Below are 57,671 nucleotides of genomic sequence, written 5' to 3'. Positions count from 1 at the left end.
TATTCGTATTTTCCATCACCCACATCACATAATCCTTTTTGTTGTTCAACTGAACCTAAAATATGGAAAAATTGACTAATACTTTCAGATTCGGAATCACCTGATACTGAGTTGAGTTTAGTGAATGTTGCTTTAACAAATCGAGAGACAGATGATAAGTCCCCGGGTAATCCTATGCCCCCCATCCCACGACTATAATCTTGCAAATCAATTTTATCTGAAAAATTATTTTTGGGCGTCTCACTAGACAATACACGATAATTGTTTAAATTAAATAATTGATAATCAAATGATGGATTATTTGTTAGTACTCCTACAGGATTATCATATATATGAATTCCGTCTTTCATACTTTCAATAACGATTGATTGTTCTTTATCTGCTAGTATCCAGTGTAATGAGGCTAAAGGTAGGTCTTTACTAAAGTCAATATTGACTAAATTAATATTATCTAGGTATTTTTTTGCTTCATTTACAGTTGCGCATTGACCTAAAATATAAGGAATAAATTCAAATGGGGAAACATTTTCTTTTCCTTCTTGATATTCCTTATAGTCCGCATATCCAGAGAAATTTAATCCAGCCATACTCAGTCCTTTTTCGTTTGTAGCATCATAGTAAAGAGGATAATCTGCTACTCCAGCTGCAATCCCAATCATTGCATAGTGACTATTTAAATTTTTAACTTTGCGAAATTCTAATAGATAATTTCTTGGTGTAACTTTTACTACCTCATTATAAGAAATTTCATAATCAAAATTCCTTCCAAAATAGTGATCTTTTGTTGAATAAGTAATTCCTGTACACATAGTTATCCCTCCAAAAAGAAATAAATTTAAATCAATATGTAATATAGCATACAGTACATGGTAATTTTTTTTTTATTTTTCTCATTTTGTAATATTTAAGACATACTTTAGATAGATTTAACCGTTGACATCGTAACATTTATTACATTTGCTATTTGCTGTGTTTGACAAAATAATTTCGTTAATTATCGAAGTACTTCTTATGAATCTAATTCTTACTTCAGTTTATCATTTATTAGATGATTATTAATGTATAACTAACGCAGATGATGTAACCCAAATGCTTAATCCCATTAGCGTATAAAAAACGACCTTGGATAGAAGAACGTCTTTTTTATATTTAACATATTAATGATAATTACATTTCATTTAAGCTATAGCATACTTACAGTAAAGTTTCAACTTTTCTTATATAATTATATTGTGATCAATCCATTTTTCTGCCTATTTATGACTTATTTTTCATATTATTATAGTTTTCACATGCTATAAGCTCGATTATAAAAAAAATAAGTACTGTAATCTCTTTTATTTTCTTTTATTTTACAAAATTGGTATGGTTGATTAGTGGGGAAAAGGGGAGTTTCTAATGCTTGAACAATATGTAGAGAAGGATATTTTACGGCAATTTAGTAGAATATTTGTTGGATAATGACAAGCTTCGAATATCTGATTTAGCTAAACGTTTTTCAGTTTCTAATCAAACAATCTTCAATGATATAGAAAATATCAATGTGACATTATATGGAAAAATGAAACTTACAAATAAGCACGGATATGTTTCGTATTTCAAATTAGAAAAAGAGAAAAGTAATTATTATCTCTTGCGGAGAATGTATAGTAATTCGAAATTTTTAAGAATTTGTGCGCGATATAGCTTGAATCAAACGAATTATGCAGAATTAGAATACCAGGAATTTCTTTCTACCACAACTATCTTTAAATTGAAAAGAAGAGTAGAAAAGTTGTTAGAAAAAATATCTGTCATCCAAAATCAAGAAACTAAAACAGTTAATGAATTGAATTTTCGTTACTATGTTTTAGCTGTATGGATGCGTTGTGATTTATTAGATGAATATATTGATCCAAGTTTATGGTATCAATGTCAAAACTTAATAGAATTATTTCAAAAGGAATTGGCTAATGAATTTATGGAAATCAATCATGATTTATTGATGAAGGGAATTTATTTATCAATTGTGCGAATGTCAGCTGGTTATACTATTCATTTAGAACCGCTATTTTCTTCAGTGAAAAAGCATCCATATTTTGATCAAGTATATTTTTTATACCAAGAGACATTTCCCAAAAAAGAAATCCCGTTAGATGAAGGAGTATTTTTGACTCTATTATTAGTTTTAATGCCATTCAATACGTGCAAGTATCAAATTAGTAGGCTTTTTTTTACTAAAGAACAAAAATGGTTTCGTACATTATTTCCAGACGTGGAAAAATTAATCTTATTATTTGAACAAAAATTCCAGTTACCTTTAAAAGGAAAATTTGAATTTGAATATGCAATATCTAACTTTAGTTTGTCATTGATTTTAAATGCACAATCATTTTTATTAAAAAACATGTGTATTTAACATCTGAGCAACAGTTACTCAAAACACAATTACGGCATATAATCCTGGAATGGCAAAAACAATATTATCCTGATTCATTTACCTTAATGGAACGACATTTAGATTACTTTTGTTTACAAGTTTATCCAACTCTAATAGAGAAACCAAAAAATAAGAGGTTTATTCTTATAGCAGCACGTGATGAAGCAATACATATTCTTTATCGAGGAAATTTAATTCGTTATATTTTTGAAAAAGAATTTGAAGTTGACGATACGATGTATTATACGTTGGACTCAATTCCCAACTATTTTAACGAAATCAATTATCTTCTGTGATCGAAATGTTCTTAAAGATTATGCAGAAATACCACAATTTAAGTATATATATTTTCTGTCAAATAATCATATAAATCAAGACCTAAAAATGATTACTGATCAACTAAAACAGAGAATTAATGAAAAAGATTCCTCTATTTTATGAATAATAAAAGAATGTATTTACTAAAAATTCTAGTGAAGATACTTTTTTCCAACTACTTCGAAAAATACCCAAAGAAGTTCCCTCGGAACTTCACTACATCAAAAAAGCCTTTTTCAGATATGAAATAGCGTTTTCGAAAAAGTATTCTAACGCAAAATTAGCGAATCTTAACACGCATCTCAAAACGTTAAAACGAATTGCTTATGGATTTCGCAGTTTCACCCATATACGCTTACAGATTTTTCTAATCAACAGGTTAATCGGCTACACATAAAAAAATATCAAAGCTAGTAACTTTTACTAACTTTGATGTTTATAGATAGATGACCTTATTAGTCCGATTTGACAAAGAGCCACTTTGACATTCACAAATAATATTATTAGTTCGTTTCAACAAATATCCAGAAAAAATATATTTTTTCATAATGTTTATTTTTAATCTGAAAAATATTACAAAAATTGATGTAATTAGCGAACTATTCTATTGAAAAATTAAATTAAACCAACTTCATTTTTAGATGTTGCTACACCATTCGTAAATATAATAGTGCAGTACGAACCAACCGGACCTGTTGTATTAGTTTCCCATGTCATTATCTGAATAGTTTCCGCTCTATTATTTTTATATTCAGATATTTTATTTGGATCCCCAAATTGTTTAATTGAATCTTCAATAGAATAATTATTATCTATATTAATATTTTCAAATAAATTCGAAGAAATCAATTTTTTGTTATCATAAGGAACATATAATCCAGAAACCGATTTTTCGACTATTTTATTATTTTCTACATTTACTACTAATTGAGAGCCGATTTCTCCCAACTCGTTACTTCCCCATGTATAAATAGTAGTTGCATTTCCATTACTATCACTCGAAGATTCCGTAAATAATGGATTTCCCAATTTTTTTTCTATATCTTCTATATTATTTCCTATAGATAATTGTTTATATAAATTTTTTATTTCAGCAGAAGATTTTTGTTCTTCTCTCACAAGTTTTAATTCTTCCCTTTCATTCTCATATATAAAGTATCCACCTATTAAAATAAGTATAGCAACTATTATCCCTCCGATATAAGTATATTTTTTATTCATAAAATTACCTCCTATTAATTAAGATAGAAAGAATAATACTATAAAACTTCCCTTTTATATTAATAGTTATTTATTATACGTAAAAATAAATTTTAGAATGTTCATAAAACAATCTTAGCTTCTGCTAACACTATTTTTTAAGTTGAAAAAAGAGAGAACCAATTGTAATAATCAAATTGAAAAAAACAAACTCATCGATAACGAACTTAAAAAATAATTATTAACAAACTGAACTATGATCCTACTTTTAAGATCCATACTTTTTATTTATGATTTTTAGGAATAAAAGGTAATAATTTATCTTCACTATATCCTATAGACATTCTTTTTCCTTCCATAATAATGGGTTTTTTTATAAGGGAAGAATTATTTAAAATTAAATAAAATGCTTCTTCAAATGTATAATTTTCAAAATCTTTTTGTATCTTTTTATAAAGCTTAGATCTAGTAGATATAATATCATCAAATCCATTACACGTTGATGACAATATATGTTTTAACTCATCCGGTGTTAGAGGTTGTTTATTAAGTTTTCTTTCTATAAATGGAATACCATGTCCCCTAAACCAAGACACAGTATTTCTACATGAAAGACTACTTGTAGAAGTATAAATAACAATCATATTACATAAAATTACCTCTCATAGAGTTTACATTTTTATCATAGAAATAAGGTAAGATACCAAATTCAGCATAAGCGTGAGCATAATTTTCTATATCAGTTATATAATCCACAAATGCATACCTAAATTCTTTTTCCTGATACGTTTGCAAAGTATTATTTTTATTAAATTCACAATAAATTAATATGCCTAATATATTAAAAATCTTAGCTTCAGTTTCAAGTATTAACATAACGTTTTCAATATAATTGTCTTTTTGATTTAACAATTTTTTTAAACACTTTTGTTTTAGGTCACTTATTTCTTCCAAACCTGCATTAATATTCTTTAAAGTGTAATTATCTATTTTTATTTCAGAAAAATTAGATTCTCTTTCATCCCATATAAAACTACTAATTTTCTCAATATTCATCCATTCCATATTTAGACCTCTCAATTCAAGTAATATTATAAATAACACAATTAGATAGTTTATTTGCATTAAATATGTGACTATGGAACTAAACAACTATTCAGTAAATAATTCTTCACCTAAAGCTTTTTGTGCTGTAAGGTTTAATACGTTCCATTGACGATTAAACCCTGGTTGGAAAAAGAAATCAGCTTCAGCTAAATCTTCAATAGTTAATTTTTGTTGAACAGCTAATGCAATGATATTTCCTTGAGCTGTGATATCATAAGTTGATAAAATAGCTCCACCAAGAATTTGATGTGTCATTTGATCAAAGAATAACTGCACAAAAACTTTTGTGTTGCCATGTTGTTCAGGAACATATTTGGGACGTATCATGTCTTCATAATAAACAGAATCAACTGTTATCCCCAATTTTTCTGCCGTTGAACTATTTAAGCCACTAGTTGCAAAGTGATAATCAAATACACTTAGAGCAGAAGAACCAACAACTCCACCGAATGGTTTACTTGGTACTTTTTCAAAAAGATGTTTCACAACATATCGTGCTTCTCTTCGTGCCACGGTTGCTAAAGCAAGCGGAATCTTTGCTCTTGCTGGAATTGAGTAAGCAAGTGTAGCATCACCTACTGCATAAACATCTGAAAGACTTGTTTGTAGATATTCATTGGTCAAAATCCATCCATGATCATCTACATCAACTGTGCCTCTTAACCATTCTGTATTTGCTTTGACACCTGCTGCCTGAACTACTAAATCGACAGAAATCTCTTCTTTTTCAGTTTTAATAGCGTTGACCTTTTCATCTCCCACAAACGCACTTATTTTAGATCCAGTTAATACATTGATTCCTTTTTCTTTTAAATGATTTTCTAGAATATCAGTCATTTTTTTATCTAAATAAGTACCTAATGGACGGTCAATTATATCTAGAAGTGTAACTTCTTTACCTGACTTACAAAACGCAACAGCTGCTTCAATCCCGATATAACCCGCACCAATTACTGCTACTTTTTTTACTTCTGGATCTTCTAATTTATTTTTAATTTTTGTGGCCCAATTGTAACCACGCATCAAGAAGACATTACTCAACTCCTTCCCAGGTACTGGTAAAGAATTGGGCCTGACACCAGAGCTTAAGATCAACTTATCATACTCATAATCTTGCGTTTGATTTTCAAAAATACTTGTTACTGTAACTGTTTTTTTATCTGCATTTATTGCCTTTACTTCATGATTATTGTAAATGTGGACATTAGTTTGTAGAAAATCGTTTGGTCTAAAATTTCTTACATCATTTCTAAGTTTATATAGTTATAATTTAACTATACAAAATAAATCATATACATCGTTTTATTAAATATGTTTTTATATAAAAATACATAAATATATTTAATAAAATAATAATTTAGCTGATGCTTCAATTACAAAAAATTATGTTTATACAAAAGGAAACTAAATGAACTTACTATGGAATCACATAAAACAACTATAAAGAAATTCTTTCAAAAAAATGCGATATAACACTGAATATTCTAGAACCGAAAAGATCACCTGAAGTATAAACGACTCAAATGTTACTGGAAGTTATTTCTAAAATATTATTATCTATTAGATAGCTCACACTATCGCTATAATTATTTCCTTAAGCATCCTATGACTAAAAAAGCTATTGTCGATGAATTACTAAACTATAATTCCACATTGAAGTTGGCTTATAATGCTTGTCAGCTCCTTCTCTATCACGAACTACTTTTTCGAAGTGGTGAATACCTTAGACACACAGCTTCTTGAAGTAAGAAACTCACTTTCTTAAATAAATACATAATGCCTTTCAAACAACTTATACTAACGGAACATTTGAAGAAACAAACAATAAAGTCAATGTTATTAAACGAGTATCTAATGGTGATCGTATTTACTTAATCTAGGACTTGATTTGCCAAAATTAATCTAAAGACCCGTGAATATGGATAGATTTTTAATCTACTTAAAAGAGAGCGATACTCGCTTCCCCTTAAAATTTGCTTTTTAGACGACCGCCAACTGCTCATCTTCTCTCGCTTACTTTTTGAATGGATATACGTACTCTCTTTTACTATCTCGAATGCGATCATCAGTTTCTTGTTCATAGAGGTATTTTTCAATTATCTTTTGATTTAATCCAACTTTACTCACATAGTATCTCTTCGACCAAAAGATTTTGTTTCCGTATTTATATCTGAGATTTATGTGCTGCTCATGGATTAGTACCTCACTACTATCTTTCATATACTCCGTAAAACTGGATATACTTATTTGGTGGGATACTCGAACAAGCCTGTGAATATGATCTGGCATTGCATATGCTTCTATGATTTCCACATCACAACTCCCTAAGTATTTTTCCAATATCTTTTGACCATAGATTACTTTTCATCGAGATTTAGGTGTAAATATAATATGATTCTTACAATTCTAACGAGTATATGCTAAACTTTTATTGTCATGTGACATGAAAAAAATCCTTTCGATCTGATAAGCGGTTGGTAGCCACTCACTAGTATATCGAAAGGAGTTTTTTATCGCTAAAGATACTGCTTCCACGCGTAGAAACGCGTGTTTTTTGTTTCGCATTATTTGCGTACGAAACTAACTGAAGTCATTAATAAAATACCATTTACTAACATATTTCACTGACTATAAAAAATGGAATATCTTCTAACTTTATTTTAGTAGATAACAACTGAATTAATTAGGAATCAACCTAAGATTCCACTCTATATACCCTTGATAAGATCCTATTTGAATATTAGATGTATCTGGAATTATTAGTTTAGTATTATTTAAACTATAGTCATAAACACCATTTTTGATACTATTAGAACTTGTTTTCATTAATAATACTGGAGATTTAGTATTAATAATAATATTTGGATAGCCTACTATTTTATCATTACTTGGTATTAAATCATCTAATGGATTATATGATTTAATACCATCACTAATATTTTCACTCACTTTCCCATTTGTAGATTGAATATAAGTATCTCTCATTGTTGGCACATCCCAAAATAATTGAGCTGTAACTTCCCATGAATGGCTATTTAGAGAATAATCTTTTACTCCAACATTCAAACCTTCTATATTATTTATTGGTAGTTCTTGTTTTCCAAAATTTTGTAATGGCGTTGGAAAAGTTGTAAAAGCCGTTGGAAAATAAGCTAAGGAAAAATTATCAGTAGAATTTAATATTGTATTATCTAAGGATGTACTATAATTTATGTTCTTCCATTGCGCACTATAAACCGTATTAAACAAATCACTTATATCTTGGGCATTATCAATAGTTGTTCCTTGTACTTCCCAACCACTCATCTTATAATTCCTTCTTTTGGGACAATTATTACTTATAAATTCTTTCCATTTATTTTTAAATGTTTCAGTATTAATACGTGGATCAGATGGACGAACTGCAGGTGACTCAAAATAATTAATTTCTTCTTTATTTTCTAAAAATTTACCACCATTACCATTTAGTTTTGGTCCGTATGGAATTCTCCAATCTAATATAAAATTATAATTCAATAACCTATTATCATTTGTTAATAAAAAAAGAGGACTATATGAAGTACAATCAAACATTTGTACCAAATTAGCATCATCTCTTAAATGCCACTTAGACATATCTAAATAATGAACATTGGGTAAATCTGCGAACGATAAATAAAAAGAGTTAACATTAGATACATCCCAATTAGCAACATCTATATTTACCAATGATTCACATCCAGTAAATAATTGTGTCATATTTGTAACATTTTCAGTATGCCATTGACTAGTATCTATTTTTTGTAATGACCTACAATTTCCAAATAAAGATTGCAAATTCGTTACTTTAGGCATCAATAGATTTCCTTCAACAGTTTGTAAATTTATACAATTGAAAAATAATTGAAATGCTGTTTCAAGATTAGGCAGTGTATTACTACCAAAATTTACACTTTGTAAATTTGATGATCCAAAAAACATACTGCTCATATTAGTAACATTATTCATATTTAAACCAGAGAAATCTACAGTTTCTATAGATTGATTATTTTGAAAAGAAGTGAACATACTATTAGAAGTTACTAACACTTGTTTATTATTAACTGATAGGAACTTTAAATTTTTGATATTACCAGGTAAATTAATTCCTTGAATACTTGGAATAATTACTTGCTTACCATTAATTTCTGCTGGAATTATGATATTAATATCACTTCCAATATATTTATTTAAAATAATTGTACTCTCAGTTTCCGTTATTTCCCAATCTAGAAAATAGTTGTTTGTGGTTGTAAAAATCGTATGTTCTTCATTATCTTCACTGTCGATACTATTACTACTATTATTATCTTTATATGTATTCGTACTTGACTCTTCTGTTGGCCAATATACATCACTTGAAACAGAAAAATTTTCATTATTATTACTACTACTTTCATACGTTTTTCTAGAATCAACAACAAAAGTTTCAGCTTTTACATTTACTCTAAAATAAATAATAACAAAAATTGTAGTTATTAAAATTAGTATTTTATTTATCATTCTTATATCTCCTTTTTTTATTGAATTTTTTACCATTATAGATCGTTAATTTAAACTATTAATAGCATTATTATGTGTATTCAAAAAGTTTTTTACAACTATTTCCATATCTAAAAATATGTTATTTTATTTGTTATATAAAAAATATAGAGAATAAAAAAATAAAGCATATTTTATAATAAAATTACCAAGTAAATTACTCTTTATATATTCTAGTTTTCTATTTAATTACCTGATAATTATTTAAATCAGGTAATTTCTTTTTTATATTGTTAATAAGTATAATAATTAGCTTTGTATATTGGTAAAAAAAAATTATGTTCATATTTAGTTTAATTACCTAATGTGTCATTTTTATATTTAAATAGAACAAATTTTCTAATTTTTTTGTCATAGTCAATAAGAATTACAAAAGTAACTAATTTTTTGCCATTTATCTAGAAAAATAACAACGAACACACCAAAATACCAACAGGATATACCCTGTTGGTCCTGAAGTGTTCTTCTATATGGACATAAATGAATAACTGGTAAAGAAATAATAAACTTAGCAAAAAACAAAGATATTACAAAAATAAATAATTGAACCTATATAGTAAGAGTACCTAAACTCAATTAGATACTCTTACAAAAAAATATAATGGCACTTATTACAACTCAAAATCCCGACCATGCTTTGGGAGTTTTTACTTCAGCAAGTAACTCCAATAAAACTTTTGGTGTGGAAAAGCCGTTTCTAATAGTGAACCCACTAATTGCAGGTTGAAATTCTTTCTTGTAATCATAATAAAATTCACCTTTAGCAGCACTATCTTTTATTTTTTCTAAAATTTCACATAGATTTTTATCTTTTTTAATTTCTGGGGTGGCTAATGCAGTTTCAGTTAATTCTAGAATTTTGTTGAAAGATTTATTATTTTTCATAATAGGATATTAATGTCCCATACCTGCCAAGCCAGAAGCCCAGCCGCTAATAACAATTCCTGCAATATTTTCTTTAGCTTCTCCCCAGTTAACCCAGCACTTACTATTATTACAATAAACACCATTACCATATGAACGCGTAGCTGCATCGACTTTTGTACCAAAATTCGTCACAACTAATCCAAACATTCCAATAAGAGCTAAACTAAATAATTTTTTTCTCATAAATCAATACCTCCTTTTTTCTAAAATAATTGTAAATAATTTTTAGAAAAATTTGATAAATATATCATAAAAAGTTATTTTGAAAGCATAATTGCAATAAAAATCGAAAAAAAGACTTGCAATCAATCAGGAGCAATGCTAAGGAAAGTAATATGTTTGTTTTCGAGTTTTGGACAGACTCTCCCTAGTGATTAAGGAAAGTCTACAAAAATCCTGATAAGGTTTACCCTGTTGGTCGCACTTTCTTATTCTAGTAATTCTGCTTTTTTAAATTTTAATCCTTCCTGGTATCCATGGAAGTAAGCTTCATTGTCTTTTACTTTGTGTGAAGTATCTTTTCCTGGAACTAAACTGAGATCTTCCATGTAAGTCTTCCCGGCTTCAGGAAGCTGTAAAGCTAATTCGTAACCGTTTGTGAGTATTTGCTGCGTGAACACTTTAGACAATCCAGTAAGATAGCCCTCGATATAGTCTTGCTTTAATTGCCATTTTCGCTTTCGTTTGCGTTTGATCTCTGGCTGCTGCATATATTTTCTTGCACAATAGGAGCCGCCTCCGCTTGCGTATTGGAAAGTAATTTCAGCAATCTGCACGTCTGAAGCTAGACCAGTGAAACATAGATCGATAGGTAATCCTTTTTGATAATAAAACTCTGTTCTAAAATTTCGTGCGATAATTGACGCTAAACGATATAGCCACTTTTGCGGACGTCCATGATAGATCACGTGCGTTTCTACTTATTCTATCCGTTGCTGCTCGTGATAGTTGAAAACCTCCTCTTCGGTAAGGGCATAGTCCATCATCAATTGCTGAGCTTTGGCTAATGCGCTCATTGATTCCTCATCGTTTGCATCTGCAGCGAGCGTCAGTAATTTTTGAATCTTCTCTTTTCTCTTGTCTGCCATTTTCTTCTCCTAAAGGTACGTGTGTGTTAAGCCTACTTTTTTTTCTGAACACTGCTTTCTAGTGTTGCTAGTTCTTTTTGTGCTTTTTTCATTCGTTTTAGTCCTTCTTTGTATACCATAGAAGTTTTATTATATCCTAACAATTCCAGTTGTTCTAAATCTTCTTCTAATTTCTCTACCCACATTCTTTTATGATCTAATAAATTGTATTTCATAGTAATCTCCCTCTCATCCCATAATTTCAATCTTTTCTATTATTTAAAAAGTGCTATCACTTTTAAGTTTTAGTATAAAAAGTGACGTCACTTTCTGAGTGCTGGTACATCAAACCCTGATTTTTCTTGTGCAATCAATAAATCTAACGCAATACACATAATCCTGGATTCACTTTTGCCGTACTTCTGTTTGAGTTCCTGCAATTCTTTTTGTCTCTTTTCATCCAACGTGACGGGTAACCGTTTATTTCCTATTGCAATTGGTATTAGTACTCTCTCCTTTCATCGAAATAACCCTATGAAAAATATGGCTGCAATCATCTTGAATAGTAGACTCACAAGGGCTAATACAAATCGCCAAAAGATCAAACAAAATACCAGTATTCCTAAGAATACTACGAAGTTTAAATGTACAGCTGCAGCATGACGCATAAGTATCTCGCCAACAAACAGTACGAACAACAGAGGAATAATTTTATTCATATGGATTTCCTTCTTTCTCTTAGGTTATCGGGCGTTGCCCGCTTATTTCGCACCACCTAAGCGGCGGGGGCGGTTGGAGCGATTGGTGCGAAATAAGAACCATTCCCTTAATTTCAAGGTTTTTTGTTCTTATTTCACACATTATCACTTTTCGGTATAAATGGTTATTGACCTTTTTTCCTTTCAAATCGTTGATATGGCATTCGTTTACAGTCAAGCTCATTTTGGATTTCTTCTGTATCGTCGTAAGTGTAGGTATCTAAAAAATCAGTTAAAGTCGTGTACCAGTCGTCGCCTGGGTTATCTACTTCTTCTACATATTCCCTCAAAAATGCTTCGGGTACAGCGAGTTTATAATCCATTCCCATTAACACGATAGATTCCGTCCCACACGTCAAAAATCTAGTAAATACAAGGTAATAATCTTCTACCGTCGCATTTTTGCTGTTTAGCTCTTCCATTTCTTCTTCCATTAATTCCATGCTCTCAAAAATTGAATAATATTCTGATTCTGAGTAATAGTGTTTCCTACAAATCGTGTAGCTGACAAAGTTTTCGACCAGCTCACTCCTTTCTAGGTACACATTCATGATGTATTTTTCTGTTTCTAGTCGTAGAAGCTCTGTTCCTTTTTTTACCGTTTCAGGACGACGTTTATACACGTCTAAATGATTATGGCTGACTGTGACCTTCGTTTGACTCGTTTCGCTTTCCATATACAACTGTTCTTCCACTCTTTGAATAAAGTACTTCATTTCTTCCATACAACTAAAGTCTTTTTGAATCCGTCTGACTACTTCATTCAAATGTTCTTTGTTTGTTAAAAAGTGAGAAACATCTTCCACTGTTAGTTGATAAACCACATTACTCATTTTCGTTTTCCTCCTTTTTCATGGTGTAATAGGCGCCATACTTGTTGACATTTTCAAAGTAGTCTAACCATTCACTTGAAACAGTCTTGGCTTTTTTCGTTTCGATAAATTTTCCATACGTTAGTTCTAAAGCTTGGTATTCAGAAGATTTGATTGTGCTTGGTTTGACGCCTGCTTCCAAGCATAGTAAGGATTGGAAAAACCATTTTCCATTTTGTTTTTTCAGTTCTTCCAATGTTCGATAGTACGTCGCAATGAGATTCATTTCGACACCTGATTCAATCATTTCTTCCACTGCGACTGGCAATTTTTCCTTGTAATGTTTTTTGGGTACACGTGTTTCATGGTATAGGAACGTCATATCCTCCATTTTTTGTGCCATTTTATCCAAAGGTAATTTGACAAATTCGTCATAGTAATTTTGAGCCATATTTTTTTCTCCTTTTTAGTTCTCTAATTTGGTTAACCAATATTCGTTTTCATAAGTTTCCAAGTTTTCTTGATAATGCAGTTCATATCCTGCAATCTTCACTAGGTCTTAAAATAGCATAGTCGGTGCATCCTCTACTAAAGGGGTTTCTATCGTCCAGTACCGCGGAATAAGTAAAGCTTCCGCTACTTTTTCAGAAATGACTTCTTTGTCCACCAAAATTTGAACGACTTTTTTTACAGTCAATAATTTGTGTTGTGTTTTCATCAGTGTTTCTTTCCTTTCTCATCAATCAAAATATAATCGCCATAAGACAAGGTATATTTTTTCCCGCATGTTGGACATTGATACAAACGATAGCTTTTGATACATTTCGCTCTTTCTCCACTATCGCATTCGACAGTATGTGGTGCATGATAGTTTGGGAATAATTCGCTGAAGGGAACACCCCAATAATCAAATTTCTTTCGCATGATTGATTTTGCCTCCTCTTAGGAAAGGTTTTACTTCCTTTCGTTAGTTCTTTCTTTATTGATTTGTTGGCCAGAATGAATCAACTAAAAGCGACAAGGACAAGGGCGCGCAGCGTGCCATTTACCCTTGTCCTTGTCGCTTTTTGGTGATAAAAGGCAACTTGTTGCCGGTCTGGCAAATCAATAAAGAGATAACGAACAGGAACGAACCTTTTGGTGAGAGGAAGTTTTTTCTATTTTGTCTTGCTTTGCAAGACACCATATCTTAGTGAACGTGCAGCGTTCACTTCCTTTCTTCTCGAACGGCGGTGGCGGTTGGAGTGAGAGAAAGGTTTTTCAATTGAGAAGGCACTTGTGTCTTCCTAAAAAGGTCTTTTCCTGTTTCTATGTAAAACAAAAAGAGCTGCAATCCTCATTTAGGACTACAACTCTTCTTTTATTTATATGCCCATCGATCGCGTAAAATGATCGGGATTTCTAACATACATGCTAGCAATAACTAGCTGATTTCGTTTATTGAAGTGACCTGTGACGGCAATATTGTATTTTCCATCATCCATAATTAGCAGTTTATCGATAATTTCAATATCTGCAACTACACAATTAATCGATTCATGAATTGTTTGTAAAGTAAAGCGAACCAATAATGGTTGTGTTTTTATTACTCGGATTTTATCAAGCAAACCAACATATTTGTTCATCACGATCACCTCGCTAAAATTATAGCAAAACCAGCTAAAATTGAGAATTTTTATTCGATTTTAGATATGTTATAATGATCAAGACAGTAAAGTTTGTGACGGTGGCTATCCGATTGAAAGTGAGGTGGTGCGTATGTGCGTACTTCCAAAATCTTACAGAAAGGAGAAGCCTTTTTCCTGTTGAAACGGCGCTAGGATTAATGATTAGTTTCGGTTCTTTGATCGCAACAATCATTTTGGGAATCTTAGCAGTTGTAAACAACAATCAAAAAAAATAACCGTCAGCTTTAGCCGGTCGACGATTATTTTTCAAAAATAATATTAAGCTGGTCACCGTCTTAAACGGTGCTGTTAGGGGAGTTGTTAGCGCAACTCCTCTTTTCGTATCCATTATAACAACTTTATTGATCTTTTACAATCAGAATGGTAAATCATCATCACTAATATCGATTGATTGTCCGCCAAATGGATTTTGTGAAGCGTTCAATCCATTGTTGTTAGGCGTAGCTACATCCCGTTGTTCAAAGGTGGTAGGGCTTGGACTGCTAGACGATTGATCAGCGTGCATACGGCTCTCTGTCGCTGTTTTACTTTCTAATAGTTGGAAGTTATCGGCCACAACTTCTGTCACATACACTCGTTGCCCTTGCTGGTTGTCATAAGTTCGTGTTTGAATCCGTCCTGTAATTCCTGTTAAACTACCTTTTTTAGCTAAGTTTGCCATGGTTTCTGCAGGTTTACGCCAAATCACACAGTTGATAAAATCAGCTTCTCGATTGCCGTTTTGATTCGTGAAATTGCGGTTAACAGCTAGGGTAAAAGTCGCCACTGCTGTGCCACTTGCGGTATAACGTAAATCTGGATCTTTAGTTAATCGTCCTACTAAAGTTACATTATTGATCATCTTTATCTCTCCATTTCTTGATTTATTTGTTGTGATCTTTTAAACTGCCTTTTTCTTTCTTGATTTTCAATTTTGATCACACTTTTCATTAGGTGATCAATTTCGTTGACTGTATCTGTAAATAAAATGGAATTCGCAAACGTGTTAACTGAGCGATATTTTTCCCACTGCTTTTCCAAATAGTCGTTTCCCCTGATCTTATCCATTTCTCTTTCATAATAAAAGGATAAAGGCTTTGTATCTCCACGTTTTGTAAATGTATTTCGAACACTTTTGTATAACTCTTTCGTATCGATATTTTCTAGTTTCGGAATGGTAAATAAGTCGTAGTAATCTTTTGCTCTCGAATTATCTGTGCCAAAGCTGAACGTAGCACTTAGCTTTTCTGCAATAATTTGTTCTGTTGGATAAGCTGGAATCTCCACTTTTTTATCTTCAAACATTAATTGGTGATAGTGTGTATCTACTTCAGGATAAATAGAGTCTCCTGTTGTCACGTCCATTTTAAACGGTACACGTACTTTCTCTAAATTAGCCACCAATTTAATTTGAAATCCAGGATAAAAATCGGCTTCTCTTGTTTCCTTCATTCCTTGAATAGAGAAAACAATGCCTTCTTTTGTGGGTTTTCTAGTTAAATCATTAAAAATGCTCTTCAATTTTTCTTCAGTTAATTTGCTATTTCTAAATGTCGTATCGATATCAATTGTTGTCCTTCTATCGATTCCATATTTTGATCCTAATAAAAAGCCGCCTTTCAAAATGAAGTCATTTTTGTACTTTGATTCAGAAATTTGTTCAATTAGACGATCCATCATAAAATGCCGTTGTACTAACTGTGCATTTAATCCTGTACTCTTTGCTAAATTTCTGGTTTTTGCTGCAAATTGTGTCGGTGTCATCTTTTTCCTCCATCAATATAAGCTTTGCATATGGTATTTCATTTCTTTTTCTACATGTAGTTTTGTCATATAATCTCTTAATTTGCTTGGATCTCTCAATGGATCTCCCATGTACTCCTTTAATGCTTCTAATTTCATTTCGTATTCAATTTCATATCTCGGATTCCAAATATCACAAAGCGTACGCTCTTTATCGTACATAGTAATAGGATTTCCTTGAAAAGAAGTTCCCTCTACTTTGCCTAGCTCATAAACTTCTTTCTTAACGAAATGAAATTGTAACTGCTGCTCTTTTGTAATTGAACGATCAACGTTATAGCCATGGGGAAAAGTTAAGTGAATGAATTTCGGCATATTCGTAGAAAGCTGGTAAATATCTAAAGTCGTTTCATGAGAGAAGATTCCCCTGGAAAATCGTTGCTGAAGCCAAAATAAATCATCTATTCCATGACCATCCTCTACATAGTAACCACGATCAACTTTGATCAATTTTCCTTGATTCACCAATCTTTGTACAGTGGTTGCTGCGATTCCAAATTTTCTAGCTTCCTTCATAGATAAATTTCCATCGCGAATAGCCAGCAATTCTTTCAGTTTAACTTGCATTTACTTCCCCCTCCCTCCGTTACAAATACACTACATTAAATATATCATGATAGTGTATTTGTAACAAGGTTAATGTCTATCGATCTAATTCAATTTCTTTTTGTATCCGCTTCTGGTTCTTCAATTGCTGCAGTCTTCGTTTGTTGGCACGTAATTTTTCTTGTTCTGAACGAATTTTTGCTTTTTGATTTTCGATTTCTTGTTGTTTGTGTGTTGTATTTCGCATAAGATAAACCCTCCATTATTTTGTAGTGCGGCGTGTTCTTTTCTTGAAGTTCGTTTTTTTCTTTTCAGAAAATTCAAATCCTGTAGTGAAGTCTTCTTTTAAAATAATTGTTGCTTCAAACGAACCTTTCTGACCTTTTAACCCTTTCACTGGTTGGCTTGTTCGGCCATTTTGAATGATCTCCTTCAGCTGTGTCGCTGTGAGTTTCTTTTTGGCAATCGTTGTCCATAATTTAAAATCACAGACTTCAGACGTACAAGCCGCCACCTTTTGATAGAGTAAGACTTCTTGTTCCTGGCATTTTGGACAAATTCCTAAATGACGCGCGGCTTCTTGCTTTTCACTGGCTGCTTTCACTTCTTGTAACGTCGATCCAAAATCAGTGGATTGGATTTGCCCTGGTACGACTTCCAATAAGTGAGAGACAAATTTTTGGATATTGGCTAGAAAAGTGGTTTGTGTTCCTTTTCGTTCACCGATCTTTAACAAGTAGCTTTCCCATTTGGCGGTCATTTCGGCGCTCGTAAGCAGCGGCTCTTTTTCCACGGCTTGGCAAAGCAAAATCCCTTTATTCGTCACCACGAGCTTATTTTTCTCTACCTTGATATATTCCTTTTGTTTCAAGGTTTCAATAATATTCGCCCGTGTCGCTTCTGTACCGATTCCTTCCACTTCTTTCAATATGGATTGCGCTTCTTCACTATCCACGGTTTTCCCAGCTGTTTTCATTGCAGTGATCAACGTACCTTCGGTATAAGGTTTTGGTGGCTTTGTTTCTTTTTCAAGAATTTGTAGATCCACGGTCACCATTTCTCCTTTTGTCACTTTAGGAAGTAGCGGCTCTTCTTCCTTCTCTTTTCCGTCGCTCTCTTTTCCAAATAACTTCTTCCAACCTAGATCTAGCGGCACCTTTCCGATTGCCTTTAACTGAAGCTGCTGAACTTGCGTCAAGATCGTTGTTTCTTCATAGGTATACTTTTCCGCAAACAGGGCCACCGTTGTTTTTAACACTTGTTCATAAATAGCCTGCTGCAGTGGACTTAATTGTTCAAAAGCCGCTGCCGTCATGACCGTTTTTGTAGGAATGATCGCGTAATGTTCCTGGACTTTCTTATTATTCACATATCGACTATTCGGTGTATGAATAGGAGTAGGAATGGCTTCGGCCTTTAAAAAGTGTTTGTATTCGTCTAAGTGATCCAACAGATACGCATACTCCCCTTCTGTAATATAAGGGGTATCTGTTCGTGGATAGCTTAGATATTTCCCTTCATACAACCCTTGCATGGCTTCCAAAGTATCTTTGGCACTAGCTTTCATGAGCTGATTCATTTTAGACTGAAGGCTGGATAGAGAAAAAAGACGTGGACTTGCCGCACTTTTTTTCTCGGTTTCGACTTCAAGAATCGTGCCTGGCTGTTTTCCCAATTGACCCCCCTTTTCTTTTAAATAATCTTCAAATGCTTCTTGCGTCGCTTGGGTTTCATTCGGATCAAGCTTCGCAACAAATGCGCCATTTTGAGCGATTACTTGGGCTTTTCCTTCAAAATAAGGCTCTTTTTGGAAGTTTCTAATCTTTTCCTGCAACTGATAAATCATGTAGAGCGTTGGGGTTTGGACTCTGCCTAAGGAAAAACTTCCTGGTATGCCTTTTTGTTGCAAGAGTAAACTATACAGTGGGCTGCCGTTCATGCCGATCAACCAATCAGCGATCTGGCGTACTTGTGCTTCTTCAAATTTGGGATAGGTCTCTTCTGCGTCTCGTAATTGATGGAATCCCTGATAAATGGCTTCTTTTTCTAAGGAGTTGATCCAAAGTCTTTTAAATATCTTTCCATGATCGGCGCCTGCTTGTTGAATGATCGTCCAAGCTATTAGTTCCCCTTCACGGTCGCTATCTGTCGCAATAATAATGGTGTCGGCCGATTGAAGTTGCTGTTTCACCACGTTGAATTGCTTTTTCTTATCTTTAGGAACATGATAGCGATAATGTGTAGGGAAAATAGGCAAATGCTCTAAGGACCATTGTTTCCAATTTTCATCGTACATATCGGGCGAATTTAACTCGACTAAATGACCAAAACCATACGTGATCACAGTTTCACCAGGAAACAATCGATCTAGGATCTCAAAATACCCGTCTTTTCGGGTAGCTTTAGAAAAGCTATCGGCATAAGCCTTCGCTTGTGACGGTTTTTCTGCTAAAATGACGGTTTTCATAGTGACGGTTTCACTCCCTTTCTTGTTGTCTGCCTTGTTGAAACAACATCGCACGTTTTTGCTTTCTGATTGCTTGTTGCTGGATTTCATGCTTCAATTGATCATTCCAATCTTTTTTCACTTCAGAAACGAATTCGTGTTCATGATTTTTATAGCCTTCAAAATAGTGTTTGGCCTTCAATGAAAATTGAATTTGTTCATTAATTTTCCCTTTTCCACGATAAAAACGATCAAAATCGTATGTTCCATCAGACTTTTCACACGATTTTAGCTGCTGAGCTGCTTCTATACATTTTTCCTTTACATCAATAGATTGGGCTTTCTCTTTTGGCGCAAGTCTTTTGGCAAATACTCCCTGGATCTCACCGAACGATACGATTTGGTTAGTATCCTTTAGGTTGTTTTCGATTTTATGAATAGCCATGATTGCTTCAGGCGCAACTCTCATTTCTTTCCCTACTTCTTCATAGATTGTTTGATATTCTCTCGGTACTTGCCAATCGTTGGGAAGATTCGGTTCAAAATACACCGCTTTTCCTGTAAATGGATTCGATACACCAAGTCGGTGTACCTTATCCCAGAATACGTGTCCAGCTCGATCATTATCCACACAAATCTCGATCGATTCTGGAAATTCTTCTTTCGGCGCCAATTCTGTCACCGCTTCTCGAACATAGTGCCCCACTACTGCATCCTTCAGTCCATCCATAGAAACAAGCCATGTGTCTTTGATCATCTCGCGATTTAAAGCAGCGTAACTCAATAAATCAATGGGACTCTCAAAAAATTTCAGATTCTTAGGAGATCCAAGAAGAACATTAAACCCGTGATTAGGCGTAGGATTTATATCTATTCGTTTATCAACACCCCGTTTTCCAAAACGTTCATAGTCTACGATAGTCCCTTGATAAGTTGCCCCTAATATTTGGTCTGTATGACGGTCTTTCCAGGGAAAAACGATCGCATAGTCTAAGCGATCATCTTGCACAATATAATTTTTTCGTTCATTGCGTGGCTTCATTTCCAGGATCAACCCTTGTTGTTCTCCGTAATCAATCAACCATTCAGGAAATTTTCGTTGTTCTTTTAAGTAACTTCGTCCTTTTTCTGTCAATGGTCGATAATCAATTGGGTGGTGCTTATATTCTTGTGTTTCAAAGTGAAGATTTTCCACCCGTTCCACCTTATTTTCGTCCTTTATAATATAATCTAGCGCTGCTTTAAAACGTTGCTTTGGGTTTTGAATAGAATCGTCAATAAAAAACAATTGAGTCAATTCAATAATATCCCCACCAATACCTTGACTGTTCCAATAAAATCGCTGTTTTCTTCGATCGAAAACAAAAGAATCATGGTCTTCTAAACGATAGTCTCGTCCTTTATTGACTACCGCTAAACCATTGTTTCGAGCAAAATCCACAATATCCATTTGCTTGCATCGATCAATGAGACTCATTTTTTTCTCTGTCATTTTCAAACCTCCCAAAAGAAAAAAGACTATCCATTTTTCAGATAGTCTTTCTTGTTTGTTTTATACTCGTTCTTTTTGTGACATTTGTTGTTCATAATAGATTTCCTTTTTTCGTTTGGCCACTTCTGATACAGTTTCTTTTGAAAAATGGAATGGATTTCCTAGCGCAAATTCTTCTGAAGGTAACGCCGTTTGGATCTCTTTCCCATAACTTTTTCCTTTTAAAATCACTTGATTATGCTGCGGATCTTCAATAAACGCCGCATCCTTCAAATGTAACGTTCGGCCTGTATCTTCTTCCAGGACTTTCCCGTCTTTCTTGTCGATCCAAAGTGAACCAACAGGCACAATATTCTTTTGTTCTGCCGTTTCTACAGTATTTTTATGCTCCTGCTTCACTTCTGCTGGTTGGATCTCTGGTTCTCTTTCTCTGTATTGATTGATTTCATTAGAAATGGTTTGAATGAATTCATTTGCGACACGGCCGACATCATTCATGATTTTCCCACGTTCCGCAGCTTCCTTATCATCCAACGTCTGACCATTCTTCGTCCATGCTGCAATATAAGGAATAGCTTTCTCCGACGTGTCCATTCCAAAATGTTTGCACACAATATAAGAAGTCATTTCTGCCTGCAATTCTTTAGTTGCGGTATCTAATTCTGAAAATTTGTGCATTCTTGCATGGGCTAATTCATGAATACTTGTAGCTAAATGCTGCGTAGGAGTATTTCGAGTATTCATGACGATTTCTTCTTCGCCAGTAAATTCGTTACGAACGTACGCCCCACGTGCTTGTCCTAATTCTCTTTGATAGACTTCACTTTCTGTCATATCTCGAATTTGAATTCCAATATTTTTGGCTACCGCTTGAATCCCAACTTGAAGTTCTGTCTGCCCTGTTTTATCCAATTGAAAATCAAAGACGCGGTTCGGGAAGATTTTCGGATAGTCTTCAGGTTTTAACTGTGTTTGTGTGATATCAAATACTTTTTCAATCGTGTAGTAAGGTTTTTTGATCACTTCGATTTGGCCAGTTTTGATTCGTTTTTTATCTTCTGGTGTAGCCTCTGTTTCTCGAACAAAGCCACGGCCTTTCTCATAAAATCCTTTGACCGTTTTTCTGACAAAGATCTTGTTCCCTTGTTCCCCTTTTTTGATATAGATTCCTTCTTTTTTCAATGCGGCACGACCTAAACAAGCCGTTGCACCTGGAAATTGTTCCTCAATCAATAACTGATTTCTAAAGGATCGTTCTGGAAAACGCGACATAAAGTTCAGAAGTTCTTTGACGTCTTCAGGAGAATGGGTATGTTTTTTCACCGCATCCAGCTCCTGTTGCGAAAGGGATTTGACTTCTTGCTTGATCTCTTCTGCCGTTCGTTTTTGATAGCCCTTTTGTTTTGTTTTTGTTTCTTTCGACTTCACTTGTTCTTTTGAAACAGGTTCATTTTTGACCGATTGTTTTTGTTCCTTCTCAGGTACTTGTTCACACAATTTAGCTAGCTCTGAATAGATGGGTTGATTACTGTTGACACCATCCCCTAGATCCATTCGGATCTGATCCACCACTTCGCCATTCTTCACTTCTTCAAAATAGAATTTATAATAACCTTCTTCTGCAGCGTATTGGTTATCCAACGTTTTAAGTTGATCGATCAATTCGAATGTTACGATCTCCCCACCATAACTTTTCAATCCTTTTTCTGGATCATTTTCGTTGAATTCTACTCGATAGAAATGATCGTTTTCTTTCTCCTTCAGAGAATCAGTTGGCGCAGCCTCTTCAAGTAATTCACGAACAGCTGCTTTTTCCTCTTCCGACGTGGCTTGGTATTTTTTAGATTCCTCAAATTCCCCGTTTTCATTCAGTTCTAAAGCGACTTTTCGATAGCCTTTCAGAAAATAAATGGTCGGATTTTTTTTCCATTGCGTTACTCGTCCGCTGTCAATGATCGCTTGTACTTCAGTGAGGATATTTTCTTTTCCTTTTTCTGATTTTTCTTTCAGCTGTTCTAATGTTTCCAACTTCCGTTGATATTTTCGGATCGTGGCAGCTGAAAAAGACGATTCACCTTTTTCAAAGCGTTCAATTTCTTCTCTGATTCTTGGAATATTCTCGATCGTCATATCCAGTCCGCCGTACTTGTTATAGCCCATTTCCTTTAGCTCTTCTTGTCTTTCAAGTTTTTCTACCTGTTTTTCTTGTTGCTTGATCTTTTCTCTCAGACTATGCACTTTGTTTTCTAAACGTTCTTGTTGCCTAAACCAAGAATGCCCATTTCTCTTATCGTTCATTGGTTGACCGTTGGTCTTTCTTTGGTGTTCAAACATCTTTTCAATTTGTTCGTTTAATTCATTTTGCAATCGTACTAGTTTTCTTTTGGATTTTCCCAAGCGACTATTGTCTAGTGGTTCTTTTTCTTCTGCCATGTCCGTTTCCTCCTAAACAAATGGATAATTTTCTGCCGCATCGACGAACGTCTTCGTAGTCAGATTTAACGTTAAAATATCGCCACTTTGATAAGCTTTTGCCGCTTTGTCTGTGACGACAAAAGCTCTGCCCGTTTGAATTTCTGTCACAAAAACGAGATTGTCTCTGCTTTTTTCAACAACAACTCCAATCGTTGAATGAACCATTTCTGCTTCCTCCCTTCTCTTTCTTTTGATATAATGTAGTCGCAAATCGCACCACTCAATGAATTAGCGGAAAACAATTCATTGAAAAAAAGAGTCCTGGACAATCACGTTCAGGACTCTTTTTTTCACTTAATAACTAACACTCTGTGAGTGAAATAGACTCTTTTATGCTTTTACATGGAAAGTTATTAATTCCCTCTTCATTCATTTCCCAAGTAGTATAATAAGGCGCTAACTTGCCCTCATATTCTTGAATGATAAAATATTTTTCACCCTTCACATGATTACAACAATACACACCAGCAGCTGGGTACTCAACGACTAAAAATTGATTTGGATCAAACTGTTCGCTTCTCAACATTTCTCTTATCTGGAACAAATGCTCTTTTTCTAAACAATCGGGAAGTTGTTCGATTCGTTCTTCTCTTAATGATCCTTCTATAACTTTCCATTGATCTAAATATTGTTTCATTGCTATTCCTCCTACTGTCTTTCTTGTTCCATTTGAATTCTTCGTTGTTGCTCTTCGTATGCTTTACTTGCGTGGTATTTTTCTTCATGGGCATTAATCGTTCGATTTAATTGACGCAAACTCCGTTGCGTGACAACTCTTTGTTGGAATTGTTTCCTTCGCTTCATGAATTCTTCGTAACTATACTTGTATTCATTCGTTGGCAACTGTTTAAGTGTTCGAAAGGATCGTTCATTGTAAATAGATTGCATTTGATCGACACTTTCTATTAATGGTTTTATTTGACTATCCTGTCTCTTCAGTTCTGTTAGGATGGCATTTCCTGTGCGCTTTTTTAAATCAAAGAGGGCGTTTTTCTCTGCATCTTTTGATTCTCTTTTGCTTTCCCCATAAAGATTTTTTGCTTCTTCTTTCAATGCTTTTGAAATCTGTATATATTCTTGATATTCAGGTTCTTTTGTTAAAACATATTGGGTTAACTCATCGAGTTTCTCTCTTGTGTATGGTGAAAGTTTAGTTCGTTTTTCATCCCCATAATGCCATTCCGAACGTTTGTCAGGTAAGGTTTTATATACTTCATTTAATAAGTTCATTGCATGTCGATCGTAACGCGCTGGCTCTTTTACCACTTTTGTTAAGGTGTTACGCAAATCACTTTTCCGCGTCAATAAATTTCGTTTCTCCATGCCAATCATTCGATCCTTTTCATAAGAAAAACGTTCTAACTCATGTACATAATTGGTCTTCATTGCGTCTAATGTTGCTTGTCTTCTCTTACCTTTCGGTACGATATAACTCACACCATTTTCAACCTCCGTGTAAGGTTTACGCGTATTTTCTTTTTCAACAACTGCAAAATGAATATGGATATGTTTGGTATTACGGTGAATCGTTGCCATCCAGTAGCCTGTTTCGTTCAGTTGCTCTTTCTCGAATAATGTCTCCATCATTTTTCTTCCAGCTGCTTTTAATCCTTTTTCATCTAAAGTATCTGTTTTGGGATCGTACAATCCTATTTTTTCAAGATACGAATTATCATGAGAGACAACATCTTGATAAATGATTGAGCCTTTTTGTTGTCCTCTTTGGAAGATTTGCTTAATCTCCTTCAGATCACTTCCTTTTACTTCGTCTGAAGCTATAGAAAAAACTCCAGGAAGATTTCCTGAAGCTTTTTTATGGGGTTCTGTTTGATATTTTTTCATTGCTTGGTTCAAGCGTTGGTATTCTTTTTGTTCACTTTGCGTAAGTTCTTTCTTTTGTTCTAACGCATAGTGACGTGTCATATAAGAAAGATAATTGGTAAAATCTTGTTCCTCTAACTTGTCAAAATTGATTCCATGTTCCATCAACGATTGAGCTTCATTCGACGTTTCACTGAATTCTTTACCCGTCTTACTCTCCGAAAAAGTTTCTCCTTCAGGAATATAAAACTCCTCTAAAGCATTCTTGATTCGTTGAAGTTCCTGTTCTTCTTCGGGCGTACGTCGTTCCTGTTCTTCAAGAGCCTGTTCCCTTGTAATATAGTCAATATAAGTAGAAAATGACTTTTTATTCGGCAAAGTAAATTGACAAGTGAGAATAACTGAAGGCGATTGAGTCATTATTATCCTCCTTCATTTTTATCTTTTTAGAATCTTCGTTGGATCAAATGGATCTACTCTGGCATGAACAGATTCATTCACAGGTTTCTTCAACTGAGGGGAATATTTTTTTGTTTGATTGGATTTAATTTTTCCTTCCACTCGTTCTTTTGCTTCTTGATAAACAGTTGAATTTTTACCAATTAATATTCCTGTATCTTTCAAATGAAGATCCGCAAACTCTGAAACCATTTCGGTTAAAATAGAAATTTCTTTACTCATTCCATTCAACTTTGCTTGATTGGAATTTACTTTTTTCTCCACTTCTGGATCATAGTTCATACATAAAAAGCGAACAGCTTCACTATAGTTTTTAACCTCTGCATGAGTAGAAATAATTTCATCCAATACATCGATATGTGTTTGGTGAAAGTAAATGTGTTTGTCTATAACCTTTGCCATATCAAAGTTCACTTCCTCTATTTTGCTCAATCAAGATTTCTATAATACGATTATTTTGGCTAACATATTCTTCTAATATCTTTGTGTTATAACTTTGAATTTCTGAAAACTTTTCTAATAACTGGTCAAACTTTTCTTGTTTGTATTCCATCAAAGGACGATCAAAATCATTTTCAACGAGTAGCTTTAAATAATCATTACGACTCCATTTATTTCCTGTACGATTACTTAGTTCAACGCATCTTCGATCAATTTCAGAAATGAATTTTGGATCTAAATCTCTAATTTTAACATTCATAAATATCCTCCAATATAATATAGGATAGTGAAAAGGAGCCTATCCTTTTCGCTATCCTACCTCTATCCTTTTACTATCCTTTGCTATCCTTGTACTATCCTATATATTGGTATTTTGGGGTCATTTATTTTTTTCAGAAACGTGATAGGCACAGCCTATCCAACCACTTTTTTTTAAAGTGGGGTCACGTTTCCTTATGCTCTTTAATAAATAAGGTGTTTAAATGGAATTTTATGTTTTAGATTCCTTGAATTGTTCCCACTCATCAATCAATTGACTATAAGTAGCCATTAATTTTTCTTGCTCTTGTTGCTCTCGAATCGACAAAAAATCAGTTCGATTCATTAATTCTAAATATTCTGTTCGGTATTCAACGTTCATCGTACCCGTTTTACTACATAGTAACTGATTATGACGTTCTTTCACTTTGAATAACTGCTCCTTCTTTAAGATTTTTAACCCCATGCCAACTATAAGCACATTTCTGTATAGAAGAATCATTTTCAAAAAGATTCTCCATAATTATTTATCTTTAATTGGAAGTTCTAAATCACTACTGTTCCAAAAAATGTATGGTTTATTTTGACGAATGTTACTTCCATCTAACCACAATTTTCCGATGCCATATCGTAGGCTTGCTTCGACTTCATAAAAATTGTAGACCTCTTTTCTTCGGTCTATTGCTTTCATTTCCTGGCCATCTTTTAAAATAGATCTGATGCCCTTAACGGTGGATTCATGGATACTCATGTGAACGATATCCGTATTGATCAATTCGTCATATCTTCCAAAATCAACATAATACTCATAACCAAGAAGTGTCGGAATCAGGTCAATCTCAATTTCTTTTTCAATTGAACGTTTAATAAGTTTCGTGGATACATACCCTACCAAAAAGAGAATAATACCCACTTCAAACAAATACATGTGTCCATTTACAAAGTGAACAAACGTCATTAAAAATTCCTTCACTCCTTTTGTTGTTCTTCCAGATTGTTCGATTTGTTTTATTAGAGACGCTAGGATTGCATTTACAATAATAAAATCGAATAGGCTTTTGAAAAGTTTTCCCGTTGTTAATTTTTGCCTGGTAAATTGCATGACTAATTGAGTAAAAATAGACAATAGCATGACAAAAATCAACGTCATTAGCACTGTAAAAATGTCTGCTGCTGCAATCCTATTGTGATCATTTATTAAGTAATAAGCCGTTCCAAATATGCCTATAGAATAAATGATTAAATCGAAAACAAGTCGCACCACGTAACTACAAAGGTTTCCCAGTGCCCATAATTGCAGCACCCAAAATTCCTTTCGTTTGCTATTTCTTTTCAGAGGAAGCCAGGTGTGTTCAATCCAGTCGTCCGATTTCATTTCGATTTCTTCCTTAAATTCTTTCTTCTTTTCTTGCCAATGAGGAGGCATAATTTCGTTGATCTGTATGCATAGGTAAAGTAACATAACACACGATAACGTACTCATTAACCCCTTAAGTAACAGATCTTCGTCAGAGAACAAAAGAAAAAGCGTTCCGACGATCACGGACACACTGACGAAAAACCCAACGATAAATAGGGCGATATAGCTGATCCATAAAAACTTTTGATACGTTTTTTTCACATAGAACCCACCTTAATTTTTTATTTATTATCAGCTGTAAAATATTTTTTAGCAGCTATATATAGAGATTCAAAAGATCTCAATTTTAATGTGTCTAAATTCTTTCTACCATTTTTCAGTTCAGATATTGTCGTGTTAGATAAATTCACTTCTTGACATACATCTTTGACTTTTACAACTTTGAGATAGGCTTTAATCAATACTTTCTGCTCAGCGAAAATATCTTTGCCGACCAAGTTCGCTCGCTTCATTTCTTTCACTCCACCTGTTCTACTAAATATTTTCTTTTGTAATACGATCAATTTTTTCTTGAAGTTTTTGAATGATCTCTTCTTGATCTTTCATTTGCGTTTTCGATGTTTCAATTTCTTGCTGGTAACCATTAATCTTATTTTCAGTATTTTCCTGATCATCTGCGACTTGATAAGGCAATTGATCTTTTAGTTTCTTCACTAATTCTTCATTCAAATCAATGGTTGCTTGGAAGGATTCAATTTGTTTTTGTGCTGCTTTTTGTTCTTTCTTGTATCCTTTCACTTTGTAATTGATCGCATGTTGTTCATAATCTTCGTCTTTCACGTGATCTTTGACCTTATCTTCGTGAATATAAAAAATCAGATCTTGCGGTTCTTGCATATCCACCTTTGAATCAATTTTTTCAGGAATAATGGTTAATCGCATAGCAATATATTCTTCTGGTACATGCGATAGCTTCACTGCAAAATAATCATCAGAAACTTTGATCACTTCGGCTTTTATTGCTTGATAATCCCCTTTAGCTGTCTTTACTTCTACGCGATAATTAAGATTAGCCAGTTCTTTTAATAAGCTTTGATCTTCATCGTCGATTGCAAATTCAAAAACTAATTGCTGGTTCGCTCCTTTTTCTTTTGAAACCATCGTCAGTTCCTTCGTGTTTAAAAATGCGTTCGTGCTTACCTCATCTGGTATGTCTACCTTCTTATGAGTATAAATCGGACTAGCAAGAATCAAAAATCCGAGAATCATAAAGATCCCCAGCCATCTAAGATAACTTTTTCGTTTTTTGAAACGTTGTCTTGCTCCTTTTTTCTTACTCATTTTCTTCCTCCTAACGAGTGAAATAACTAAAGTCTGTGACTTTCCATTGACCATCTACTTGTTTTTCAGTGACAGTTAATCCACCTTTTATTTTTTGCGGTTTGACATCTTTGAATTGAGGATTGCCGATTGTATAATCAACAAATACGACAAAATTTTGTTCCTCTTTTACACTGCTTGTTTGAGCGTAAGTTTGCACGTCACCTAATGTAAAGGAGTAACTTCCGTAATCATCATGTTGGTGATCATCGTCTGCAGGACTTAATTTGTCAATCACTTCTTGGGTTGCTACATCTTTTAGTTTTTCCGTTAATTCATTTCTACTTAATGATTTATCAATGGCCAATTTACCAAATTCTTCTGCCGTCTTTCTTTGTGCTTCAGTTACTTCCTCTTTTGCTTTTGTGCCATCTTGTTGCTTCAGCTGATCGATTTCTTGGTTTTTCTCATTGATGGTTTGATTTAACTTGTCGATCTTCGCCTGTGTCTCAGAGGAATTTTTTTTGAGCTTCTCAGACGCGTTTTTAGCCACTTCTTCAATTTTATAGGTATTTGTCTCTTGTTCCTCTTTCAGCTGCCAAAACAACGCGATATTGCCGATTAAACTAACGCTAATTGCAGCTGTTAAGACAATTTTTAAAGTTTTATTTTCCATATTTTTTCTCCTGATCTATTTTTTGCTGCTATTCAAAAATGGTAATGGATCAATCCATGTACCATCATCTGTGAATGCGTGTCCTTGTGCTTGACGCCAATCCATTCGAGTGAAACCTAAATGCAAGTGTGCTGTATCTCGGATCCCGATTACTTGACCAACTTTCACCTGATCTCCAACCTTCACACGAGAATTTCCTGTACTATTCGCAAATTCTTGATATACCATATTCAACCCGTCGTAATTAATCACGATCACACAAGCACCTAAACCTGAAATACCAGGATTGCCAACGTACACGACTTTTCCTCCATGCACCGCGTGAATTTCACTTCCTGGATGATCAACTGAACCAAAATCTAATCCATCATGGAAGCCATTCGGACGGAATTCACCGCCTGGATTTGTTCCAAATAATTGACCACCGCTGAAGGTACTTTTATCTAAACTGCTGCCAGGGAATGGATTCGTCCATTCACCAGTAATTGTGCCATTATCATTACCACCTTCACCCCAATGTTTCATCGCGAATTCATCATATTCGGTTAATTTATTAGAAGTGATAATTGACATACAACCTGTATAATACGGACTATCTTCAGTAATTCCTGCAGTGGCATAACCACCTCGTCCTAAGATCAATAAGCTTGCGCCAGGGCTTTTATTTCCTACACATGCATTAAAATTTGATTGTGTGGCTACCATAAAGCCGTAATAGGAGAATGCAGCTTTTGAGTTGGGAAACTTCATGTACCAGCCCCCTTCAATGCCACCAATTCCTCGTGCAGTTCCTTTAGGAAACAGACAACCATCAAACCAAGTAATCCCAAAATAGTTGAGATCATTTCTTGCGGACGCCGACGTACCAAACGCTGATTCATAACCGTATTGCGAAAGAATCACACTTGGTAATAATTTATATTTCACTGCTGCACCTACAGCATATTGCGCAATCTCATCGGAAAAAGGGCCTCTTCCTTTGATTTCTTTATAAATGGGTAATCCTTCCGAATATTCTCCTGTAAAAGCTTCGCCACCACTACTTGAATCTGAATCAGAATTATCAATCGAACCCGCCGCAAGTATTAGAAAAAGGGTCACGAACACAGTGATCAAAATAGTAATCAAACCTGCAGAAGTACCAAACAACCACAAAAATAAGCGTCGCTTTGCACGACGCTTAACATACTGCTTGATTAAACTTTCATTTTGGTTTTCCATTATTTTCCTCCATCAAACAATTTTAATTGACGTTTGTTCGGACTAAAATGAACACGAATGGTTTCTTTTGAGCCAAAATTGATCACAGCGTCTCCTTGATTTTGTTGAGGAATGGATTCTAATTCTGAGTTCGTCATTGATTTACCAACTAATCCTTCTATATGACGTAAAATAGATTCATCCATACGCATAAAGATCTTCGTAGAAGAAAATTCAAAGACTTTCTTCAGTTTCGAGAAGTTATCAGAAGACATATTTTCTGGCACCATTTCTTGTGGGGATTGTGTAGCTAAAACAGTCATTGCTTCTACTTTACGCATTTCTCGTTGAAAGTTTGTGACATAATTTACCGTTTCAATAAAATCTGGATTAATCGCATTATGGCACTCATCAATCATCGCCAAGAAGCGTTTGAAGTCTTGTTCTTCCATTTGTTTTTCTTTAATTAAACGTCGTTGTCTTCTTCCTTGAATCAATGCCTGATTCCAAATCAACGTCATAGCCATGTACATTTGACATTGTTGTACCCCTCGATCTAAGCCTGTAATAGAGTCAATGTCAAAAAAGACCAACTGTTGTTGGTCAAGGTGTCGAATCGTACTATGACCATCAAAAATCATGCCATACGTCTCACATAAGGATTCTACGATGGATTCCATTTCTTCTTTTCGATTCTTTTTCTCTTGGGAAGCACCTGGTAATTCCAGTTGTCCTAAAAAGTCTAAAAATTCTTTGAACGTCGGATAAGCTTCTGGATCTTTACCTGTGACTTGCGTATCAGTATTTGAACGCGAATTTGAGGAAGTAAAGCCGCGTGGTACTGTTCCATACTCTTCATAAAAACGATTTAAGTAGGTCTTAAATTCTGCTTTCATCGTTCCTTTTAGCTGAGGACTCACTAACTGTACCTGATAGACCACTTTGTCTAAGTGCGTTTGATAGGACGCTGCTTCATTGATCTTCAAATCTTTGACTGATCCATCGTCATATAAACTGGATGCTTCATCATACGTTCGTGTGGCAAATATCTCTAAAGGATTGATCATCCCGTCAGATCCGTCTAAACGCACCATAATACCGTTATATTCCTTTAAGAAAGGAATAAAGTCTTTTCCCTTTTCAAAGCCCCAAATAAAGTCTCCTGCAGCTAAATGGGCTTCCGCGATCATTTTAAGAACGGTCGATTTACCAGCTCCCATCATTCCTAGAAGCAATGTATTAGTAGACAACCGTACACTATTTTTATACGTCGCATTCCAGACAAATGGGCCGCCTGTCATGGTTTCCCCATATTGTGTACCTCCTGGATCTTTTAGCGTTTGGTGGTGGAACGGGAAACCTCCGCCAATGTTTAACGATGGTAGTGATTGCCCTTTGATATTTCCGAACCATTCAGCTTGTTCATCGAACATGGTAAACATCGATTGCCAATCTCTTTTCGTTTTGTGCAGATAGGTCACTGCACGATAATCCATCCCTTTTAAATTTTCAATCAGTTCCTGCGCTCGTTCATCTACTTCTTGAATCGTATTTCCGTAAACATGTACTCTCACTTTGACTTGCTTAGAAATTTCCCCATTAGAAGTCAATTTTCGAGCATATTCTGCTAGTTCCAGGTATTCTTCTGCGCTTTTATTTCGGTCAGTCGCTTTTCGTTCATTATCAGATCGATCATTTAATTCATCTAAAGCACGATTGATTTGATCAATCACTTTTTGTTTTTCATCTGTGCTAACATCGAGTGTGGCCACTGTATGAGGATTGTTCATGAGATTGGCCAACCAAAAAAGAGTAGGATTTTTTGTGTAGTGATAAACTGTCACACACCGTGAATAACCATTTCCATAGGTCACATACTCTTCATCGAAATTTAATCCACCTTGTGGCATCACTTGTTTTAAAAAATCTAAATCATACCCTTTGGATTTTAAAATTTCTATTTCCCGATTTTCTAGTTGCTTTAATGGATCAAGTACTTTTTGATCATTTTGTGGTGAAAAAGCTGTTTTAATCGCTTCTAACATGTACAGTCACCTCTTCTTGTTTGATTCTTTACTTGGTTAAAAGATTGCCCTTTTCCCAACTTACCCAGGCTTAAAGTGTGAGGAAATTTTCTAGTGGTCTCTTCCTTCGGAACATCTTTTTCTAACCATATCAACAGATATTTCATTCTCTCTTCTCCATTCCTACTCATCATTCATATTATTCATTCGATAAAGAATCTTGATCAATTCTTTTTTGTAGAGTGGTTTTAACCCTAAAATGCCACTAGATCGCATTAACTGACGGTTTCTGGTTTGTAAATCCTTGATTGTCTTTCCTTCAATGATGAAAAAGAAGCTTAAGTCAGGACGTTCTTGTTCTGCTCGTTTCAATTCCTGGATTTCCTCTACTAATTTCTTTTCATATTTTCTTAATCGCTGTAGATTTCTTCCTAAGGATTGTTCCATACGATTTTTATCTAATAACTGCCGCTTTTGCACGATTTGTTCCGTTAGATCCGTCTCTGTGGTCAAACTAACTAACTTAATTGTTGGCACATACGTACGCATGACGGTGGTCAACTGATTCATTCGTTCTAGTTTCTCTTGTTCGTTTAATCCTTCCACGTCTGTAGAAACTACACGATAATAACGTTGAAAATGATCTTCTTTAGTAACTAAGACTCCCTCTTCTGTACAGGATTTATAAGGAAATAAATCCAAGATAGATCGTTCTTCTGGTTTTCCAAACTGCAAAATAGATTTCTTATCAACTGAATTTTGTCCTTTGACTCGCATTTATTCATCCTCCTTATACGTACCATGATAATTTCGGTTGGGATCTAACGCATGATAGTGGTTCTTATCCGTAAAGAAAATAGATTCGATAATCGCAAAAATTTGTCGTTGACCTGGGTTATTATAGGGTCGCCAAACAATCACTAGAGCTATCGCAATCCATAAGCCATAATTCAAGAGTGCAAAAAAGAGTGGTAAGTGGACAAGATTATTGACTATTTTCGCCCAAAAAAAGCAACCACCAAGCGTTAATAGATCTAAAAAGAAAAAGGCGAAAAACTTCCATTCCCCACTAAATCTTGGAGGATTTTTCATGTTAATATATTTATCCATAAATGATTTCTCCTTTTCATACATAGAAAAAAGGCCTAACTTGTAGGCCTTTTATGGTTTGATATCCTGTTTGATATCCCTCAATAGTTGTTCTTTCAATTCATTGTTCCTGTTTTTAGTTTCTCTTGTCACATTTATTTTTGTTGGTGCAGTAAATGCCACATTTGCTGGCTTGTAACCTTTATGAACGTTTTGAATAGGTTCTGGTGCAGCTTCTCTTGTCACAATATTTTGAACGGACGCATTCTCTGTCTCACCACTTTCAGATAAATTGTAAGAAACAGTTGTCAAATTCCCATTTTCAGGCAAACGACTTGGTTTCATTTGAACAGTACCTGCAGTTGATTGGTGAACAAAGCTTTGATCATTCTCTTTGAATTGATTCAAACGACTATCTTTCGTTGGTAAGTTTTCTGCCTTAGGCAAACCAACTTTCGTTGATTTTTCAGTTCCAACTTCGATTCCATTATCATTTGGCAAATCGATGGAATCCTCATCCGTTTGTACTTCTTGATTTCGTTTTGGTAAATCTGAAATGCGTTTTTCGTTTTCAGAATTAATGTTAGATTTATAACGATATTGTTCTGGATCGGTTTTTGGTAACTGACCATGTTGTCCTTCTTCTGAATCTTTTTCTCCGATCGAATTTTCGTTAGAATGTAACTCATCTTGGTGATCTTTGGCTGAAGGAATCGCTGCACCTTCTTGATTTTCTTTTTCACTTGTTGTATTTGCCTTCACTGCTGCATTGACTTGTCCTTCACCATACGCATCTTTTAGTCCTTCTTTGACTTCTGAAGCTTTTTCTTTTTGTTTTTCTAGCGCTTCGGATGGATTCTTCACAGCTTCAGCCAATTCTTTAGCTCTCGTGCCGTCTAATTTCTCTTCTAAGGTGTCTTTGGCTTTTTCTGTAAGATCTTCAGCTGTTCCTTTTAACCCACGTTCATTGACGTAACCAAGACCTTCTGCGGCTTTAGAAACACCATTCTTCGCTTTCCCAAACATTTCCGAAACTGTTTTCTTACTATTTGGCACAGTTGGCACTTTATCGTCTGGTTGTTCTTCCCCGTTATCAGGAGTAACATCTTTTCGATTGCCAAATCCATTTTTACGAATATCATTTAAATTGCTTAAACCACTCTTACCAGCACTTGCAAGGTTTTTAGCCCCACTACCCACATTTTTCGCAATATTTCCTAAGGCAAACATGCTAAGAAGAGAATTACTGCCGTTTTTCAGACTCGTATCAACGCCGAAAATTTTCGTAACTGATTGAGAGCCTTTGAATAGCGCAATGGTTAGTACAATCAAAGCGACAACATACAAAAATCCGTTGATCTTGCCTGCTGCGTGCAAATCACCAATACCCGAAAGCATCAATGTATAGATTCGTAATTCTAAAATCGTAAACGCCAATAACAAGAAGGATTGAGAAATATCTTCTATAGCACTTTTCATCCGTTGTCCTGTCTCAAAGTCCGTTGACGCGGCAATTACTAAATAGAATTTTTTAAATACTAGCTCAATAATGCAAGTAACAATCGTAAACAAGATAAATAAATAGGCAACCGACAAAGAAGATTCACCAGCTAAAATAATACCTGGACTACTAATGTATCGGCGATAGCCTGAAGTATACACATATTTTGCTAACCCCTCATCACTAATCTCTACAGGGATTTCTTTCCCATTATCATCTAGTTCTAATCGATATTGTAACGCTCTTAGCCGATCCTTTTGTATATCTGATAGCCCGCTCTTATCTTCATCCGCCATCTTAGCGGCTTCCTTAGGAATAATCACTGAATTAATATTTGCTGTTTTAAAGTTTTTCGCCGTGAGAGCATTTCTTTTATCTGTTGGTAGGGATTCTACTTTATTCGGATCAGTTTCTAGTAGCGTACTCACATCAATCACATTATTTTGAATAATTTGAAAAGCAGGTGAGCCAGATTTATCCGCTTTATTTGCTGCAGTCACGTCTCCGTAAAAGTTTTTACTAATATTTAGCCCTTCATCGATTAAAGAACTACCACCAAAAATCAAAATCATGGCCATAAATAGATTAACCAAGATATTTTTGATTTTTGGTGGATGTTTACTCATAAAAAATTTCAAGCCTAAATAAATTAATGTGACGACACAAAAAAGAGCCAATACCTTACTAATCAAACTTTGAAACAGTTCATTAACACCAGCGGCGTTCAATAAGTCTTTTAAATCAAAGCTTTGATAAATTGTTTTTTCTAGTAAAGTATTGAGATTATATAACCCTTTAATCAAACCCCATAGAAAAGTATTACAAATCCAACTGAATACATCTTGATACTGCAGATAATTACCATAATCTTGTAAGACTTTCGTTACGGTTTTGGGATCTGCATCCCCATCCCCAAATAAGCCTGACCACCAGTCGGCAATGCCGGAAAATATTCCTCCTATAATCATTCTTTCACCGCCTTTTCAGCTTCCAATAACAATCGTTTTCCAATCATTTCTGAAATTTCTTGATTCTTGATCAACTTTTCAACATATTCTTGAAGACGATCCGTTGCTTGTTCTTCGTAAAATTGAATTAACAATTTTTTGGCCGTCTCATTTTCAAGAGATTGAACGATTTTATAAAACATATTTTCTTCGATTTTTTCTTCCAATTGTTCATGCAGTCCATGATAGAGATTTCTAGCATCTTCATCTGGTAAGAAATAATCATAATCAATCTGTAATGCCTTTAAATCGAGATCTGCGTGAGTACAATAAATATCGATATCATGAATGGTTCGTCCTAAGGTGTCGAAATCTTCAAGATACTGATAAGCATAAGGACTATTTGTTTTTTCAGAATTAAAAATAGGATAGGGTCTTATCTTGTTTCCTTTAAGATCTTCACGCTTTAACGGTGCAAGGACAATGGTCTCTCCTTTTAAAAGACTCCTAATTCGTTCGGGAGGCAAAATACGATCTGAATCAACATTACGATTGATATGTGTGTTCATTCCCAAAGCATTGATCGTACTATTTTCTTGTTCCACTGTTTTGTTGCCGACATTTTGAGAAAATTCTTCAATCGTATCTGTATTTGAAGACATAATATAGATATGTGTTTGACAATTTTCTTTGATGATATCTGCATTATCTTCACCATATTTCGCACGTAGTTGTTTATATGATTGAATAAACAGATCCCATAACATATTACGACCTGCCGTAACCGTCATGATTCCTTCCATGTTGTCCATAGGTGGCATATTTCCAAATTCATCTAAAATGAAATGAATTCTACGGTGACATTTATCACCTTTAGTCTTAACACATTGTGTGGATAATTCTTTATACAACTGACTAAGAAAAATGCTAACAATGATATGATTAGATGGATCATAATCAGGTGTTAACATAAAAATAGCCATTGGTTTATCGGTATAATGCATCCGAATAGACTCTACTAGTAAGTTACTTTTACTTTCATCCAGTTTGAGAATCGCTTCTTTTTCCCATTCTGGCAAATGAGTTTCTCCTCGTTTTTTTCGATAGACGATTTTTCCCTTTTCATCTTTCAATACTTTTTGAGAGAACTCATACCAGGCCACATATTCTTTTCCCTGGTGATCATATTTTAAGCAAACTTGATCCCCTTGCTCTAAATGACAGTCAAAATTAATTTCACAAAATCCTTTATAACCTACTTTGACACGTTCTTCATGAAATTTTTTTCCATCATGATAGAACTCTACACCAATACGTTGATTTAATAGACTTTCGTGTAATTTCAAATCTAAATATTTGGGAAAACCAACCGATTTATAATCAATGGTTGATTGAGAAGTCATTTTCGCAATTTTCGTTAAGGTAAATGGGTTCAATCCTGTAATTGCCGTCGATAAAATATTTCCTTTTGCTTTATCAGATCCAATTTTCGTTGCTCCATATTGTTTTTTTGCTAGATTTCCAGGTGGCAACTGATTCATAAACTCATCTAAAGCATTGAGTTGCTTAAATTCATTAGTAGGATCTTGATAATTGAATCCACCAATTTCTGAAAGTAGTTCAACGAGATTATTTGGTGTTAATTTGGTGTAATCCCCTGTTTGATCCGCTTGTTCTAACAACGCAAAAATAAGCGCATTGACAGCTTTTTGCGCATTTTCGTTGAAATATTTATTATCAGAAGCATTCGCGTCATAATAAATCGTATTTGTAAATGTATTCGCTAGTTGCGTAGCGGTATCCACGTCTCCTCGTTGCCAATATTTCACAATTAAAGCCAAAGGATTATCACTCATTGACTGTAACGGTTCAGTTAGATTATAAGCATAAACATCATAGCCTCTGGCTTCTAATTCGTCTTTGCTGGCTACGTACAACTCATTTTTAGGATCATTGACGACCAATGAACTTTGTTTTTCTGCACGAGATAAATTATCAATAGTCGCTAATACTTCAATCTGCCCTTTCCCTGATCGAGAAGTACCAATAATACAGGTATTGACGGTATCCGTTTGGATATACCAGTACTTTTTATAGTGAGTGATAGGAATTCCACCATATCCAGGAAAAGAACCTTTCGTATCCGGTATCTGAGGATAGATCTGTTGGATTTCTTTTAGCGTCATTAACCGATTATCCCCTTTTTGTCCATCGGCTAACGGACGAAACCACATATCCATTTTCAATCCCATAAGAACAGCTGGAACAACGCAAATGGTGGAAACAACTAATCGTGTACCTAAACTTGTTGTTGGGGTCAAAGGATTCCAAAAACCAGCTGAATCAAAATGAAAAATCTGCGGTATTTTCTGTATCTGAAAAAGATTCATTCCTTGTGAGCTTCCTTGAATGATTTCAAATCGACTGAGTAAGCTTCCTTGAATGATTTCAAATCGACTGAAAGCTTCAGGTATTCTTGTCACTAAATAATCTAAAGGGAGATAGACTAAACCACTATACATTATTTTTTGTTTGATTCGCTTATCATGCTTGCCTGGTAATCTTTCACCTGCTGGTGCATAGCGATAAAAATGTGATAGATATTTCTTTTTTTCTAGATTAAAAGGTTTGTCTTTTCGTTTCGTTGTTTCTCTAACACGCATTATTTCACCTCATTTGATTCTGAACTTTCGGAAGTGTTTGATTGTACAGTTGAATCGCTTGATCCTTCTTTAGCCTTACTAGGATCACTCTCTTTGCTGTTTTCCATACTTGACTCTGTTGTTGACTGATTGGTACGATTCAATAATTCTTCCAATTGTTGTTCATACTCTTTTCTTGCTTGTTCCTGGGCTTCTTCCTTGATTGACGCCGTTGTGGCTACAGAATCTGCCTGTGAAGATTGATTGATATGATTAAAAGCAAATACTGTTCCTCCACCTAGAAGCAAGCTTAAACTTGCAATACATCCCACCATCCATCCGTTAAAGGAACGCTGTGGTGAAGGAGTTTGATTGTTCACTGGCGTTTGAACAGCAGCTATTGAAGGCGTTGGTTGAGGTTGTGCTAGATAATTTAACTGTGCTTGTCGCAATGTATCCATTTGTTCTTGACGTTCCTTACGAGCAGCTGCTTCTTTTTCCTTTTCTTGCTCTAACCGTTGCTTTTCTATCGCCATTTTTTGTTCAGCAAGATCCTGTTCACGTTTTTTTATTTCTAATTGTTCACGCTCTTTTTCTTTTTGCCGTTGTTTTTCTTCTTGTTCTTTCAATTCTTGTTGTTGAATTTCATACTCTTTTTTCCATTTTAAAATTTGTACTTGTAATTCTTGCTGGATCTGCTCATGTTTTTCCATAAGAACTTCAGTCGTTGTTTGAGATAGCTTATTCAGTTGCTCATTTAATTCTTTGCTAATCCTTAGCTTATCTGTACGCAAACCTCGGTAAAATTCTTCTTTTCGTTCTCTTATACGTTCTTTTAACAAGTTTTCTTTTTCTTTTGATAGCGCTTCTTGATTCGTCTTAGTAAAATTGTTGATCTTTTCTACACACAAGGAATAAGCATTGTCGCGTTTCTTTTCGTACCGCTCTTTGATTTTTTGTACTTCTTCTTCAATCACTCGTTGTTCTTCTTTATTTAGTTCCTCTTTTGCTCTCTCCCAATTCGACGACTGTTCAGTCGCATACTCATTTATTTCTTGATCTGTTTCCTGTTGACGTTCTTCAAAAGTAGCTAATAAATCTTCTTGTGCAAGCTCATGCCAATTTGTTGATTGGACAGACTCTAACTGTTCTAAAAGTGTGCCTTTACCCTGTGATATCAATTCTTCTTTACTCTCTAGAAATGCTTGATAGGTTTGGGGTAATTTATATTTCGAATAAAGCTCATTTAAAAATAATTTATTTTTTTCTTTCATCCATTCATGCTCTGGCGGATATTGATCCAAAATATAATCAAATACAGTTGCCTTTTGTATCTCTGTTTCGTTTTTCTCTACTTCTTCACTGATAAGTGGTTCAATATATTCCTGAGAATCCCCTTCAGTCCATGTTGGCTCTTCATTAGCTTCAACTGGATCAATTTCTACTTCGGCCGTCTCTTCATCCTCCATTGTTTCTTCAAAAGGATCTACCTCCAATTGACCCATCACCTCGTTCTCTTCCTCAAATATCGATTTATGAGTCGAAATGTCAACTTGTTCGTCAGCAATACCTTTCTCTTTTTCTTTTGATTCATCCTTTGGAAAGATTGGGCGTTCCCATGGTACTTCTTCGTTTGCTTCGACTTCACTCACTTGACTAACTTTTCTTTGGTCGGTCTCTAACTCTTCTTCTAAAACTTGTAGAAGTTTCTCGTTACGATAAGACTCTTCCACACTCATGGTTTCATCCGTTTCTTTAAACACATCCAGGCGGATTAAATCCATCAAGGTAGGATAGAAACCTTCTGAAATTTGATAATCCAGCGGCCCAAAAACGTATTCTGTACCAGCTTTCTCTATTTTTCCCTCTGTGTCATGTAACGTGAGAGTCAACTTAACAGAAGATTGACTTTCTTGTTCCAGTACTTTCCCTAACACATGTAGCTGTTCTTCCGTTTCAATGACAGAATATTTAATTGTTTTCGGTAAAAAAGAAGTACGCTTTCCTACTTCCTTCGTTGCTTTTTTTATTAACTCTTTATCTGTTTTGGTATTGCCTGCAATCGTAAAGTACATGAATATTCTCCTTTCATAAAAAAGGAGTAAAAAGTAAATGCTACTTTTTACTCCTTCATTTTGTTTTTAAATTCCTTGTGGCGTTTGACCAAACATTCCAAATAACGAAAGCACAATAGAACCAGCAGCTAAAATAATTCCTACCCCCATCAATACATAACCTACGTGCATCTTCCCATTTTCAGCGCCTCTTCGGCCAAATAAGAAGAAAACACCCCCAAGAACAATGGAGGCAACGGCAGCAGCAGCCGCAAAAATCATCATATTATTTTTGAAACTAGTTGCTGCAGTTTGTAATGCTCTAAAAATATCAACTGCAGCTACTACTTTCGGTTGTGTTAAAAAATTCATTGTAATTGATTCAAACATAAAATTGTTCGCTCCTTTTAGTGTTTAATAATTTCATCGAAAACAAGTTTTTCACGTTCACGTTGATAGATATATCCTTCTAAGTCCTTGTCTTTTCCCCGTAATAGGTCAAATTGTGCTTTTTCAAGGACTTCTTGTTTCCACTGTGTTTCAGAAACACCACGACGTTCTAAGATTTTAGACGCGGCTTTTTCAAATGGTGTTTTAGCTTTTGCCACTGTGATTCCTCCTTTAGGATAAATAAAAAGACTAGCAATCACTCGCTAGTCTTTTGTAACTTATATTTATTGGATTGTGATCCATCATGAATCAATTTCTCTTTCGTTCGCTTTTCATCCTTACTAGATCCGAGCAAAATCATTTTTTGTACGCCATCCTTCTCATAAGGAACAACAACAAAGAGATAATCTGGTTTATTGATAAATTCGCTAACACCTGCAGAATCTACTACTTTATATCTCTCTAATCCTTGATAATCTTTTTGTTTTTCTACACTTACCTGTACAGGTTCGGGATTCATTTCTTCAGAATATTCCCAAGTAGTATCATCAATTATTTTAAGTTTATACCAATTTCCAGCTAGTTCTCTTTTCCAAACAGTTCCTGGTTGCAATAAACTATTATTTTCTTTAGCTTCCGATTTCTTATTACTTGAACATCCACTTAAAATAATAAAAAATATTGCAAACATAGAGACAAACCATAGTTGCTTTTTCTTCATTTTATTCCTTCTTTCGTTGTTTATTTTTAGTATATCAAATAACGAAAGTAGCAACAAATCTCATTTTGATACACGGGGAACGGATACTCATAATTTCCCACCTTTCTATAGAAACTTTTTCTCTTGATATTGTGATTTATTACAAAAAAGAGCTATAATAAAGAAAAAATCAAGAGGGAGCATTGCAATGTACGCTGATAAAGAGAAAATCGAATGGTTACTATTTGAAACTGGCAAGACAGCATATGAAATTAGCAAACATTCTTCAGTCGCAGAATCAACAATTGCAGATTTAATAAAGAAAAAAAGTGCGATTGAAAAAATGCGATTTGATAATGCTGCCAAACTAACCAAATACGCCGAATCCATTTCTTCATAGCATATAAACAGCCATCCTTACACTTTTCATAGGACGGCTTTTTTATTTCAAAATTTCCACGGTATACCGTTGACTACATCGGTACACCGTGGTACATTATGAATGTAAACAAAATATTTAATCATTTAATAGGAGTTGAAAACATGAAATTATTAAACCCAAAAACTGTTATAGCTATTGGAACATTTGCTGCCACACTTGCTCTTGCTGGATCTGCTGACGCTGCTTCAACTAACGTCATGTATCGCCTTTATAATCCAAATAACCATGAACATTTTTACACCTCTAGCACAAAAGAACGTGATCACCTAGTGAAGATTAAGTGGGGTAATTATGAAGGCCCCGCTTGGGAAGCACCGACTAGCGGTGGCCACCTTGTCTATCGTTTATACAATAAAGGCCTTCGTGATCACCATTACACAGCTAGTTGGGATGAAGTGAAATGGTTGACCAAAAATTACGGTTGGACTTATGAAGGGCCTGCATGGCGTTCTGCCGAAAAAAATAATAAACCGATCTACCGCCTTTTCCTTCCAGGTGTCACCTCTGGTTCGCATCACTACACTGCAAGTTGGAAAGAAGTACAATGGTTAACCAAAGACTATGGCTGGAAATAAGAAGGAATTGGTTGGTATGGCGCTGACACCTCTAAACCCAAAGTGAATAAATCAGCTTTAGAAGCTCTGTATACGAGCGTTAAGGGAACTAAAAAAGGTGACTATACCGACAATACCTGGAACGCATTCCAAACCGCTTTAAACAATGCTAAAAAAGTGTTAAATGACTCAAAAGCGACTCAAAAACAAGTGGATAGTGCCAAAAACACATTAGATTCTGCTTACAAGGGATTAAAGAAAAAACCAGCTCCTACTGTGAACAAAACGGAATTACAAGCCTTGTACAACCAAGTAAAATCAACTGCTAAAGGAGATTTTACAGAAGGATCTTGGAATAATTTTCAGACTGCTTTATCCAATGCTAAAAAAGTACTAGACGATTCTAAAGCTTCTCAAACCCAAGTAAATAATGCTAAAAATAGTCTTGATTCTGCATTTAAAGGGTTACAACACAAACCTAAACCTTCAGAATATGCGGTAACTGTCCGTCATATGAATCGACAAACTGGAACGCTGCTAAAAGAAGAACATGTCTCAGTAAAAGCTGGTACAAGTTACACTGCAAAAGCTAGAACCGACTTGACTAACTTTGAAGCACCACAGTATCAAGTAAATGGGAATGAAACACAAACACAAACGATTAACACAAATACCACATTTACTTTTTACTATGATGAAGTCTTTCTAGTTGAAGTGAAAGCTCGTCCAAATAAAGTCTCGGATACTGATCCAAATATCCAAGAACTCTATAATTACAGTAAGAGTTATCCCGTCGTTTATGGACAAAGCATCACAATTGAAACACCTACGTTCACTAGTTTTGTTCTTGATCCTAGAGAAAGCTCTAGCAACACTGTGACTTTAAACAACGTTACAAGTAATCAAGGAATCAATTTTGCCTATACTCATCAATACAACGTCACTGTGAACCATATAAACGTTGACACAAACGCTGTTTTATCTACTGAAACACAAACGGTTTACGAGGGAGATAGTTTCTCTACTTCTTGGAAAAATATGACCGATCAAAACTACTTCTTGTGTAGAAATGACGATTCATCTGTTACCGTTGATAAAAATGGACAACGTGTAATCAATAATGTTGACCAAAATCGAACGATCACTTTCAAATACAAAAATATCTCACTAAGTGATTTAAACAACTATGTGCGTCAAAAAGAACTTGCTTGGTTAAATAGCTACCGTCAACAAAATGGCGTTGCCCCAATGCAATTCAATGATATCGTTCAACAAGCTGCGGATATTCGTGCAAAAGAATTACAAGTAAGCTTCAGTCATTATCGACCTGGTGGCGGTACTTTCCAAGATCTCTTAGAAAGTTTAGGCTGCTACGGTGCTAAAGGAGAAAATATCAATAGTTTCTACCTTTACGTTGACGAGATCCTTTCAGATACAGGAGCAGTAAATGCTATGGTTATGTGGAAAGATAGCGCTGCTCATAACGCAAACTTGCTTTACAACAATCAAAGTATCGTTGGTTTATCCCATGCTTATGAAGTTTCTGCAGACGGATCACTTTCTTCAGACAACGTATTTATTAGTGCCAATCCAATTTTCAAATAGAAAAACAAGGCTGATTTTCAGCCTTGTTTTTTTGTTTAATTGAACTTCAGAACTGCGTAGCTAAAAGTTGCTAACACAAGTAATAGTAAGCTGACCGCTAAAATCGTTACTAAATGTGTAGAACCTGTTTTAGGAACAATAACTTGTGGCAAGTTAGGATCAACACCAATTGTCACTACATTCGTTTTATTTGAAACATTATCTACTGCTGCTACAGCTTGATTATCAATATTTTTTTCTGATTGTAGTGGGGTTTTAGCTGTAAATATCAGCTGAATTTCTCGTCCATCTAAAAGATTGTTACTTAAGAAGTTAGCGGAAGCTTCCCACTTCAGCGTTCTTGAATTGCTATCATAGGTTAGTGTGCCTTCAGAAGTAATATCTTTTCCTGTACTCTTATCGATTACTTGCGCAGAACCTTCTTTGTATGTCAAACGAGCTTCAATTGGATCTTGAATACTAAATTGTTTGTAGTGATCTGACGCAGCGTCTACACCTTTTGTGTGCCATTTTTGTGTGACTAGATATTGTACCTCAGATCCTGCGTTTAAAGGAGCTGTCGGCGTACCCTTCTTACCGTCATTTCGTCCGTTTACATCTTTTCCATTTTGTTGTACTTCTTTCACTGGAATTTTAGGGAAATAAACGGTAATGATATTTGTATCCTTTTCTACTTTATTAATGATCGACGTTCCTTGATTTTTGGCTACACTATTTTGATTTGACAATTCATTGACTTTTACATTGATCACTAATTCGTAAGTTTCGCCGTTATACTTCATTCGATTTTTTAATGTATCAGCTTTCGCTGCATATTTTACCTGGTGTTTTGTTTTGTCATAGGTCACTTCACCAGATACATCGAATTTTTTATTTGTACCACTTTCAACGTGTGCATCGACGTAATCTACTTCTTTTGGTAAATTATCGATTAACTCAAATCGATCGTAAACCGCTAGTAAATCCACTCCTAATCGATTCACCTTCTGTTTGATTCGATATTGAATCGTGTCTCCTACTTGCAACATTTTATCGTTCACGTTATTTCCATTTTTATCAACCCCTGTTTTTTCAGGTTGATCAGGAACAACACTAAAGATTGTCGCAGAAGATAAAGTAAACCAAGTTTGAACATTAGAAGAACCAATCACAAACGTCGGATTTGCTTCAGATATTTTAAAGGACACAGTACCTTGACCAAACTTCGGATCTCCTAATTTATCATGCAAATTATTGAAATCATTATCCGCTTGTGTCAGCTTAGAGCTTCCTCCTGGGTGGCCACCTACCACGTTCAGATTGTTGTAGAAAGATTTAAATTCTGAAAGAACCGTATCTTTTCTGACATACCAATCTGTCGTATTCATTTTGTCATAGTGGGCATATTCTCCTTTAAGATCCGTGCTTTTTCCTCCTGCAGGGTTCAAAGAGTTAAAACTGATAAACGTGTCTCCTGAAAATTGAACGGGGCTACCGTCCTCATATGTGGCTACTAGCTGCACATTCATTTGTGTTGAATGGTAAACAATTCCTGAGAAAAGATTGTCTGAGATCCAAAGTACTGTTCTTTTTTTAGATTTACTCATTGCACCATTCGTATTTTTATAGCCATCGTCTCGAAAATGAGTTTTTGTATAGTTATTATCTAGTAGATTCCACGGCAACGTATCCGAGTATAAGTGAATATTAGATAAAACTAGCTTGATATTGACTTTTTTCCCGTTATACGTACCGATTTTTCCATAGTCAATATTGACTTTGGTGTTGGTTGTTACGCCTTCTAACACAAGGTTTGTTTCACCGTATTCTTTTTGGAAAGAAGGATAGCGTATATTTTTGTTTCCCTCCACTAATCCTACGTAGTCGTCTGTAAAACCACCTTTGTTGGCATCAACATGATATTTGTAAACTTTGGACGCTCCGTTTACAGTAATATTCGTTTTTGCATTAGGAACATCTTTTGGAATAATAAAATTATTCTTTACGTTCTGGATTGGATTTGACGGATCGACAATAACTTTTTCAGCAAAGACATTGGCTGTTTTTAACCCAAACAATGTACCTAACATCATCATTATGGGAAAAACATATTTTAACCGTCTTGTCCACGAGTGTTTAAAATTCATCCCTTCATCCCCTCTTTTTTATAAATGACTAGTGAAATTCCGACAATAACGATCAAATTGATCGTAGTAAATAATGGATTCCTAATGAGCTTTTCCATAATATCTAGCGGCATGGAAGCAGCTGGTATGTTTAAAATCCTCATTAGGTATAGTTGGTAGCTTGGCAAAATAGATAGTTGAGAAAATAATAAACCGCAGTACAAAAAGACTGCGGTTAAACAAGAAAGATTGAATAATAATAATTTGATCAGTTTCATCTTATTTCTTCCTTAATCTCTAGAAAACAAGTGAGTAACAAAATCCCAACAATTCTCAAAGAAGTTTTTCTTTACGCCAGTAGAAACGATTTTTTTTACTTCTTCTTTAGGTTGCGAAGCTTCTGATTTAGGATAAATCCACACATCCTTTAAGAATTCACCGTTTTTATCAGAAACAGGTGTTAATAGCAAAATATCCTCGCTATTAGAAATGTTTTCAGGACTTGATTCATTGACAATATAATAAGCTTGTTTCTGATTTGCCTGTACTTCTACCGAGAATTCAAAGACACCTGTTTGTTGATCAATTGTCTTTGTTTCTCCATTAGAAACTAGCTTCAATTGATCACTGGATAGTTTTTTCACTCGATTTTTTAATTGGGATTCAATTTGATCAGTTGAGAGATCCTTAACATCCATCTTTTGTAAAATGTCCGATACATCATAAACAGAAAACTTCGCGCCATTTACTCCTTCTTGTTTTTCAAGCTTTTGCCCCTGGTTGTCTAATTGTTCTGAAGAAATAATCTTTTGAACGTGAATGGTCTGTTTGACTATTTGATCGTCTTCAGCAATTTTAGGTTCTTCTGAAGAATCAACTGTTGACGAATCGACGGTTTCATCGCTGCTTTGAATCGTGCTGCTATCTGACGTTTGGATTGTTTGTTCTGTGCTATCCGTGCTTTCTTGACTGTCTGCAACCGTCAATTGTGTGTAGGCAGTGAAAGAAAAAAGAGCGGCTGCACAAACAAATAGCCATTTTCTATTTCTCATGTTGGTTACCCTCCTTTATTTTTTCTTTTTATAAACAAATAGCGAACCAATAATCATGACTGAAAGAAAAACAGTACTTCCTAAAAGCCATTTCCAAGATAATTTTTGTTTTTTATTTTCTTCATCTTTTAATTCTGATTTTGTAAAGGATACTCGTTTCCCATACACTAGGAAACGGTGTGTGTTGATTCCCTTAGGCGTACATGTCATTAGCGTTACTCGATCTTCATTGGGATTTGGTTCTAAGTAAGTGACAAAGTTTCTTTGTAGTTCATCTTTTTGCACTTCCTCAATCCGATCGATTTGATAAGCGTGCTGCTCACCATCAACTTTGATATAAAACTTTTCTCCTTTTTTTACTGAAGGTAAATCATCAAAAAGATTATCTTTATAAAGTCCACTATGACCTGCGATTAAAGGATTTTTACCGTTTCCTCCTGTAATGTCACCAGTTCCTTCCGTAATACCTACACCATTTTCTAAAATTTTGTCGGACGTTCCGTCATAAATTGGTAGTTTTAAAGAAATACTTGGAATTGTAAGAATACCAACGGGATCGCCTAACTCAATCTTAGCAACATCCAAAGAAGAATCCGTTTCTGCTGCCGTTCCTGTTCGATCGATTGCGGCAATCTGCTGATTTTGTTGGTATTTTGCCACGCTCGCTTCAGCAGGCATCAAAAGTAAGACACCTGCAGCTGAAAGTAACCAGAAAGCAATGATCCATTTACCCATGATTCGCTTTTTCTTAGGCTTCCTGATAATCATTGGTTTTGATCCTTCTAGGCTTTCTTCTTAAAGTAAACAACTGCAGAAAGTGCCCCTGCTCCTAGCAACAAGCAAGAGATTAATACATACGTTTGAAAACCGTTGCTACCAGTCATTGGTACGGAAGCTTTTTGATTGTTTTTGATCGTGATTCGGTTTTCTTCTTTGTATGAATCTTTGCCTACTTTGAAAGAGATCTCTTTCGTTAATTTTTGATAGTTTTCAGGAGCTTTTGTTTCTTCCAATGAATATTCACCTTCAGTTAAACCAGTGATTTCAAAGTGACCTTCTTTATCTGATTTTAGGATCGCTGCATTTGCTACATCATCTACCCATACTGCTTCTTTGACACCGTCTTTATCCGTATCAACTAATCCACCATAATATTTTCCTTCTGCGTTTTTAGCAGCAAATTCTGCGCCTTCAAGCGGTGTTGCTTTGATTCCTGTTCCAAATAGTCCGCTATCGACTTTTAAGAATTTTGCGCCATAAGTCACAACGTCAGCTTTCGTTTTTTCGTGGTGTTCTTCCTGATTAAATGGATTGTTGTTATAAACGAAATCCACGCTATTTGTTAATGGATTGGCAACAGCTGCGCTGTCATTTACATACATGTTATAAGTCATTTGAAGATCTTGTCCGTGTAAACTTGCTACAGTATCACTTACTTGGCCATTATTCACGATAAAATCGATCACAAAGCCATTTTCTGAATTTTGGATTTTATAATCTGTATTTTCTTTTAATACCACAGCTCCATCTTTATTTGTTACTTTGATATTTGCTTTAGCAGCGACATAAGAAAGTCCTTGTCCTGCTGTATCCCCCCATTTAAATACACTGTAAGGAGAAGTTTCGCTTTTCACTCCGTTTACTGTGATACCGTCTGCTCCGCCTGCAATGTCTGTTGGGATATGAATCGTTCCTTGATAATTTACTGCGTCACCAATTTGGAAAGAATGTTCTTGTCCAGTTCCATTTGTTACTGTTTTATCGATCACTGGTGCTTTATAGTTTACGTATGAAGCTTTTAAGTCACTTGTCACGCCATCATTCGTAATTTCAAAGGTTAATTTATTGTGCGCATCGTTGCGAGCGTCTGCGCCTAATAAATATTGATCTGCTGTTGGTTCTTTATCTGATCCCACTACAACTTCTGAAGGAACTTCCACAAAATAGTATTTTCCTAACGTCAAATCAGTAGCAGTCAGCTTTCCTTGATCATCCGATACAAGATCTCCTAATTTTGTTCCTTTTCCAGGTTCGCCCTTGTATAACTCAAATTTTGCCCCTTTTAAAGGTGTTTGTTTGCTTTGAGCTGTGCCATCGTCACCAAATTTCGTTAATTCAAAACTCAACTTAGAAACAATATTTTTAGGATATAAGTGAATGTCTTTTAAAAAACCTGAACCTGTATTATCAGTCATTGGCGCAATCACAACCATTGGTTTTGCTTTTTGTGTGACTAATCCAGCAGCGGATTTACTTTCATAAACCACATATACATTCCCTTTGGAATTGACATAGGCTGGTTGATCAGCAAAAGTGATCTCACCATTTTCATCTACAGCTGAAGTAATTTTGTTGGTTGCATTCTTGACGTATTCACTTTTAGATCCCTTGTCTTCTACATCTTTAACGATTTCGTCCACTTTCGCGTTGGTTAGATCAGAATCTTCAGTCGGTAATACTTGATCCGTAATATTTCCTAACGTAAACTCAACATCACCATAATCTGCCTTGTTGTATTTCGTTACACCTGTAGGATATTGATCGTGCGTATAACCATCGTTTTTGATCCCGTCAATATCAACATTCAATTGCGTTCCTTGATCGTACATTAATTTATGAACCGTGATATTGACCTTCTCTGGTGGCGTTTTTTGCGTGACATCTTCTGCATGTGCTTGATACCCCTGAAAGCAGCTTGCAATGATTCCTAACATTCCAACAAGCATTCCAGCTTTTTTTACATACCGATTTATTGCCATTTTTTTATCTCCTCATTTCATATTTCAACGACTCGCGTTGATTAAAACCTTGTTATTGTAGCTCTCCCTGTACCACGTATCTTTCTTTTCCTTGTGACGTATAAACACAAGTAAACAACGTTAATAAGGGTTTCTCTCCTTTCTTTGGCAAAGACAAGAAAGAGTTCTCTTCAGGAACGCCATCGATTAATTTAAAGTACTCAGGTACGATAAATTTACGCGTTACCTTGTAACGATAGACGCCATCGTCACTAACTAAGTCCATCACCTCCCCTAATGACAACTTTTGAATATCAGAAAATAAAACACCTGGCATTTCCATGTTATGACCTGCTAGGACATAGTTTCCTTTGCCCATTTCGGCATCTTCATAAAAATAAGTAGCCGCTCCAAGACTCAAAGTGTATTGATTTGCCCCTTTAAAAATTGGCAATGCTAAACCAAGTGCAGGAATCTGAATTTGTGCAAATACTTGTTTATTGACGCCCATTTCGATTGCTTCTTTTTGTATGGACAACATTTGCCCCAAAGACATATCATTATTGACGTTCGTTGCATCCTCCTTATAACTCTTTGCGTGTGCATTGATTTGATCTACGGGCATCTTTTTTTCTATATTTTGCTTAAACACCTCTCCTTCATGTTTTTGGTAGCTAACATAGCCAAACACACTGCAAAAGACGATTAAAGCGACTCCTAAAAAACCAAATAACCATTTTTTCATCCATCTGCCTCCTTTCAGACAAAACAAAAAACACTTTTTCACAACGAAAAAGTGTTTTCTCTTATTACTATTCTATTTCATTTATCTGGTGGTTTTATATTGGTGTATAGCCATTGCTAACATTAAGAATACAATTGGCACCCAACTGATTGTAGTTAATGTTTCTTCCATGAATGATTGACACATGATTGCTAAAAAAGCCCACAAGAATGTTAGTTGTCCGTTTGTCAGCTCACATTTTCTTACGAGCAACCATAAGAAACTAAGCAAAAGAATAATCGATAGAGCAAAACCAATCAATCCATAGTGATTGACGAGTGCGTGATACGTATTATGGTTACCTAGAAACTGATTTCCTCTATGGAAAAAGAAAGGTTTCATCCCTACAAATATTTGTCCTGTTTTTTCGCCTAATGTTTCATAGAATTTGCGCCAAATTTCTTCTCGTCCTGTAAATAGATGAACTTTGTCTGACATTGCAGCAAAATAAGAAATCGGTAAAGCTAGAACCGAAACTGCTGCATACATCCAAAAGGACAAGTGTGTGTTTCGAAAAATCTTCTTAGGTAAAATTTCTAAGATAATGAAGATAACCAGCGCGTATAATGCTGCTTTCGATTGGCAAACCCAAATCGTTGCCCCAGCAAGAATCAACGCTGGTAATGATAGCAATCGCATGTACCATTTTCCAAATGAACTAGCAAATCCTGTGATAAGAAGGGCTAATGTCATTAAAGAACTACCTATCGTATTTGTATTGATCCAAATATCTGATAATTTGTTCGATGGATTCCAAATACTTTGTCCTTCTGGTACTGGTATCTCAGTAAATACTCGATAAACCGTTACGAGTAAAAAGACATAGAATACTGCAAGATACAAGCTACGATCAATTACAGTAAATTCCGTCCATTTTACAATCAAAATAATAGCAATAATTGTCGGAACGATCAGATCACCATAGAAAGTATCTCCTCGGTAGCTTCTAAAAAAAGAAAAGAAAAGGTAAAAAAGAATACCTGCTGCAATGAAGAATAGATCGTTTCTCTTTACCTTGTACAGATTCAAAAGAAACAAACAGCCTACGAAAAACGTCACTAACTGTGCAGCATTATCATAAATAAATAATACAGTAGGAGGATTTAACCCCACAGTCCATATTAAATATAGAATGGATACCAACAGTAACAGAAAAATGGCACTCATTTTATTGATCAATTTTTCTACAAGTTCTTGAATTTGACTCACTTCCCTTATTTATTGATTTTTTCTACATTGACTAATTCGCACTGGATCACATCGCACTTTTTCATATTATTTGATTCAAAGTCTAACAGTGTGAGTAGTGGTTTTTTACCTGCTTTTGGCAAGGATAAAAAGGAATTGTTTTCCTTAGATTGAACTACCTGGCTGTAATCAGAAATTTTTCCTCTTTTGGAGACTTCATACTGATACTTGTAATGAGCATCGATTAGATCAATTTCTTCTCCTTCAGATAAATCAATCATATCGGATAATAAAACGCTTGGTGTATCTACGTTATAACCAGCAAGAATATAATTTCCATTTCCCATTTCAGCATCTGGATAATAAGTAGAAGCTACTCCTAAACTGAGCGTGTCGCTATTCGCTCCTTGAAAAACAGGGAGAATAAATCCTGTAGAAGAAAAAACAAGTTTTCCAGCAATTTCACCTTTGAGATCCTTTTCTAATGCCTGTTTTTGATTAGTAATCAGTTGTCTCTTAGAAATATCCGTTAAACTGGTTAAATTATCTTGATAGGTTTTAGCCTGTTCCTGAATATGGATTGTTTTTGTTACACCATCTACTTTTTCAGCGATTTTGTCCTTTTGATAACCTTGATAAGCAAAATAACTAAAAAGGAGAAAAACAATGATTACGCCTACGTAAGGATTAAATAAAGTTTTATTGTTTTTATTCATCTATCTACCTTCTATATTTGAATTAATTTACCTACATCTAACCAAGATAAACCACGTTAAATTTTACTATTCTTTTTATTCAATAACAGTGCCACATCATAATTGATCATTTTCATATCATAATCGTCAAGAAACTTCTAATAATAGTTGGCAATTAGAACTTGTTTTCACATAAGTTCGTCTCAACTGTTCAAAATTTTTCATTGATCCCAATAGACAGGCTTTCTCCTTCCCTGTTATTTGCATATCATTGATATATTGCATGACAGATAACCTTTTAAGGTGTTTTTGTTTCATCGTTTTTAGTAACTTTTCTTCCATTTCTTTCGACACTTTTTTTCTATTTTCGATTTCTTTACAATTCATGAGTTTTCCTACCTTCCTTGTTTTGATAAAAATAAAAAAGCCTATGATCACATACGCTCTACACTTCACTCTTGGGTTATCTTTTTCTTTCTTTTAACTACTGGCCTTGCTGGTTTCAAATCCTTGATTCCATTATAGGTTCTCCAATAATCAAACTCTTTTCGTAATCTTTCTTTTTCCATATCTGTTCCTTTGGATAAGGCTTTAAATACATCTTTAGGTGAATAACCACGAGCTAACAGCTGTACATACCTTCCTTTTGTCAAAGTATCCATATCCATCGCATCTAAAACTGGTCGCGTCATCTAATTTGCCTCCTAAATAAATTCTTTACTCGATGTCTAATGATAATACTAGCTTTTTATTATTCGTCGTAATTTCTGCACATTCTTCTTCATTATTTTCTGCGATTAACGCATAATAGCATGGTGATTTTACTTCGAAAAATTTCATGATCTATTCCTCCAATTTTTATTCTTCTTTATCCGCTACAAAGTCAATGATTTCAACACTGACAATATAATCACTCAAATATGACCAGGTATCTTCTACAGACAATTCGTCTCCTTTGTCGTTCGTAAGCGTCATTTTAAACCACTCATCGCCTTCATCATCTTCAGGTAGCAAGCCGAATCCAATTGGATTATCAGTCAATGTTTGATCGTATAAATCATCCTCGTCTAATGCTAAAACATCTAATCCTTTACAATTTCCGCCCCTTCTAAACGTCACAAATCCTTTGTAATCCCAACGTTGGAAAGAAACCTTAATAGTATGTGTGCCCAATCGTATATTCGGATCATAATTTTTCATTTGTCATTCCTCCATTACGTAAATTTCATTTTCTCTATGTTTTATATCAATTTTTTCACTTTATTCAGGACTTGTTCATATTTTATCGTTTTTCGTTTACTTAAAAATACATAAAAAATTTCGACTCGTTTATGGCGTCCGAAACGAGAAACCCTAGTAGACAGCGGTAAATGCTCGATTGATCCAATAATCAACGTCCTCGCAAGTATCTACATGTACTGCAGCACACGACACAATTTCTTGTGCGTCCTCCCCATTACGAGAAGACCTACTCCTTATTCCATGAGTTTGCGTCAAAGTCTAGATCCCTTAGTAGCTGCTCATGATTAATCTAGACGCTATTCTAACTTGTCTAACTTCTAAATTCCCTCTTGTTTACTCTGCGCATATTATTTACACAAATTCATTTCACCACTATCCAAACAAGCGCATTTACTCGATTGACCAATTTTTTACGTTACCAATCGTTAAAACCTACCCCGTCACTCCCCGAAGGGAATTGTTGATAGATCAAGTCTACTCCTTATTTTTCTAGTGACTCTAAGTTCCTTTAGAAGTCTCGACAATATTTTCAAGCAAGCGAAAAACGATAAAATACAAGTTATGAGAATGATCAATTCAGCTGATCAAACGCCCCATCCCTTTTGCGGTACAACGCAAGACTCCATTTTTTCTTCGACCAATCAGTACACCGTTTTGGTCATAAACATGTTTGATTGTTGGATATAGCTCTTTTAAGGGGATAGGATCTTTTAAAATTATTTGCTTTTGTTTCCCAATGTAATAAATCATTTCCTCTGAGACTTTGTCTTTCTGGATTATATATTTCTTACACTGCACAACGGTTTTACTTTGGCCAGTTGATAGTTTCTTCGTGATTTTCTCTGTAGCGGTACACCGTTTACCGTAATGACAAATATCTTTGAGACTCAAAATTCCTGTATATGACATAAAATAAACCACCCAATTTCTTTAAATATTTTTAACAAGTTTTTCTTGTTATTTTTCAAAAATAGAGAATTGATTTTCGTTCATGACAAACAAAAAAGAGGGAACGCATCCAAACATGCGTTCCCTCTAATTTCAGCGTTCGTCATACGGCAAAGAGCCACACGGACATTTTTATAACATTATGCTTAGGCATAGATTCATCGTAATATCACGTATTTTTAACCTTAACACAGCCAAAAAAAGTGGTATCACTTTTGAATATCTGTTATACTAAATCCGTTGCGGGTAATACCGTAACACTGAAAGGTTAACGCATTAAGGGTTCAGCTTAATGCCGTGTATGAACGCTGACGAAGGTTACCAGCCTTCCGAGTTCATACCGCCTTTCTTTTTTTTGTATTTTCAATTGTCCAAATTTATCGTCCAAAAGTGCAGAACGAAAATCAATTCATCACAAGCATAGCAGACAATTAAATTTAAAACAACTAAATTTATACAAAAAAATGTAAGCGAATAATATTCGTATTGCCTGAAAAGAAATAATATCAAGGTTTTTAGCTTGTTTAAAAAATGAAATTACCTCTCTTCGCGTATTATTATAACTCAAAAAAAGGAGTATGCAAACATCCGTTCCCTTTTTTATATTTGAAATTAATTATTACTTTTAACACTTATGACGTAAAAAGCTACGTTTGTGATTTTTATCATAATATTTTAACTTATAAATTCTATTAAAATAGCTATTACTTTGTAATATTCGTAATATAATTAGAATAATAAAAATTTTTTAATTTTAATGATACTCCATGAAGCAACAATCACTTTATCAGTAAAGTTTCACTCTAACCAGTCTTTTGTAATAGTGTTTTGGGAGCTTTCAGAATTCAAACGTTTTTCACTTGATACTTTAGCAGCTATTGGTTTTTCGATAAACCAATTTTTTACATAGACAAAAATCAGGTTCTGGATATTTTCGACTTTTTCAGTTTTTAATTTTTGATAGGCTTTTAACAGTGTCGTGTATAATTCTTGTTCTGCATTGACATAATAACTATCGAGTTCTTCAAAAACTATCGAAATACCACTTTCTATTTCGGCTTTTTTCTTTGCATTATGAATAGTCTGGACGGTTTTTTGAGCTTCACTGTAACTTGAAGAAAATGTTTTTATCAAATTTAATACTCGTTCAGGGACAAACGTAGCAATACTGTCGTTTTTCATGATTGTCTCAAAATTGTCTAACAACAATTGATCTTGTAGGCGGTCTTTTTCAGTGTCTATATTGTGTCTATTAGTGTCTAATATATTATTATTAAGTTCTGGTATGATTTTCATACCCTCTGATTTATCAACGTTTTGGCACGGTATGATTTTCATACCCTCTTGAGCTCCAAGGGATTCAGCGTATGATTTTTCGTCGGGGGAGGGTATGATTTTCATACCCTCTGATTTATCAACGTTTTCCCTATTTTCTCTATCAAATTTTTCGAGTAAGTAGATATCATTTTCTGAGACTTTTAATTCTGCTAGATACAGTCTATTAGGATTATTTTTCCCTAACTGTTTGTTAAATCCCATCTGCTTTTGTAATAATAAACCAAAGGATTCCAACTCTTTTTTGATTGCTATCGCTTTTTGTTTTTGGCAGTTTAATACGTTGCATAATTCATTTGTCGTATAAGTGAAATAAACATTGCCTTCTTCATCGATTTGCCTTTTACTGATTGCGATCTCTAATCTTGCTTTTAAAAGCATATAGGCAATCTTGGTTGAATCTTTCATTTTTTTGTATTCGTCAGAAACAATAAAGACTTTTGGAAATTGATAAAATAATTCGTTGTAAACTCTATCCGCCTTAAAAAAATTAAAATCAGTCAT

Annotated in this window: 59 protein-coding genes and 6 pseudogenes (1 of these 65 running past the window's edge); 6 read left to right on the top strand and 59 right to left on the bottom strand. The window is 34.7% G+C overall.

Features of this window, described 5'->3' with window-relative positions:
• On the bottom strand, nucleotides 1-809 hold the 5' portion of the coding sequence (gene bsh, locus IGJ53_RS14515; protein WP_201064622.1) for a choloylglycine hydrolase. It extends 166 nt beyond the left edge of the window; only the first 809 of its 975 coding nucleotides appear in the window; the start codon lies at nucleotides 807-809; its stop codon lies beyond the left edge, outside the window.
• A gap of 614 nt (nucleotides 810-1,423) precedes the next feature.
• Between bsh and IGJ53_RS14510 the strand changes: the two genes are divergently transcribed.
• Nucleotides 1,424-2,398 (top strand): DeoR family transcriptional regulator, encoded by a 975-nt coding sequence (locus IGJ53_RS14510; RefSeq protein ID WP_259741915.1) that lies wholly within the window; start codon nucleotides 1,424-1,426, stop codon nucleotides 2,396-2,398.
• A gap of 499 nt (nucleotides 2,399-2,897) precedes the next feature.
• Nucleotides 2,898-3,134, top strand: a pseudogene (locus IGJ53_RS14505) (transposase); the annotation flags it as partial.
• A 218-nt stretch (nucleotides 3,135-3,352) separates the two neighbouring features.
• Here IGJ53_RS14505 and IGJ53_RS14500 read toward each other — a convergent pair.
• The 4 genes and pseudogenes from IGJ53_RS14500 to IGJ53_RS14485 form a co-directional block, all read right to left on the bottom strand.
• Nucleotides 3,353-3,958: a DUF3862 domain-containing protein gene (locus IGJ53_RS14500; RefSeq protein ID WP_201064626.1), complete on the bottom strand. Its 606-nt coding sequence runs from the start codon at nucleotides 3,956-3,958 to the stop codon at nucleotides 3,353-3,355.
• Nucleotides 3,959-4,221: 263 nt separating this feature from the next.
• Nucleotides 4,222-4,581, bottom strand: a complete 360-nt coding sequence (locus IGJ53_RS14495; RefSeq protein WP_201064629.1) for a Spx/MgsR family RNA polymerase-binding regulatory protein — start codon at nucleotides 4,579-4,581, stop codon at nucleotides 4,222-4,224.
• A gap of 1 nt (nucleotide 4,582) precedes the next feature.
• Nucleotides 4,583-5,002 (bottom strand): hypothetical protein, encoded by a 420-nt coding sequence (locus IGJ53_RS14490; RefSeq protein ID WP_201064632.1) that lies wholly within the window; start codon nucleotides 5,000-5,002, stop codon nucleotides 4,583-4,585.
• An 87-nt stretch (nucleotides 5,003-5,089) separates the two neighbouring features.
• Nucleotides 5,090-6,292: pseudogene (locus IGJ53_RS14485) on the bottom strand (FAD-dependent oxidoreductase); the annotation flags it as partial.
• A gap of 521 nt (nucleotides 6,293-6,813) precedes the next feature.
• On the opposite strand from IGJ53_RS14485, the gene IGJ53_RS14480 reads away from it, so the two are divergent.
• On the top strand, nucleotides 6,814-6,924 hold the full coding sequence (locus IGJ53_RS14480; protein ID WP_375379635.1) for a hypothetical protein: 111 nt from the start codon (nucleotides 6,814-6,816) through the stop codon (nucleotides 6,922-6,924).
• A gap of 133 nt (nucleotides 6,925-7,057) precedes the next feature.
• Here IGJ53_RS14480 and tnpA read toward each other — a convergent pair.
• From tnpA to IGJ53_RS14415, 13 genes and pseudogenes are all read right to left on the bottom strand, one after another.
• Nucleotides 7,058-7,435, bottom strand: a pseudogene (tnpA, locus tag IGJ53_RS14475) (IS200/IS605 family transposase).
• Between the two features lie 288 nt (nucleotides 7,436-7,723).
• Nucleotides 7,724-9,565, bottom strand: a complete 1,842-nt coding sequence (locus IGJ53_RS14470; RefSeq protein ID WP_259741909.1) for a BspA family leucine-rich repeat surface protein — start codon at nucleotides 9,563-9,565, stop codon at nucleotides 7,724-7,726.
• Nucleotides 9,566-10,222: 657 nt separating this feature from the next.
• Entirely contained in the window at nucleotides 10,223-10,489 is a 267-nt protein-coding gene (locus IGJ53_RS14465) for a bacteriocin immunity protein (protein ID WP_201064638.1), read from the bottom strand.
• A gap of 9 nt (nucleotides 10,490-10,498) precedes the next feature.
• A complete protein-coding gene (locus IGJ53_RS14460; RefSeq protein ID WP_047927845.1) occupies nucleotides 10,499-10,678 on the bottom strand; it encodes a class II bacteriocin in 180 nt (59 codons plus the stop codon).
• Nucleotides 10,679-10,959: 281 nt separating this feature from the next.
• A pseudogene (locus IGJ53_RS14455) lies at nucleotides 10,960-11,619 on the bottom strand (DUF2786 domain-containing protein).
• Between the two features lie 32 nt (nucleotides 11,620-11,651).
• Nucleotides 11,652-11,834, bottom strand: coding sequence for a hypothetical protein (locus IGJ53_RS14450; protein ID WP_242478289.1), 183 nt, complete (start codon nucleotides 11,832-11,834; stop codon nucleotides 11,652-11,654).
• Between the two features lie 87 nt (nucleotides 11,835-11,921).
• A complete protein-coding gene (locus IGJ53_RS14445) occupies nucleotides 11,922-12,101 on the bottom strand; it encodes a hypothetical protein (RefSeq protein ID WP_201064770.1) in 180 nt (59 codons plus the stop codon).
• A 15-nt stretch (nucleotides 12,102-12,116) separates the two neighbouring features.
• Entirely contained in the window at nucleotides 12,117-12,317 is a 201-nt protein-coding gene (locus tag IGJ53_RS14440) for a hypothetical protein (protein WP_002330566.1), read from the bottom strand.
• A 164-nt stretch (nucleotides 12,318-12,481) separates the two neighbouring features.
• A complete protein-coding gene (locus IGJ53_RS14435; protein ID WP_201064641.1) occupies nucleotides 12,482-13,189 on the bottom strand; it encodes a hypothetical protein in 708 nt (235 codons plus the stop codon).
• On the bottom strand, nucleotides 13,182-13,619 hold the full coding sequence (locus IGJ53_RS14430; RefSeq protein WP_201064644.1) for a hypothetical protein: 438 nt from the start codon (nucleotides 13,617-13,619) through the stop codon (nucleotides 13,182-13,184). Before IGJ53_RS14430 ends, IGJ53_RS14435 begins: the two co-directional genes overlap by 8 nt.
• A 15-nt stretch (nucleotides 13,620-13,634) precedes the next feature.
• Nucleotides 13,635-13,886 (bottom strand): annotated as a pseudogene (locus IGJ53_RS14425) (hypothetical protein).
• On the bottom strand, nucleotides 13,886-14,092 hold the full coding sequence (locus tag IGJ53_RS14420; protein ID WP_201064648.1) for a DNA helicase UvrA: 207 nt from the start codon (nucleotides 14,090-14,092) through the stop codon (nucleotides 13,886-13,888). The pseudogene IGJ53_RS14425 and the gene IGJ53_RS14420 overlap by 1 nt, the downstream one beginning before the upstream one ends.
• A gap of 440 nt (nucleotides 14,093-14,532) precedes the next feature.
• Nucleotides 14,533-14,793: a hypothetical protein gene (locus IGJ53_RS14415; RefSeq protein ID WP_002296240.1), complete on the bottom strand. Its 261-nt coding sequence runs from the start codon at nucleotides 14,791-14,793 to the stop codon at nucleotides 14,533-14,535.
• Between the two features lie 74 nt (nucleotides 14,794-14,867).
• Between IGJ53_RS14415 and IGJ53_RS14410 the strand changes: the two genes are divergently transcribed.
• Entirely contained in the window at nucleotides 14,868-15,071 is a 204-nt protein-coding gene (locus IGJ53_RS14410; RefSeq protein WP_201064650.1) for a putative holin-like toxin, read from the top strand.
• A 140-nt stretch (nucleotides 15,072-15,211) separates the two neighbouring features.
• Here the strand turns inward: IGJ53_RS14410 and ssb are convergent, their stop codons facing one another.
• The 27 genes from ssb to IGJ53_RS14275 all read right to left on the bottom strand — a co-directional run bounded on the left by ssb (nucleotide 15,212) and on the right by IGJ53_RS14275 (nucleotide 42,500).
• On the bottom strand, nucleotides 15,212-15,697 hold the full coding sequence (gene ssb, locus IGJ53_RS14405; protein WP_201064652.1) for a single-stranded DNA-binding protein: 486 nt from the start codon (nucleotides 15,695-15,697) through the stop codon (nucleotides 15,212-15,214).
• 2 nt (nucleotides 15,698-15,699) lie between these two features.
• Nucleotides 15,700-16,599 (bottom strand): nucleotidyl transferase AbiEii/AbiGii toxin family protein, encoded by a 900-nt coding sequence (locus tag IGJ53_RS14400; protein ID WP_201064654.1) that lies wholly within the window; start codon nucleotides 16,597-16,599, stop codon nucleotides 15,700-15,702.
• A 12-nt stretch (nucleotides 16,600-16,611) separates the two neighbouring features.
• Nucleotides 16,612-17,205, bottom strand: coding sequence for a type IV toxin-antitoxin system AbiEi family antitoxin domain-containing protein (locus IGJ53_RS14395; RefSeq protein WP_201064656.1), 594 nt, complete (start codon nucleotides 17,203-17,205; stop codon nucleotides 16,612-16,614).
• Nucleotides 17,206-17,281: 76 nt separating this feature from the next.
• Nucleotides 17,282-17,431 (bottom strand): hypothetical protein, encoded by a 150-nt coding sequence (locus tag IGJ53_RS14390; RefSeq protein ID WP_201064659.1) that lies wholly within the window; start codon nucleotides 17,429-17,431, stop codon nucleotides 17,282-17,284.
• A 15-nt stretch (nucleotides 17,432-17,446) separates the two neighbouring features.
• The gene (gene topB / locus IGJ53_RS14385; protein WP_259741907.1) at nucleotides 17,447-19,651 is read right to left on the bottom strand and encodes a type IA DNA topoisomerase; all 2,205 of its coding nucleotides are present in this window, start codon (nucleotides 19,649-19,651) and stop codon (nucleotides 17,447-17,449) included.
• A gap of 10 nt (nucleotides 19,652-19,661) precedes the next feature.
• The gene (locus tag IGJ53_RS14380) at nucleotides 19,662-21,122 is read right to left on the bottom strand and encodes a toprim domain-containing protein (RefSeq protein WP_259741906.1); all 1,461 of its coding nucleotides are present in this window, start codon (nucleotides 21,120-21,122) and stop codon (nucleotides 19,662-19,664) included.
• Nucleotides 21,123-21,182: 60 nt separating this feature from the next.
• On the bottom strand, nucleotides 21,183-23,555 hold the full coding sequence (locus tag IGJ53_RS14375; RefSeq protein ID WP_259741905.1) for an ArdC-like ssDNA-binding domain-containing protein: 2,373 nt from the start codon (nucleotides 23,553-23,555) through the stop codon (nucleotides 21,183-21,185).
• 12 nt (nucleotides 23,556-23,567) lie between these two features.
• On the bottom strand, nucleotides 23,568-23,762 hold the full coding sequence (locus IGJ53_RS14370) for a hypothetical protein (protein ID WP_201064671.1): 195 nt from the start codon (nucleotides 23,760-23,762) through the stop codon (nucleotides 23,568-23,570).
• Between the two features lie 136 nt (nucleotides 23,763-23,898).
• Nucleotides 23,899-24,234, bottom strand: a complete 336-nt coding sequence (locus IGJ53_RS14365) for a hypothetical protein (RefSeq protein ID WP_201064674.1) — start codon at nucleotides 24,232-24,234, stop codon at nucleotides 23,899-23,901.
• An 11-nt stretch (nucleotides 24,235-24,245) separates the two neighbouring features.
• Complete coding sequence (mobP2, locus tag IGJ53_RS14360; protein ID WP_201064676.1) at nucleotides 24,246-25,838, bottom strand: MobP2 family relaxase; 1,593 nt, start codon at nucleotides 25,836-25,838, stop codon at nucleotides 24,246-24,248.
• A gap of 18 nt (nucleotides 25,839-25,856) precedes the next feature.
• Complete coding sequence (locus IGJ53_RS14355; protein ID WP_002296378.1) at nucleotides 25,857-26,279, bottom strand: hypothetical protein; 423 nt, start codon at nucleotides 26,277-26,279, stop codon at nucleotides 25,857-25,859.
• Between the two features lies 1 nt (nucleotide 26,280).
• Nucleotides 26,281-26,577, bottom strand: a complete 297-nt coding sequence (locus IGJ53_RS14350) for a hypothetical protein (RefSeq protein WP_002296377.1) — start codon at nucleotides 26,575-26,577, stop codon at nucleotides 26,281-26,283.
• A 231-nt stretch (nucleotides 26,578-26,808) separates the two neighbouring features.
• A complete protein-coding gene (locus IGJ53_RS14345; RefSeq protein WP_201064771.1) occupies nucleotides 26,809-27,078 on the bottom strand; it encodes a hypothetical protein in 270 nt (89 codons plus the stop codon).
• Between the two features lie 21 nt (nucleotides 27,079-27,099).
• Nucleotides 27,100-28,197, bottom strand: a complete 1,098-nt coding sequence (locus tag IGJ53_RS14340) for a hypothetical protein (protein ID WP_311135314.1) — start codon at nucleotides 28,195-28,197, stop codon at nucleotides 27,100-27,102.
• Nucleotides 28,198-28,217: 20 nt separating this feature from the next.
• A complete protein-coding gene (locus tag IGJ53_RS14335) occupies nucleotides 28,218-28,448 on the bottom strand; it encodes a hypothetical protein (protein ID WP_002297493.1) in 231 nt (76 codons plus the stop codon).
• Nucleotides 28,449-28,470: 22 nt separating this feature from the next.
• Nucleotides 28,471-29,277: a hypothetical protein gene (locus IGJ53_RS14330; protein WP_201064682.1), complete on the bottom strand. Its 807-nt coding sequence runs from the start codon at nucleotides 29,275-29,277 to the stop codon at nucleotides 28,471-28,473.
• 10 nt (nucleotides 29,278-29,287) lie between these two features.
• Nucleotides 29,288-29,932, bottom strand: a complete 645-nt coding sequence (locus tag IGJ53_RS14325; protein ID WP_201064685.1) for a hypothetical protein — start codon at nucleotides 29,930-29,932, stop codon at nucleotides 29,288-29,290.
• Nucleotides 29,933-29,947: 15 nt separating this feature from the next.
• Nucleotides 29,948-31,153 carry a glucosaminidase domain-containing protein gene (locus IGJ53_RS14320; protein WP_201064687.1) on the bottom strand — a complete coding sequence of 402 codons (1,206 nt, stop codon included), beginning with the start codon at nucleotides 31,151-31,153 and terminating at the stop codon, nucleotides 29,948-29,950.
• Nucleotides 31,153-33,177, bottom strand: coding sequence for a VirB4 family type IV secretion system protein (locus IGJ53_RS14315; protein WP_438750566.1), 2,025 nt, complete (start codon nucleotides 33,175-33,177; stop codon nucleotides 31,153-31,155). The genes IGJ53_RS14320 and IGJ53_RS14315 overlap by 1 nt, the downstream gene beginning before the upstream one ends.
• Nucleotides 33,178-33,339: 162 nt before the next feature.
• The gene (locus IGJ53_RS14310) at nucleotides 33,340-33,933 is read right to left on the bottom strand and encodes a hypothetical protein (RefSeq protein WP_002328349.1); all 594 of its coding nucleotides are present in this window, start codon (nucleotides 33,931-33,933) and stop codon (nucleotides 33,340-33,342) included.
• Nucleotides 33,934-34,266 (bottom strand): hypothetical protein, encoded by a 333-nt coding sequence (locus tag IGJ53_RS14305; RefSeq protein ID WP_002295656.1) that lies wholly within the window; start codon nucleotides 34,264-34,266, stop codon nucleotides 33,934-33,936. It lies immediately after the preceding gene.
• A gap of 51 nt (nucleotides 34,267-34,317) precedes the next feature.
• The gene (locus tag IGJ53_RS14300; protein ID WP_259741904.1) at nucleotides 34,318-36,714 is read right to left on the bottom strand and encodes a pLS20_p028 family conjugation system transmembrane protein; all 2,397 of its coding nucleotides are present in this window, start codon (nucleotides 36,712-36,714) and stop codon (nucleotides 34,318-34,320) included.
• The gene (locus tag IGJ53_RS14295; protein ID WP_259741903.1) at nucleotides 36,711-39,356 is read right to left on the bottom strand and encodes a VirD4-like conjugal transfer protein, CD1115 family; all 2,646 of its coding nucleotides are present in this window, start codon (nucleotides 39,354-39,356) and stop codon (nucleotides 36,711-36,713) included. The genes IGJ53_RS14300 and IGJ53_RS14295 overlap by 4 nt, the downstream gene beginning before the upstream one ends.
• Nucleotides 39,356-41,410, bottom strand: coding sequence for a hypothetical protein (locus IGJ53_RS14290; RefSeq protein ID WP_259741902.1), 2,055 nt, complete (start codon nucleotides 41,408-41,410; stop codon nucleotides 39,356-39,358). The genes IGJ53_RS14295 and IGJ53_RS14290 overlap by 1 nt, the downstream gene beginning before the upstream one ends.
• Nucleotides 41,411-41,476: 66 nt before the next feature.
• Nucleotides 41,477-41,779, bottom strand: a complete 303-nt coding sequence (locus IGJ53_RS14285) for a hypothetical protein (protein ID WP_149558425.1) — start codon at nucleotides 41,777-41,779, stop codon at nucleotides 41,477-41,479.
• Between the two features lie 17 nt (nucleotides 41,780-41,796).
• Nucleotides 41,797-42,039, bottom strand: coding sequence for a DUF5415 family protein (locus IGJ53_RS14280; protein WP_201064696.1), 243 nt, complete (start codon nucleotides 42,037-42,039; stop codon nucleotides 41,797-41,799).
• Nucleotides 42,036-42,500: a hypothetical protein gene (locus IGJ53_RS14275; protein ID WP_259741901.1), complete on the bottom strand. Its 465-nt coding sequence runs from the start codon at nucleotides 42,498-42,500 to the stop codon at nucleotides 42,036-42,038. The genes IGJ53_RS14280 and IGJ53_RS14275 overlap by 4 nt, the downstream gene beginning before the upstream one ends.
• Nucleotides 42,501-42,687: 187 nt before the next feature.
• Here IGJ53_RS14275 and IGJ53_RS14270 point away from each other — a divergent pair, with 187 nt between their 5' ends.
• Together IGJ53_RS14270 and IGJ53_RS14265 are read left to right on the top strand one after the other, a co-directional pair.
• Nucleotides 42,688-42,879: a hypothetical protein gene (locus IGJ53_RS14270; RefSeq protein ID WP_002300033.1), complete on the top strand. Its 192-nt coding sequence runs from the start codon at nucleotides 42,688-42,690 to the stop codon at nucleotides 42,877-42,879.
• Between the two features lie 143 nt (nucleotides 42,880-43,022).
• Nucleotides 43,023-45,080 (top strand): annotated as a pseudogene (locus IGJ53_RS14265) (CAP domain-containing protein).
• 35 nt (nucleotides 45,081-45,115) lie between these two features.
• On the opposite strand, the gene IGJ53_RS14260 reads toward IGJ53_RS14265, so the two are convergent.
• The 14 genes from IGJ53_RS14260 to IGJ53_RS14195 form a co-directional block, all read right to left on the bottom strand.
• Nucleotides 45,116-47,206 (bottom strand): isopeptide-forming domain-containing fimbrial protein, encoded by a 2,091-nt coding sequence (locus IGJ53_RS14260; protein WP_201064702.1) that lies wholly within the window; start codon nucleotides 47,204-47,206, stop codon nucleotides 45,116-45,118.
• Entirely contained in the window at nucleotides 47,203-47,463 is a 261-nt protein-coding gene (locus IGJ53_RS14255; RefSeq protein WP_002293489.1) for a hypothetical protein, read from the bottom strand. Before IGJ53_RS14255 ends, IGJ53_RS14260 begins: the two co-directional genes overlap by 4 nt.
• A gap of 12 nt (nucleotides 47,464-47,475) precedes the next feature.
• The gene (locus IGJ53_RS14250; RefSeq protein ID WP_201064704.1) at nucleotides 47,476-48,237 is read right to left on the bottom strand and encodes a pilin N-terminal domain-containing protein; all 762 of its coding nucleotides are present in this window, start codon (nucleotides 48,235-48,237) and stop codon (nucleotides 47,476-47,478) included.
• A gap of 15 nt (nucleotides 48,238-48,252) precedes the next feature.
• Nucleotides 48,253-49,005 carry a class C sortase gene (locus tag IGJ53_RS14245; protein ID WP_201064706.1) on the bottom strand — a complete coding sequence of 251 codons (753 nt, stop codon included), beginning with the start codon at nucleotides 49,003-49,005 and terminating at the stop codon, nucleotides 48,253-48,255.
• Between the two features lie 14 nt (nucleotides 49,006-49,019).
• Entirely contained in the window at nucleotides 49,020-50,996 is a 1,977-nt protein-coding gene (locus IGJ53_RS14240; RefSeq protein ID WP_438750561.1) for a pilin N-terminal domain-containing protein, read from the bottom strand.
• Nucleotides 50,997-51,048: 52 nt separating this feature from the next.
• Nucleotides 51,049-51,720 carry a class A sortase gene (locus IGJ53_RS14235; protein WP_201064710.1) on the bottom strand — a complete coding sequence of 224 codons (672 nt, stop codon included), beginning with the start codon at nucleotides 51,718-51,720 and terminating at the stop codon, nucleotides 51,049-51,051.
• A gap of 81 nt (nucleotides 51,721-51,801) precedes the next feature.
• Nucleotides 51,802-52,968 carry an EpaQ family protein gene (locus IGJ53_RS14230; protein WP_201064713.1) on the bottom strand — a complete coding sequence of 389 codons (1,167 nt, stop codon included), beginning with the start codon at nucleotides 52,966-52,968 and terminating at the stop codon, nucleotides 51,802-51,804.
• Nucleotides 52,969-52,973: 5 nt separating this feature from the next.
• Nucleotides 52,974-53,663: a sortase domain-containing protein gene (locus IGJ53_RS14225; protein WP_438750558.1), complete on the bottom strand. Its 690-nt coding sequence runs from the start codon at nucleotides 53,661-53,663 to the stop codon at nucleotides 52,974-52,976.
• A gap of 126 nt (nucleotides 53,664-53,789) precedes the next feature.
• A complete protein-coding gene (locus tag IGJ53_RS14220; protein WP_086311635.1) occupies nucleotides 53,790-54,029 on the bottom strand; it encodes a hypothetical protein in 240 nt (79 codons plus the stop codon).
• A gap of 65 nt (nucleotides 54,030-54,094) precedes the next feature.
• Nucleotides 54,095-54,334, bottom strand: a complete 240-nt coding sequence (locus IGJ53_RS14215) for a hypothetical protein (RefSeq protein WP_201064719.1) — start codon at nucleotides 54,332-54,334, stop codon at nucleotides 54,095-54,097.
• Between the two features lie 25 nt (nucleotides 54,335-54,359).
• Entirely contained in the window at nucleotides 54,360-54,482 is a 123-nt protein-coding gene (locus tag IGJ53_RS14210) for a hypothetical protein (protein WP_002293478.1), read from the bottom strand.
• 18 nt (nucleotides 54,483-54,500) lie between these two features.
• Nucleotides 54,501-54,842 carry a DUF5406 family protein gene (locus IGJ53_RS14205; protein ID WP_002293476.1) on the bottom strand — a complete coding sequence of 114 codons (342 nt, stop codon included), beginning with the start codon at nucleotides 54,840-54,842 and terminating at the stop codon, nucleotides 54,501-54,503.
• Nucleotides 54,843-55,460: 618 nt separating this feature from the next.
• Entirely contained in the window at nucleotides 55,461-55,793 is a 333-nt protein-coding gene (gene traE, locus IGJ53_RS14200) for a type IV conjugative transfer system protein TraE (protein WP_002322486.1), read from the bottom strand.
• Nucleotides 55,794-56,630: 837 nt separating this feature from the next.
• Nucleotides 56,631-57,671, bottom strand: a complete 1,041-nt coding sequence (locus tag IGJ53_RS14195) for a replication initiator protein A (RefSeq protein ID WP_201064723.1) — start codon at nucleotides 57,669-57,671, stop codon at nucleotides 56,631-56,633.

It is taken from the genome of Enterococcus sp. DIV1283b (assembly GCF_051710965.1).
GTDB classification, from domain to species: domain Bacteria; phylum Bacillota; class Bacilli; order Lactobacillales; family Enterococcaceae; genus Enterococcus_B; species Enterococcus_B lactis.
This window is presented reverse-complemented; position numbering and strand designations above follow the sequence as displayed.

What these genes read in the sequence shown, in the direction of transcription:
- IGJ53_RS14430 (WP_201064644.1), bottom strand. Translation starts at nt 13,619, where the DNA reads ATGGCTCAAAATTACTATGACGAATTTGTCAAATTACCTTTGGATAAA.
- IGJ53_RS14290 (WP_259741902.1), bottom strand. Translation starts at nt 41,410, where the DNA reads ATGTACTTTACGATTGCAGGCAATACCAAAACAGATAAAGAGTTAATA.
- IGJ53_RS14440 (WP_002330566.1), bottom strand. Translation starts at nt 12,317, where the DNA reads ATGAATAAAATTATTCCTCTGTTGTTCGTACTGTTTGTTGGCGAGATA.
- IGJ53_RS14310 (WP_002328349.1), bottom strand. Translation starts at nt 33,933, where the DNA reads ATGCGAGTCAAAGGACAAAATTCAGTTGATAAGAAATCTATTTTGCAG.
- IGJ53_RS14325 (WP_201064685.1), bottom strand. Translation starts at nt 29,932, where the DNA reads ATGGAAAATAAAACTTTAAAAATTGTCTTAACAGCTGCAATTAGCGTT.
- IGJ53_RS14220 (WP_086311635.1), bottom strand. Translation starts at nt 54,029, where the DNA reads ATGAATTGTAAAGAAATCGAAAATAGAAAAAAAGTGTCGAAAGAAATG.
- IGJ53_RS14210 (WP_002293478.1), bottom strand. Translation starts at nt 54,482, where the DNA reads ATGAAATTTTTCGAAGTAAAATCACCATGCTATTATGCGTTAATCGCA.
- IGJ53_RS14410 (WP_201064650.1), top strand. Translation starts at nt 14,868, where the DNA reads ATGATCAAGACAGTAAAGTTTGTGACGGTGGCTATCCGATTGAAAGTG.
- IGJ53_RS14240 (WP_438750561.1), bottom strand. Translation starts at nt 50,996, where the DNA reads ATGGCAATAAATCGGTATGTAAAAAAAGCTGGAATGCTTGTTGGAATG.
- IGJ53_RS14380 (WP_259741906.1), bottom strand. Translation starts at nt 21,122, where the DNA reads ATGACAGAGAAAAAAATGAGTCTCATTGATCGATGCAAGCAAATGGAT.
- IGJ53_RS14365 (WP_201064674.1), bottom strand. Translation starts at nt 24,234, where the DNA reads ATGAAACAATATTTAGATCAATGGAAAGTTATAGAAGGATCATTAAGA.
- IGJ53_RS14435 (WP_201064641.1), bottom strand. Translation starts at nt 13,189, where the DNA reads ATGAGTAATGTGGTTTATCAACTAACAGTGGAAGATGTTTCTCACTTT.
- traE (WP_002322486.1), bottom strand. Translation starts at nt 55,793, where the DNA reads ATGTCATATACAGGAATTTTGAGTCTCAAAGATATTTGTCATTACGGT.
- IGJ53_RS14330 (WP_201064682.1), bottom strand. Translation starts at nt 29,277, where the DNA reads ATGAGTAAGAAAAAAGGAGCAAGACAACGTTTCAAAAAACGAAAAAGT.
- IGJ53_RS14275 (WP_259741901.1), bottom strand. Translation starts at nt 42,500, where the DNA reads ATGAAGAAAAAGCAACTATGGTTTGTCTCTATGTTTGCAATATTTTTT.
- IGJ53_RS14450 (WP_242478289.1), bottom strand. Translation starts at nt 11,834, where the DNA reads ATGAAATACAATTTATTAGATCATAAAAGAATGTGGGTAGAGAAATTA.
- IGJ53_RS14460 (WP_047927845.1), bottom strand. Translation starts at nt 10,678, where the DNA reads ATGTTTGGATTAGTTGTGACGAATTTTGGTACAAAAGTCGATGCAGCT.
- IGJ53_RS14315 (WP_438750566.1), bottom strand. Translation starts at nt 33,177, where the DNA reads ATGTTAGAAGCGATTAAAACAGCTTTTTCACCACAAAATGATCAAAAA.
- IGJ53_RS14400 (WP_201064654.1), bottom strand. Translation starts at nt 16,599, where the DNA reads ATGACACCGACACAATTTGCAGCAAAAACCAGAAATTTAGCAAAGAGT.
- ssb (WP_201064652.1), bottom strand. Translation starts at nt 15,697, where the DNA reads ATGATCAATAATGTAACTTTAGTAGGACGATTAACTAAAGATCCAGAT.
- topB (WP_259741907.1), bottom strand. Translation starts at nt 19,651, where the DNA reads ATGAAAACCGTCATTTTAGCAGAAAAACCGTCACAAGCGAAGGCTTAT.
- IGJ53_RS14355 (WP_002296378.1), bottom strand. Translation starts at nt 26,279, where the DNA reads ATGGCAAAGGTTATAGACAAACACATTTACTTTCACCAAACACATATC.
- IGJ53_RS14195 (WP_201064723.1), bottom strand. Translation starts at nt 57,671, where the DNA reads ATGACTGATTTTAATTTTTTTAAGGCGGATAGAGTTTACAACGAATTA.
- IGJ53_RS14350 (WP_002296377.1), bottom strand. Translation starts at nt 26,577, where the DNA reads ATGAATGTTAAAATTAGAGATTTAGATCCAAAATTCATTTCTGAAATT.
- IGJ53_RS14320 (WP_201064687.1), bottom strand. Translation starts at nt 31,153, where the DNA reads ATGGAAAACCAAAATGAAAGTTTAATCAAGCAGTATGTTAAGCGTCGT.
- IGJ53_RS14495 (WP_201064629.1), bottom strand. Translation starts at nt 4,581, where the DNA reads ATGATTGTTATTTATACTTCTACAAGTAGTCTTTCATGTAGAAATACT.
- IGJ53_RS14465 (WP_201064638.1), bottom strand. Translation starts at nt 10,489, where the DNA reads ATGAAAAATAATAAATCTTTCAACAAAATTCTAGAATTAACTGAAACT.
- IGJ53_RS14415 (WP_002296240.1), bottom strand. Translation starts at nt 14,793, where the DNA reads ATGAACAAATATGTTGGTTTGCTTGATAAAATCCGAGTAATAAAAACA.
- IGJ53_RS14295 (WP_259741903.1), bottom strand. Translation starts at nt 39,356, where the DNA reads ATGCGTGTTAGAGAAACAACGAAACGAAAAGACAAACCTTTTAATCTA.
- IGJ53_RS14395 (WP_201064656.1), bottom strand. Translation starts at nt 17,205, where the DNA reads ATGCAAGTTAAACTGAAAGAATTGCTGGCTATTCGCGATGGAAATTTA.
- IGJ53_RS14270 (WP_002300033.1), top strand. Translation starts at nt 42,688, where the DNA reads ATGTACGCTGATAAAGAGAAAATCGAATGGTTACTATTTGAAACTGGC.
- IGJ53_RS14500 (WP_201064626.1), bottom strand. Translation starts at nt 3,958, where the DNA reads ATGAATAAAAAATATACTTATATCGGAGGGATAATAGTTGCTATACTT.
- IGJ53_RS14225 (WP_438750558.1), bottom strand. Translation starts at nt 53,663, where the DNA reads ATGAATAAAAACAATAAAACTTTATTTAATCCTTACGTAGGCGTAATC.
- IGJ53_RS14370 (WP_201064671.1), bottom strand. Translation starts at nt 23,762, where the DNA reads ATGGTTCATTCAACGATTGGAGTTGTTGTTGAAAAAAGCAGAGACAAT.
- IGJ53_RS14235 (WP_201064710.1), bottom strand. Translation starts at nt 51,720, where the DNA reads ATGAAAAAATGGTTATTTGGTTTTTTAGGAGTCGCTTTAATCGTCTTT.
- IGJ53_RS14490 (WP_201064632.1), bottom strand. Translation starts at nt 5,002, where the DNA reads ATGGAATGGATGAATATTGAGAAAATTAGTAGTTTTATATGGGATGAA.
- IGJ53_RS14420 (WP_201064648.1), bottom strand. Translation starts at nt 14,092, where the DNA reads ATGCGAAAGAAATTTGATTATTGGGGTGTTCCCTTCAGCGAATTATTC.
- IGJ53_RS14215 (WP_201064719.1), bottom strand. Translation starts at nt 54,334, where the DNA reads ATGACGCGACCAGTTTTAGATGCGATGGATATGGATACTTTGACAAAA.
- IGJ53_RS14300 (WP_259741904.1), bottom strand. Translation starts at nt 36,714, where the DNA reads ATGATTATAGGAGGAATATTTTCCGGCATTGCCGACTGGTGGTCAGGC.
- IGJ53_RS14335 (WP_002297493.1), bottom strand. Translation starts at nt 28,448, where the DNA reads ATGAAGCGAGCGAACTTGGTCGGCAAAGATATTTTCGCTGAGCAGAAA.
- IGJ53_RS14285 (WP_149558425.1), bottom strand. Translation starts at nt 41,779, where the DNA reads ATGTTTGAATCAATTACAATGAATTTTTTAACACAACCGAAAGTAGTA.
- IGJ53_RS14470 (WP_259741909.1), bottom strand. Translation starts at nt 9,565, where the DNA reads ATGATAAATAAAATACTAATTTTAATAACTACAATTTTTGTTATTATT.
- IGJ53_RS14250 (WP_201064704.1), bottom strand. Translation starts at nt 48,237, where the DNA reads ATGAGAAATAGAAAATGGCTATTTGTTTGTGCAGCCGCTCTTTTTTCT.
- IGJ53_RS14255 (WP_002293489.1), bottom strand. Translation starts at nt 47,463, where the DNA reads ATGAAACTGATCAAATTATTATTATTCAATCTTTCTTGTTTAACCGCA.
- IGJ53_RS14345 (WP_201064771.1), bottom strand. Translation starts at nt 27,078, where the DNA reads ATGATTCTTCTATACAGAAATGTGCTTATAGTTGGCATGGGGTTAAAA.
- IGJ53_RS14260 (WP_201064702.1), bottom strand. Translation starts at nt 47,206, where the DNA reads ATGAATTTTAAACACTCGTGGACAAGACGGTTAAAATATGTTTTTCCC.
- IGJ53_RS14305 (WP_002295656.1), bottom strand. Translation starts at nt 34,266, where the DNA reads ATGGATAAATATATTAACATGAAAAATCCTCCAAGATTTAGTGGGGAA.
- IGJ53_RS14375 (WP_259741905.1), bottom strand. Translation starts at nt 23,555, where the DNA reads ATGGCAGAAGAAAAAGAACCACTAGACAATAGTCGCTTGGGAAAATCC.
- mobP2 (WP_201064676.1), bottom strand. Translation starts at nt 25,838, where the DNA reads ATGACTCAATCGCCTTCAGTTATTCTCACTTGTCAATTTACTTTGCCG.
- IGJ53_RS14205 (WP_002293476.1), bottom strand. Translation starts at nt 54,842, where the DNA reads ATGAAAAATTATGATCCGAATATACGATTGGGCACACATACTATTAAG.
- IGJ53_RS14390 (WP_201064659.1), bottom strand. Translation starts at nt 17,431, where the DNA reads ATGCGAAATACAACACACAAACAACAAGAAATCGAAAATCAAAAAGCA.
- IGJ53_RS14245 (WP_201064706.1), bottom strand. Translation starts at nt 49,005, where the DNA reads ATGATTATCAGGAAGCCTAAGAAAAAGCGAATCATGGGTAAATGGATC.